Origin of the sequence: Nocardioides sp. Bht2, assembly GCF_047308515.1 — a bacterium.
GTDB lineage: Bacteria > Actinomycetota > Actinomycetes > Propionibacteriales > Nocardioidaceae > Nocardioides.
Genome location: NZ_JBLBWI010000013.1, coordinates 56004 through 111801 on the forward strand (window position 1 = coordinate 56004; position 55798 = coordinate 111801).

The window sequence follows — 55798 nt, forward strand, 5'->3', positions numbered from 1 at the left end:
AAGATCAGGATGCAGAGCGAGTTGACGAAGCCGACCATCACCGAGCGCGGGATGAACCGCATCAGCTTCCCGATCCCCAACAGGCCGAGGGCGAGCTGCATCGCTCCGGCCAGCAGCACGGTGGCGATCAGGTACTGCATGCCGTGCGAGGCGACCAAGGGCGCGATCACCAGCGCGGTCGCTCCCGCGGCACCGGAGACCATCGCCGGACGCCCACCGAGGAGGCCCGCCGTCACCGCCATCGTGAAGCTGGTGAAGAGCCCCACCCGCGGATCGACGCCGGCCAGCACCGAGAACGAGAGCGCTTCGGGGATCAGGGCCAGGGCGACCACGAGACCCGCAAGCACTTCGGTCCGGACGAGTCGAAGCTTCTGCACCGACCGATGCTATGCCGCTCGATGTGACCTGACGGCGGCAGGCCAAGCTTGCTGTTTCGTTGGTCGAGCTGGTTTCGTTGGTCGAGCTGGTTTCGTCGGTCGAGCTGGTTTCGTTGGTCGAGCTGGTTTCGTTGGTCGAGCTTGTCGAGACCACGGAGGGTGATCTCGACAAGCTCGATCACCGGGACGGCTCGATCACCGGGACAACCCGATCACCGGGACAACTCGATCACCGGGACAACTCGATCACCTTGAGCGAGCGAAGCGCCCCGCGACCTGCGCGACGGCGTCGGCGAGCTCGCGCGGATGCTCGACGGCGAAGTCGAGATCGACCGAGGCGAGGATGCCGAGGGGCCAGAAGAGGTCGGGGGCGTTCATCGTCAGGATCACCTCGTCCCCCTGCTCCTCGACGACACCCCAACGGCCGGCCGCCGCCCGGACCTGCTCGGCTCCGCCTCGGAACCGGACCCGGATCTCGTGGCGGGCCGGGATCGAACGGATCCCGGCCCGGACGAACTCGAGAGCATCGCTGGCGGGCAGCTCACGCTGCCGGAACCGGGCGCCGGTCAAGGCGGGCGCGCTGACCCGGTCGACCCGGAAACTGCGCCAGGCATGGCGTTCACGACACCAGGCCACCAGGTACCACCGCTGTCCGATACTCACCAACCGGTGCGGCTCCACATGGCGCTGGCTCGTCTCGCCGCTGTTGGCGGTATAGCCGAAGCGAAGCGTCTCGTCGTCCCGGCAGCCCTGGGCGAGCAGGATCAACGCGCTGGCATCCACCGACGGCCCGAAGCCCGGCGCCGGCAGGGTCTGGCTCTGCACCGCATCGATCCGGCGCCGCAGCCGCGGCGGCATCAGGCTGACCAGTTTGGTCAACGCCTGCAGGGACGAGTCGTTCAGACCTTCGATCGCGCCGGCCGCCGCACTCCGCAGCCCGACGGCGATCGCCACCGCCTCCTCGTCCTCCAACAGGAGCGGCGGCAACTGGCCACCGGCCTGCAGCTGGTACCCGCCCGCGACCCCGCGGACGGCGTCGACCGGATACCCGAGGTCACGCAACCGGTCGACGTCGCGGCGCAGCGTGCGCGGGCTGACCTCGAGCCGGTCGGCGAGTTCGGCGCCGGCCCAATAGCGGTGCGTCTGCAGCAAGGAGAGCAGGCGCAGCATCCGAGCACTGGTGTTGGCCATAGATCCAACCTAGATCGAATTGCGGTCAGAAAGTGACCGCAAGCCACGATGGAGTTCTCTCATGACCACTTCTCAGAGCTCCGAACCGGTGATCGTGACCCGCGGACTGACCCGGCACTTCACCACCCGCAAGCAGACGGTCGAAGCCGTGCGCGGCCTCGATCTGGAGATCACTCAGGGCGAACTCGTCGCCTTCCTCGGCCCGAACGGCGCCGGGAAGTCCACCACTCTGCGGATGCTGACCACCCTGCTGGCACCGACCGCCGGCACCGCCACTGTGGCCGGCCACGACATCGTCACCGGACGGCGCGACGTCCGCCGGGCGATCGGTTACGTCGGCCAGGGGAACGGTGCCGGACACCAGCAACGCGGTCGCGACGAACTGATCAGCCAGGGCCGGGCGCACGGCCTCAACAGGCGCGCCGCGCACGCCCGTGCCGCGGAGCTCATCGACGACCTCGACCTGACCGCCGTCGCCGACCGCAAGGTGAGCACCCTCTCCGGCGGACAGCGCCGCCGACTCGACATCGCGATGGGCCTGGTCCACCTACCCCGGGTGCTCTTCCTCGACGAACCCTCGACCGGGCTCGACCCGCAGAACCGGGCCAACCTCCAGGGTCTGGTCGAGCGGCTGCACGAGCAGACCGGCTCCACCATCGTGCTCACCACCCACTACCTCGAGGAGGCCGACGCGCTCGCCGAACGGGTGGTGGTGATCGACCACGGCCTGGTGATCGCCGACGACAGCGCGAGCCGACTCAAGTCCCGGCTCGGGGACCACGTCACCCTGCGGTTCGCGACCGCCCACGACGCTGCGCGGGCCGCGACCCGGGCGCAGCGCCTGCCCGGTGCCCAGGTGAGCCAGGAGCAGGACACGGTCCAACTGCGGGCCACCGACGCGCACCGCGCCGCACCGGCACTCCTCGCCGACCTCCAGGCCGACGGCGTCCCCGCCCGGAGCGTCGAAGTCGCCCGCCCCACTCTCGACGACGTCTTCCTCGACCTCACCGGACGCAGCCTGCGGGAGGCCAACGAGACCACCAGCCCGGTCAGCATCGAAGGAGCAGCAGCATGAGTACCACCACGATCACCCCGCAGGTCACTGTGCGTGACACCCCCGTCAGCGGCTTCTGGGCCGACACCTGGAACGTGATGACGCGCGAACTCAAGCCGGTCCTCCGCGAACCCGCCTCGGTGCTCTTCGCGATGGTCCAGCCGCTGGTCTTCCTCGGTCTCTTCGCGCCGCTGTTGCCCGACACCCCGGACGGTTCCGCGTTGCAGTGGTTCGTCCCCGGGATCGTCGCGATGACCTGCCTGATGGGCGCCTCGTTCACCGGCGCGAACCTCTCGGCCGAGATCATCTCCGGCTCCCACGAACGGATGCTGGTCTCCCCGCTGAGCCGTTCCTCACTGCTGGTCGGACGAGCTTTCAAGGAGGTCGTTCCGCTGCTGATGCAGACCGCGATCATCCTGATCGTGGTCACCCCGTTCAGCTTCGACCTGCACCTGGGCGGCGTGCTGGTCGGGATGGCGATGCTGGCGCTCTTCTGCGTCGGTGGCGGGGCGCTCTCCTTCGCCCTGGCGCTGATCTCCGAAGGTCAGGAGTGGCTCTTCTGGACGGTGCAGCAGACGTTGGTCTTCCCGATCCTGCTGCTGGCCGGCATCCTGCTCCCCCTCGACGGCGCCCCCGGCTGGCTCCGTTTCATCTCCGACCTCAACCCGCTCACCTATGTGGTCGAGGCGGAGCGTGAGCTCTTCTCCGGGGTCTGGAACGCCGACGTCATCGCGGCCGGATTCGCCGGTGGCGCCGTCGTCGCCGCGTTCGGCCTGGTGGTCGGCGTCCGGACGATGAATCGCTCGTAGCAGAAGAACCCCTGCACCACAGGCGCCCCGGCCCCGAACACCGGGGCGTCTGTGGTGCGGGGGTGGTCAGTGGTTACGGAGCGCGTCGATCAGCTCCGCCTTGTTCATGCTCGACCGACCCTCGATCTCCAGCTCCGCAGCTCGGTGGTGCAGCTCCTCGACCGTCCATTCGTCGTACGGTTCCGCCTCGCCGCCCTTGCGCCCCACCGCCGAACGTGACGTCGCCGCCGCCTGGTTGGCGATCCGTGCCGCCTTCTCCTTGCTGGCGCCGTCCTCGCGCAACTCCTCGTAGAGCTCGTCGTCCTTGATGCTGGGTCCGTGGTCCTTGGCAGGCATCGTGGCTCCTCTCGTCGATGGCACCCTTCGGTACCCGAGCCGGCGAGCCTTCATGCATGGCGGGCGCCCAACAGGGGTACCGCATCCACATGACCCAACCTCATGACATGCATCCCGAGGACCACTCCCCCGAAGGCGGCGGCCAGGACCCCACCGGGGTCAGCAAGGCGCCGGCACGGGTGGGCGCACTCGTCGCTCTGATCGTGGCGGCGCTGGCGATCATGATCATCGTCGCCGTCCTCATTCTGTAGGCCGACGCCGCTGAGCCACGCGACCTGCGCGCCGATCAACCAGCGCGCAGGCGCGGCAGCACCTGCTCGCCGTAGGCGGCGATCATCTCCCGGTAGTGCGGCCCGATGTTGGCGACGTAGACCTCGTCGAACCCGGCGTCGACGAACTCCTGGAGTTTCGCCACATGGGCGTCGACGTCGTTGCCGCAGGTGACTGCCTTCCGGGTCTGTTCGGTGGTGACCAGTTCGCCGGCCTGCTCGAAGTGCTGCGGCGTCGGAAGCACCTGAGCCAACTCGCCGGGCACCCCGCTGGTGCCCCACAGCCGGTGCGCGATCTCTACGCCCTCGTCAGCCGTGGGAGCCCAACACACCTTCGTCCCCGCCTGCGCCGGGCCTGAGGAGAGCTCGCGGAACCGGGCCAGCGGTTCCGGGTCGGGCGAGGTGGTGATGTAGCCGTCGCCGATCTCCGCGGCGGCCCGGATCGAATCCGGGCCGAAACCCGAGACGTAGACCGGCGGTGGCGACGTCGGGGTGGTGTAGATCTGCGCCTGGTCGAGCTGGAAGTACGTGCCGCGGTGCGTCACCACCTCTCCGGTCCAGAGCCGGCGGATCACCTCGACCGCTTCGCGGAGCATCTCCAGGCGGATCGCGGCCGGTGGCCAGGGCTCACCGGTGATGTGCTCGTTCAGCGCCTCGCCTGTGCCGACGCCGAGTACGAACCTGTCGCCGAGCATGACAGCACTGGTCGCGGCCGCCTGCGCGACGATCGCCGGATGGGTCCGCACCGTCGGGCAGGTCACCGCCGTCGTCACCGGTAGGTCGCACGCCTGAGCGATGGCGCCGATCACGCTCCAGACGAAGGGGCTTTCGCCCTGGGCGTGGTTCCAGGGATGGAAGTGGTCGCTGATCCACAGCGCATCGAAGCCTGCCTGTTCGGCAAGGGTGGCCTGCTCGACCAACGCTCGCGGCCCGTGCTCCTCGCACAGGAGGAAGTAGCCGAATCTGGTCATCGTTCCTGCCTTCCTGATCTCGCCTCTTCAGCCGCAGCCGTACGGCCCGGTCCGGGCGCGGTACCCGGTGGCGGTGAAGACATGCCGTGCTGCTTTCGATACCCAGAAAGCAGGAAAGGGACGACCACTACGCGGAACCTGATCGGCGCCCCATTGCGGGGCTGACTATCGTGATTGCCAGTAGCAACTTCCCCTCTCGTGCTCGCCCAAGGAGAACCGATTGCCCTCGGCCTTCCGTGCCACCGCTCACCGGACTTCCCGATGACCAGAGAACCGTCGCCGCCCAACCATGCGGCCTACTTCGCGGCGCTCAGCGAGCAGCTCCACGCCGAACCGACCGAGGCTCTGACCATCGAGCGGATCTGCGAGCAGGCGCTCGAGCTGGTCCCGGCAGCCCACCACTGCGGCGTCACCCTGCGCCGCCGACGCGGCCGCTTGGAGACCGTCGTCGCCTCGCATGACGTCGTCGCCGCCTGCGACGCACTCCAGCTCGAAGTGGGCGAAGGGCCCTGCCTCGAGCCGCGTCAGGACCTCGGTGCCTTCCTGGTCCGTGACACCGCCCTCGACCCGCGCTGGCCGCAGTGGGGCGCCGGGGCAGCCCAGCTCGGGATCCGTTCCCTGCTCAGCGTCCAGCTGATCGCCCCACAGCGTGGGGACGGCAGCTCCGTGCTGGGTGCACTGAACCTCTACGACGCCCGGATCGGCACCTTCACCCGCGACGATCTGGACCGGGCTCTGCTCTTCGCCACCCACGCTGCCAGCGCTCTGGCCGCAGCACAGAAGATCGACGGCCTGGAGACCGCGATCCACTCGCGACAACTGATCGGGGTCGCCCAGGGCATCCTGATGCAACGCTACGGACTCAGCCTGGACCGGTCGTTCGAGGTGATGCGGCGCTACTCCAGCGAGACCAACATCAAGCTGCGCGACGTAGCCCAGATGGTGGTGGACAGCCGCGACCTCCCCGAACCCGTCACCCCGACGATCACCAACGGACACGAGCCGCTCACCCCTGCCTGACGGCGGCGCCAGGGGCCAGAAACCTATGGGTCCCGTCGCACCACGGCAACCGCTGCGACCGCTCGCAGCGGCAGACCGCCACCACCGGCCGGGTCACCGCGACGGCTTCGCCGTCCGGCCCCGGCCATTCGGTCGCGCCTCGCACCAGGAGGGGCCCGTCCGGGCAGGCGCGCGTCCGCACCTCCTGCTCGCTCATGCCACCTCCTGCCCAGCACCGTTCGTCGCCGCCGGCGACGCCGCCGAGGTCGACCACCGCTTGAGCAGGGCTCGGTCGGCCCGTGCGCCCAGGTACAAGGCGAGTTGCGCGCCGAACAGCACGTCCCCCGCCAACTCCGGCTCGTCCGCGACCAGCCCGCCACAGAGGTCGGTCAACGCGATCTGCTCATGGACCGCGTCGGCCTCGACGTGTTCGTCGTAGTAGTCGAAGACCTCGCGCGGTAGCCCGAGCCGCTCCACGCCCTGACAGATCCGGCGGCACGGCAGACTGCTGGTCGCCTCGAATGCAGCCAGGTGGCCCGCCGCGATCGCCCGGTTCCGACGGTGCAGACAAGCGAAACTCAGGGCGTTGCTAGCGGCCAGAGTCGCAGCATCGGCGTCGTCGAGATAACGCCCGTACCGGGCGTCGAGGCCGCAGGCGACCATCGCCGACGCGAAGAGATCCTGATGCAGCCGCTCCGCCCGGCCGGCGCCATACTCGTCGTACTGCACCTCGGCCAGCGCCACCTTGACGCTGCCGCGCAGCCGCGGGAGCACGAAGCTGTGGGCGTCGGCCTCCTTGAGGTGATAGATGCTGCGTTGGCGCAAGAAATCGGCGAACTGGTCAGCGGTCGCCCGCCGCTGTAGGTGGCGGGCGAGACCCGCGTCCGGAGCGTCGTCGATCACCTGCCGTAGCGCATCCACGATCTGTGATGGACGGGCGCCCACGGTGCCGACCCCGACACTGGCGACCAGCCCGCGCAGGGCCAACTCGAAAGGCGCCTCCAGCAACTGGCGCATCGCCAGCAGTTCGAGGTCCCACTCAAGTGCCGGGTCCACCTCGTCGAAGCCGACGTAGTGCATCTCGTACATCATCCACAGCGCGAGCTGGACGTCGTCGTCATCGAGGAGCCCCTCGGGCTCCGGTGGTTCTGGGAGCTGGTCCGCACCGAGGCCCAGCATCCTGCGCCGGACCCAGGCGCTGACCGGCCCTCGGCTCTGTGGCAAGAACACGCGTACTCCTTCCGGTTCCGCTAAGCCAGGTTCTGGTGTCGCTGGAGGTGCGCGACGACGCCGCGGCCCTGGTCCTGTCGCCAGACCCGCTGCACCTGCCACACAGCGTCGTCCTCGACGTCGGCGAGGAGCTGCGTCAGCTGCTCCGCGGTGCCGAGCTGGATCAACACCGATCCGCCTGGCAGGAGGTGGGCGTTCACCGCCCGAAGGCACTCCGCGGCGACGTCGAGTCCAGCCGGGCCACCGTCGATCGCGAACAGCGGGTCGGCGGGGAACCGGTCGGTGCCGCTACTGGGTACCCACGGCGGATCGATGATCGCCACCGCGAACCGGTCGGCGGGGGTCAACGCCTGCTCCGCGCGGGCGTTCCTGACCTCGACCCGATCGGCCATCTGGGCTCGCTCGGTATTGCCGCGGGCATATCCGCAGGCGATCGGGTCGGCGTCCACCAGGACACCGGCCCGATCGCTCAGGGTGAGCGCCAGCAGACCGATCTGGCCTGCACCCGCGCACAATTCGAGGACCGGACCGGCTGGGGCGCCAACCATGAGTTGGGCCGCCCAGAAAGATTGATGGGTGGTCCACTGGCGCGGTTCCAGCACCCGGTCATCGAACTGGATCGCCAACCCTCCGAACAGCACTTGCTGCACGGGGTAGGTCCCCTCGACTCCCCCACTCACCGAGTGCTCGTCATACGCCAGCTCGTTGGTCACCTGGGCCTTCCTTTCACCGGAACTCGGGCAGCAGCAGTACCCACTCATCCGACCTTCACTCATCGCCACCGCGGGCGATCGCCTGTTGCCTGATCCTCATTTGTGGGTAAGGTCGTAGGTGGAAGCGCATTCGGGTGAGCTCCATCAAAGGCTCGCCTGTGCACGCACTCGCTGGAGCCAACGGCGAGGCAGCCCGCAATCACCAGAGGACGGTCCTGTCATGACCGAAATCACCGGCTTCAATCATGCCCACGAACTCACACGAACTGACCGGATGGCCAGAACGGCCGAGCTCTTCGACAAAGCCAGCTGTGCCTCTGCGGAGGAACGCACCAGGTTGCTGGACGAAGTCATTCTGCTCAATCGCTGTGTTGCCGAGTCGATCGCGCACCGCTACAGCGAACGAGGAATCTCAGCCGACGACCTTCGTCAGACCGCCTACGAGGGGCTGGTCAAAGCTGTCCACCGGTTCGACCCGGCGCGACAGAAGGACCTGCTCACCTTCGCGGTACCAACGATCCGGGGCGAACTGCGCCGCTACTTCCGCGATCACGGCTGGGTGGTCCGGCCACCGCGCGGGATCCAGGAGCTCCAGCAGCGGATCCGGGCTACCACCGACCAGTTGACCCACGACCTGGGCCGTGACCCCGACACCGACGAGGTGGCGGCGGCACTCGATGTCAGTGTGGCGGAGTACCACAGCGCACTGGCCACCGAGGGTTGCTTCCAGCCCGCCTCACTCGACCAGCCCTTCACCGACGGCGGCGCGATCGGCGACCGGATCGCCAGTGATGTCGACGAGCAGAGCGCCGCGGAGGCCCGGGTCCTGCTCGCCAACGCGCTGCGGCAGCTGAACGAACGCGAGAAAAGGCTGATCTACCTCCGCTTCTTCGAAGAACAGACCCAGGCCGAGATCGGCCGGCAGTTGGGCGTCACCCAGATGCACGTCTCGCGGCTGCTGACGGCGGTCAACCAGAAGCTGCGCCAGCGGATCGAGAACAGCCCCACCGCCTGCCCCCTCCGGATCCGAGGTGCCGGCCTGGGAGCCGCCGCCTAGTCCGGGGCAGCCGCGTTCTCCAGCACCTGGATCACCGCAGCCCACGCCGATGAGCACGGGTCGATCAGGTCGAAGTGGCCACCGTCCACCTCGACCAGTTCGGCCCGCGCCGCGGCGGCCTTCGCCGCGGCCACATAACGCTGCGCCTGATCGAACGGTACGTCGACGTCGTCGCGGGCGTGGACGCACCAGATCGGCACCCCCAGCGGCACCTGCTGCACCGGGTCGACCCGGGCATCGATCGGCTGCTCGCCCAGCAACTCCTCGACCGCGCCCCCACTGAGCCCGGCACGGGCGGCCTCACCGAGATCCAACAGGCCGGCTTGGCTCAGCACCGCGGTCACCGCTACCCGCTCCGGCCAACCGAACCGACCGCGCGCCGCCGCCCAAGCCGCCAGGTGACCGCCTGCCGAATGCCCGAGCGCCACCACCGGCCCGGCCGGATCCACCTCGGGAAGCTCGGCAAGCAGGTCGATGGCGGCCGCGACGTCGTCGAAGGTCTCCGGGAACCCGCCGCCGTTGCCGACCCGCCGGTACTCGAGGTTCAGCACGGACCACCCGCGAGCAACCAGGTCTCGTGCCAGCGGCCGACCGAGTGCCAGATCGTAGGCGGCGCGCCAATAGCCGCCGTGGATCACCACGACGACACCCCGCGCCCGGCTCACCGGCGTCCATTCGGCGAACTGCGCCGGATCGGCGCCGTAGGCGATCTTCTGCGTCATCGCACCACTCACCGGGCCGCGAAGACAGGCTCGCCGGAGAGCAGCATCTGGTAGACCACCTGGGGAGCACTGTCGGCCTGGAGACCCAACTCGATCCGCACCACGCCATCCTCCACCTCGACGTCGTCCACCGCGACCCGCTCGGCGAACGGGCGGCCGTCGCGCACCGAGACACCCTCGCGCCACAACGTCGCCAGCGGCTCGGCTGCCGCCTCGGCCTCACCGGGGCCCGCGAAGTGGTAGACGACGTGGATCTCGGCCACGCCGTCATCGGTCCCCCACCCGATCCCGACCCCGTCGAAGGCCTGCTGGATCGGGCCCGGCGTCCCGGGGCTGAGCTGCTTGCCGCCGAGCCCGGCGAGGCCGACCGGCTGGCTGAGCACCGCCGAGAGCACCTCCTCGTCGTCGAGCGCCCTCGCCAGCGCGACCGCCCGCTCGTCCTCGGCGAGGGTCTCGGTCTGCTCCCGCCACGCCTGCACCAGAGGCGTGGAGCTGCTGAGCGCGATCCGGCCGCCCTCCTCGCTGAGCCGGATCGGCTGACCCAGCGGGCTGAACCCGTTGGTGTTCTTCAGGTCGGTCTGCCCGTCCGGCGCGGTGCTGTTGGAGACGATGCCGTCGCCGACCTCGACCAGATCCTTGTTCAAGGTGTCCTTGTCGAAGTCGCCACGAGCGACCGTCAGCACCGACGGCGGGCGACCACCTTCGACGAAGCTGTCCACGTCCTGGAGCGACCAACCCGCCTGCGCCGCGAAGTCACCGCTCGCGGCGTACTCCACGTTGAAGCCAGAGCCGATCGGCACGAAGATCGGCGTGACCTTGCCGTCGACCGGCATGCCGCCAACCGCCGCAAGCCACTGCAGGTCGTCTCCGGTGCGGGTGAGCTTCGCGGTCCGTAGGGCGCCGTCGAGGTCGGCGGTCACCACCCACAGGCCGGACTCGGCAACGCTTCGTGGCAGTTCGCGGAGTTCGCCCGCCACCGACCACTGCGCGGCGTGATCGGGTTCGTCGTCGTCGGAACAGGCACTGAGCGGAGTCAGCAGGATCAGGATCGCCGCTGCTAGGGCACGTCTACGCATACGAAAGCTCCCCTGCCGAGATGACGGACTTCAGCCATCATCCCCGACAGGGGAGCCTACGAAACGGAACTCAGCCCAGCGCGGCCGGCAGCGTCGCCGCCCAAGCGGCCCGCGCCTCCTCGACGCCGAGGGTGAACTGACCCTCGACGGCGATCTCGGTGCCGCCGGTGCGACCCAGCTCGGCCAGCGGCACACCGTGCTTGGCGGCCAGGGCCGTCAGGTCCTCGGCGTCGCCGTCCGCGACGGTGACCAGCACGCGCGCGGTCGACTCGGCGAAGAGCGCCACGAACGGGTCGGCGTGGACGCCCTCGAGCGCCACCGAGACGCCGATGCCGTTGCGGAACGCGGACTCGGCGAGGGTCTGTGCGAGACCACCGTCGGAGAGGTCGTGCGCCGAGGTGAGCGTGCCGACGCCGTCGACCAGGAACTCGGCCAGCGCCTGCTCGGCAGCCAGGTCGAGCTTCGGCGGAAGGCCGCCGAGGTGGTTGTGGACGACGTTCGCCCACTCGGAGCCGGAGAGCTCCTCACGGGTCTCGCCGAGCAGGTAGACCCGCTCGCCCTCGGCCTGGAAACCGGCCGGGGTGCGCTGCGAGACGTCCTGGATGACACCGAGCACCGCGACCACGGGGGTCGGCAGGATCGCGGTCTCACCGGTCTGGTTGTAGAGGCTGACGTTGCCGCCGGTCACCGGCACACCGAGCTCGAGGCAGGCGTCCTTGAGACCACGGCAGGCCTCAGCGAACTGCCACATCACCGACGGGTCCTCGGGCGAACCGAAGTTCAGGCAGTCGGAGACGGCGAGCGGGGTGGCGCCACCGGTCGCGACGTTGCGGTACGACTCGGCCAGCGCCAACTGAGCGCCGGTGTACGGGTCGAGCTTGGCGAAGCGGCCGTTGCAGTCGGTGGAGATCGCGACGCCGAGGTTGGTCTCCTCGTCGACGCGGATCATCCCGGAGTTCTCCGGCTGCGCGAGCACGGTGTTGCCGCGGACGTAGCGGTCGTACTGGTCGGTGATCCAGGACTTGTCGCAGAGGTTCGGGCTGGCGACCATCTGGAGCAGGGTCTCCTTGAGCGCGTCGCCGCCGACCGGGCGGGCCAGCTTCTCGGCGCCGTCGGCCTGCAGGGCGTCCTGCCACTCGGGGCGCGCGTAGGGGCGCTCGTAGACAGGGCCGTCGTGGGCAACGGAACGCGGCGGCACGTCGACGACGCGCTCGCCGTGCCAGTCGATCTCCAGACGGCCGGTGTCGGTGACCTCACCGATCACGACTGCCTCGACGTCCCACTTGCGACAGATGGTCATGAACGCCTCGACGTTCTCCGGCGTCACCACCGCCATCATCCGCTCCTGGGACTCGCTCATCAGGATCTCTTCGGGAGCGAGCGAGGAGTCGCGCAGCGGAACCAGGTCCAGCTCGACGTGCATACCGCCGTCACCGGCGCTGGCCAGCTCGGAGGTGGCGCAGGAGAGCCCGGCACCGCCGAGGTCCTGGATGCCGGCGACGAGCTTGGCGGCGAAGATCTCGAGGGTGCACTCGATGAGCAACTTCTCCATGAACGGGTCGCCGACCTGGACGCTGGGACGCTTCGCGGGGCCGCCCTCGTCGAAGGTCTCCGAGGCGAGCACCGAGACGCCGCCGATGCCGTCGCCACCGGTGCGGGCGCCGTAGAGAATCACCTTGTTGCCGGTGCCCGAGGCGTTGGCCAGGTGCAGGTCCTCGTGGCGCAGGACGCCGATCGCGCCGGCGTTGACCAGCGGGTTGCCGAGGTAGGTGGTGTCGAAGACGGCCTCGCCACCGATGTTGGGCAGGCCGAGGCAGTTTCCGTAGCCACCGACACCGGCCACGATGCCGGGCAGCACCCGGTGCGTGTCGTCGGCGTCGAGCGGGCCGAAGCGGAGCGGGTCGACGACGGCGACCGGGCGGGCACCCATCGCCAGGATGTCGCGGACGATGCCGCCGATGCCGGTCGCGGCGCCCTGGTAGGGCTCGACGAAGGAGGGGTGGTTGTGCGACTCGACCTTGAAGGTGACGGCGTAGCCGTGGCCGATGTCGATCACGCCGGCGTTCTCGCCGATACCGGCCAGCATCTTGCCGGCCTTGGTCTCCTGCGGGATCTCGCTGAACTGCTTGAGGTGGACCTTGGTGGACTTGTAGGAGCAGTGCTCACTCCACATCACCGAGTACATCGCCAACTCCGAGGAGGTGGGGCGACGACCAAGGATCTCGCGGATCTTGGCGTACTCGTCGGCCTTGAGGCCGAGGTCAGCCCAAGGCTGCTCGCGAGTGGGGTCCTGAGTGGCGACGGCGACGGTGTCCAGCTGGCTCTTCTGCACAGGGCGAAATCTACCGTCAGCGGCGCGCCGGGCCGCAGGCAGGCTGGACCTGCGCTCCGGTGCGACCAGAAACACCTCCGAATTACATATGTGTAATTAATTCTCCGGCCAACTTTCCGCATTTAATTACAGGCTTGTAATTAGTTCTCGCGGTGTTACTCATGTGAATTATGGGGTTAGAGTGATTGCACATTTCCCCCTTTTGGAGAATCCGCATGCGCCGCCTTCCCCGAAACCGCGCCGCCGTGCGCGGCACCCTTGCTACCGCCGTCGCAGGCCTGGTCGCCAGCGCCACCCTGACCGCGCCGGCCGCCCACGCCGACCAGGTCACGCCGGGCAACTTCACCGGCTACGCGTTCGACCAGTGCCTCACCCCCACCCAGGCCAAGATGGACGCCTGGATGGAGCACTCGCCGTTCGCCGGCGTCGGCATCTACATCTCCGGCGACTCGCGAGCCTGCCGCTCGCAGCCGAACCTGACCGCGACCTGGGTCAAGAAGCAGATCGCCAACGGCTGGAAGCTGCTGCCGATCACCCTCGGCCCGCAGGCCAACTGCCTGAGCCGCTTCCCGCGGTACAAGGACGACAAGGTGATCGCGGCGAGCAGCGCCAACACCTACGCCGCGGCCCGCAAGCAGGCCCGGGCCGAGGCCGCCAAGGCCGTCGCCGCCGCCCAGAAGCTCGGCATCGACGCCGGCAGCACCCTCTGGTACGACCTCGAAGGTTTCGACAGCACCAAGAAGGTCTGCCGCGAGTCCGCGATGTGGTTCCTCTCCGACTACAACAAGACGATCAAGTCGCTCGGCTACGTCTCCGGGGTCTACTCCAGCGCCGGCTCCGGGATCAAGCTGCTCGACGACGCGCGCGTCAAGGAGCCCGGAAAGTACACGCTCCCCGACCGCCTCTGGGTGGCCCGCTGGGACGGCGTCGCCAACCTCGAGTCACCCGGCTACCTGCGCACCGACGGCTGGATGCCGCACGGCCGGGTCAAGCAGTACCGCGGCGGGCACAACGAGACCTGGGGCGGCGTCACGATCAACATCGACAGCAACTTCATGAGCCTGGGCAAGGGCAGCACCGGCACCCCCGGCGGCGTGATGTGCAAGGAGCGGGTGCAGGCGAACCTGAGCCGCTACCCGGTGGTGCGCGTGAACGCCAACTCCGGCACCGTCAAGGCGTTGCAGTGCCTGCTCCGCAAGGCGGGGCACTACCGCGGCCCGGTGAGCGGACGCTTCGACAACACCACCCTGCAGGCCGCCAACGCCTTCCAGCGGCGCAACGGGTTCAACACGGTCTCCGGCTTCACCCGCAAGCAGTGGACCTCGCTACTGAGCATCGGCAACAACCCGACCATCAAGCGGGGCAGCGCCGGTGTCGCAGTCCGCAAGCTGCAGCGGACCCTGACCGCCGCGACCGGCCGCCCGATGACCTACACCGGAGTCTTCGACGCCGGCACCGAGCAGCAGGTCAAGGCCTGGCAGAAGCAGGTCGGCCTCCCTCAGTCGGGCGTCGTCAACAAGGCCGCGTGGCGGCTGCTCCAGCAGGGCAAGATCCGCTGATCCCAGCGTGACGGCATCGTCCAACGAGAAACGCCCCGAGCATCAGCTCGGGGCGTTTTCTCATGCCGTCTCGACGGCGAGTGGAGCCAGGTCAGCCGACCGGCGGGCCGGCGATCAGCGCGACGCCGGTAAGGGCGGCCACCGCGACCACCGCAGCGACGAGGCCCTGCAACGGCTTGGTGACCAGCCAGCGGGTGATCCGCTCGACGGCGCCGCTCGGCTCAGCCGAACGCAGCCGCCACTCGGCACCGAACCAACCGCGACGCTCGGCAGCGAGGTCGAACCAGACCGTGAAGAACGGCGGGACAGCGGCAGCGAGGCCCAGCAGGACCCGCTTGGCGCCCCACTTCTGGTCGATCCCGACCACCAGGGTGGTCAGGCAGTAGGCGATGAACACCGTGCCGTGCAGCATGCCGCCGATCCGGACACCGAGTTCGGTGGTCTCAGTGACGTACTTGAGGAACATCCCGCTGAGCAGCAACGCCCAGGTGATGGCTTCCGCCACGGCGACGATGCGGAAAAGACGCTGGGGTTTCATGGTGGGGAAGGTCCTCAATCAGGCGAAGGTCGACTCGACCAGGCTAGTGAAGAAGCCCAAACCCTCGGTGCCCGGACCGCAGAGCTCTTCGACCGCGTGCTCGGGGTGCGGCATCAGGCCGACCACGTTGCCGCGCTCGTTGGTGATCCCGGCGATGTCGCGCAGCGAACCGTTCGGGTTGACGTCGAGGTAGCGCGCGACCACGCGGCCCTCGCCCTCCAGCAGGTCCAAAGTGGCCTCATCGGCCACGAAGGAGCCCTCGCCGTTCTTGAGCACCACGGTGATCTCGGCGTTCTCGGCGTAGGAGGAGGTCCAGGCGGTGCGGTTGTTCTCGATCCGCAGCTTCTGGTCGCGGCAGACGAACTTGCGGTGATCGTTGCGGATCAACGCGCCCGGCAGCAGGTGCGACTCGCAGAGGATCTGAAATCCGTTGCAGATGCCGAGGACCGGCATCCCCTTCTCAGCGGCAGCGATGACCTCGGTCATCACCGGCGAGAAGCGAGAGATCGCGCCACAGCGGAGGTAGTCGCCGTAGGAGAAACCGCCCGGCAGGACGACGGCGTCGACGCCCTGGAGGTCATGGTCGCCGTGCCACAGCGCGACAGCCTCGTTGCCCCCGATCCGGACGGCGCGCTGCGCGTCGACGTCGTCGAGGGTGCCGGGGAAGGTGACGACGCCAACCTTCACGAGGCGTCCTCGACGTGGACGGTGAAGTCCTCGATCACGGGGTTGGCGAGCAGCGTGCCGGCGATCTGCTCGATCTCCGCGAGACGCTCGGCGTTCACCTCGCCCTCGATCTCGAGCTCGAACCGCTTGCCCTGACGTACGTCAAGGACACCGGAGAAGCCGAGCCGGGGCAGAGCACCCTGGACCGCCTTTCCCTGCGGGTCGAGAATTTCGGGCTTGAGCATGACGTCGACGACGACCCGGGCCACTGGGGACTCCTCATGTAGCGCGCTGAATACCGCAGCCGAGTCTACCGAGCGGGGAGCCACACGCCGGAATCGGGGACCGGCTTGGACCGCGGGGGCATTCTGGAGCCATGGCCGCCCCTCGTCGCACCACCGCCGGACTTGATCTGGAGTTCCCGCAATCGCTGGCTGTGCACCAGCACTACGCCGACGCACAGCGGGCCGTCGACTACCTGGCCGACCACGGGTTCCCGGTGCAGAACTGCATGATCGTCGGCACCGACCTCAAGCAGGTCGAACGGATCACCGGCCGCCTCACCACCGCGCGGGTCGCCGGCCTGGGCGTCATCTCGGGCCTCTGGCTCGGCCTCTTCGTCGGCTTGATCCTGGTGATGTTCGGCGACGGCGGCGCGCTCGCGATCATCGCCTCCACCGCTCTGCTGGGCGCACTGTTCGGCGTGATCTGGGCGCTGCTCGGCTACGCCTCCACCAAGGGCACCCGGGACTTCTCCTCGGTCAGCGTGGTCGTCGCCACCCGCTATGAGGTCCTGGTGGAACACAAGTACCGCCAACAGGCCCTCGACCTGTTGGCGGCACTTCCCGGCGCTCTGCCGGACCCGTTCGCCTGAGCGTCAGCTCGGTTCGGGCACCGAGCGTCAGCTCAGGCTCCGAGCGTCAGCTCAGCTCGCGCTTGAGGATCTTGCCGGTGGCGGTCATCGGCAGCGCGCTGACGATCTCCACCGAACGCGGGTACTTGTAGCTGGCCATCTGCTCCTTGCCCCAGGCGACCAGCTCCTCGGCACTCACCTCGGCGCCCGGGTTGAGGATCACGAACGCCTTGATCTCTTCGCCGTGTGAGTCGTGCGGAACCCCGATCACCGCGGCCAACGAGACGTCCGGGTGGGTGACCAGGACCTCTTCGATCTCCCGCGGGTAGACGTTGAAGCCGCCGCGGATGATCAGGTCCTTGGCCCGGTCGACGATGTAGTAGTAACCGTCGGCGTCCTTGCGGGCCAGGTCGCCGGAGCGGAACCAGCCGTCGTGGATCGCCTCGGCAGTCGCCTCGGGACGCCGGTAGTAGCCCTTCATCACGTTCGCACCCTTGATCGCGATCTCGCCGACGGCATCCTCGCCGGTGACCTCGTTCCAGGCGTCGTCGATCAGCTTCATCTCGACGTCCGGGATCGGGACGCCGATCGAGCCGACCCGCGGCGGCTTGCCCCACGGCGCGAAGCTGGCCACCGGGGAGGTCTCCGAGAGGCCGTAACCCTCCAGGATGGTGACGCCGAAGCGACGCTCGAACTCCTTGTGCACCTCGACCGGGAGCGCCGAACCCCCCGCGACGGCGACCCGAAGGTTGGCGGCCAGGGTGGCGACGTCGACGTCCTCGTTGAGGGCGCCGAGCAGGCCCCAGTACATGGTCGGCACGCCGCCGAAGAAGGTGACCTTCTCGCGCAGCATCAGGCCGAGCGCGGCGTTGGCCTCGAACCGCGGCAGCATCACCACGGTGCCGCCGAAGGCGAAGGCACCGTTCTGGATCACGGTCTGGCCGAACGAGTGGAAGAGCGGCAGCACACAGAGGTAGGTGTCGGGGTTCTCCTCGTCGGCGCCGAAGAGCTCGCGCCCGGTGAGGGCGTTGGAGTGCATGTTGCTGTGCCGCAGCTCCGCGCCCTTGGGCTGACCGGTGGTGCCCGAGGTGTAGAGGATGACCGCGGTGTCGTCGGCGTCGGTGGCGACCGTCTCGAAGGTCGGTGCCTGACCGGCGAGCGCCTGGCCCAGCGTGGTCGCGCCCTCGATCGGGGAGGCGGCGGTCGGGTCGGCGGTGATCACCACGAAGGTCTCGCAGCCGTCCGTCTGCTCGAACCCGGTGTGGCCCTCGGCGCCGATCGCCAGGTCCGGCGTCCCCTCGAAGCAGAAGTAGGCCTTCGCCTCGGAGTCGCCCAGGTGGTAGGCCACCTCGCGGCCCTTGAGCAGGATGTTGAGCGGGACGACGACGGCGCCGGCCTTGAGGATCCCGTAGTAGACCAACGAGAAGTAGGGCAGGTTCGGGCAGCTCAGCGCCACCTTGTCACCGGGCTGGATCCCCTTGCTCACCAGGAAGTTCGCGACCTGGTTGGCGCCGGCGTTGACCTGCGCGTAGGTGAGGCGGGTCTCGCCGAGTACCACCGCATCGCGGTCGGGGTACTTGCGGGCGGAATCCTCCAAGAAGACAGCAAGGTTGAGCACGTCGGCCTCCGAACGGCTGGCAGTAGGTGACCAGACGGTAACCTGCTGTGGCAAACGACACACCCCTCAATGTGACCTCACGGTCGTCCAGACCCGGATTTCCGCGCGCTGAGGTCACATTGAGCGGGGCTGGGGCGACTACGCTGTCCGCGTGTCGGAGCAGGTGGCGGAGGCGGACGAGCAGGGTGACCTGCGCGCTGCGTTGCGCCGAGCCGGGGTCGACGACGTCCGCGATGACGCCGCGAGCCGGGCCGCCTACACCAGCGACGCCTCGCTCTATCGGGTGCCGCCGCGGCTGATCGCCTTCCCTCGCAACGCGGAGCAGGTCGCAGCCGCGATCGAGGTGGCGCGCGAACACCGGGTGCCGTTGACGCCACGCGGTGCCGGAACCTCGGTCGCCGGCAACGCGATCGGGCCCGGGATCGTGCTCGACGTCTCGAAGCACCTCGACCGGATCATCGCGATCGACACGCAGGCCCGGACCGCGCGAGTCCAGCCGGGCGTGGTCCAGGCAGATCTGCAACGCGCTGCCGCCCCCTTCGGCCTCCGCTTCGGCCCCGACCCCTCGACGGCGTCCCGGTGCACGATCGGCGGAATGATCGGCAACGACGCCTGTGGCAGCAGGTCGTTGGCCTACGGGCGCACCGCCGACAACGTCGAGGCGCTGAGTCTGATCACCGGGACCGGAGCCGAACTCATCACGTCGCGGACCACCGGGCATCGGGGGTTCGCACCGGCTCGGCTCGCCTTGGGCGAGCTGATCGACACCCATCTCTCCGTCCTGCGTACCGAGTTCGGTCGCTTCCCCCGCCAGGTCTCCGGGTACGCGTTGCAGCACCTGCTGCCCGAACACGGCCGTGACCTCACCCGCGCGCTCGTCGGCTCGGAGGGGACGCTCGGGGTCGTCACCGAGGCCACCGTGCGGCTGATCCCCGAGCCGAGGCACCGGGTGCTGGTCGTCCTGGGCTATCCGGAGATGGTCACCGCTGCCGAAGCGGTGCCCGGCCTGCTGACCCACGAGATGACGGCCTGCGAGGGCTTGGACTCCCGGATCGTCGACGTCGTCCGCGCACGGCGGGCGGTGCCCGAACTCCCCGACGGCCAGGCCTGGATCTTCGCCGAACTCGCCGGAGAGTCGCCCACCGAGCTCGAAGCACGGGCGGCCCGACTGGCCCGCGACTCTGCCACCCGACACCACCGCACGGTCATCGATCCCGTGGAGATGAAGGCGTTGTGGGCGATCCGGGCCGACGGGGCCGGTCTCGCCGGACGAAGCCCGGCCGGCTACCCGGCCTGGCCCGGCTGGGAGGACGCCGCGGTTCCGCCGGAGAACCTGGCCGGCTACCTCCGCGGATTCCAAGCCCTGCTTGAGGATCACCAACTGACCGCGATGCCGTTCGGGCACTTCGGCGAAGGCTGCGTCCATGTCCGCTTGGACTTCCCACTCGAAGCCCCCGACGCCGCACAGCGGGTGACCGCCTTCGCCGAGGCGGCCGCCGACCTGGTCGCCGAGCACGGCGGCTCGCTGTCGGGCGAACACGGCGACGGCCGGGCGCGGAGCGCACTCCTGGATCGGATGTACTCCGCGGAGGCGATCGCCCTCTTCGGCGCGGTCAAGGAACTCTTCGATCCCCTTGCCCTGCTCAATCCTGGGGTTCTGGTGGCGCCCGCGGCTCTGACGGCCGACCTCCGGCTCCCGCGCCCAGCGCCGTCCGGGAGGCAGGTCCTGCGCCTCGCTGACGGCGACGACCTCAGCACCGCGGTCCACCGTTGTACCGGGGTCGGCAAGTGTCGCGTGACGACGCCCGCCTCTGAGACAGTGATGTGCCCGTCGTTCGCGGCGACCCGCAACGAGATCGACTCCACCCGCGGCCGGGCCCGGGTCCTGCAGGAGATGATGGACGGCGGCCTGGACGGCGGCTGGCGCGACCCGGCGGTCCACGACGCGCTCGATCTCTGCCTGTCCTGCAAGGGCTGCGCCTCCGACTGTCCGACCGGCATCGACATGGCGACCTACAAGTCCGAGGTGCTGCACCACTCCTATCGACGCAGACTCCGACCACGTACCCACTACACACTCGGCTGGCTCCCCCGCTGGGCCGACGTCGCCGCTCGCCATCCGCGGTTGGCGAACGCGCTGACCGGCTCCCGGCTCACCCGGCGGCTCGCGCTGTGGGCGGCCGGCGTCGACGCTCGCCGGTCGGTTCCGAAGTTCGCGCCGACCACCTGGCGGCAGAGCGAACCGCCACCCGCCCGCGACGGGCTTCCGGTGGTGATGTTCGTCGACAGCTTCACCGACCACTTCGCTCCCGAGGTCGCTCAGGCCACCCGGGACGTGCTGGTCCGGGCCGGGTTCGCACCGCGGAGTGCCGACGAACAGGCCTGCTGTGCGCTGACCTGGATCACCACCGGCCAGCTCGACGCGGCGAAGAAGCGCCTCGCGCGCACCGTCGAACTCCTCCTGCCCGCTGCCCGCGCAGGGACCCCGATCGTCGGGTTGGAGCCGTCCTGCACCGCGGCGCTACGCCACGATGCGCCGGCCCTGCTGGGCACCAAGGATGCGCAGTTGGTGGCCGACGCCGTCGTCACCTTGGCGGAGCTGCTGACCCGCACGCCGTCCTGGACCCCGCCGATCCTCTCCGGGATGACGGTGCTCGCTCAGCCGCACTGCCACCACCATGCGGTCCTGGGCTGGGAGACGGATGCTGCGCTGCTCGCCCGGACCGGCGCCGAGGTGGTCCGCCTCGGCGGCTGCTGCGGTCTGGCCGGCAACTTCGGGGTGGAGCGTGGCCACCACGACGTCTCGGTCGCCGTCGCCGACCTGCAGCTGATGCCGGCCCTGGCCCAGCACCCGCAGGCGATCGTGCTCGCTGACGGGTTCTCCTGCCGTACTCAGGTCGACGACCTCGCCGGGCGGCACTCGAAGCACCTAGCCCAGCTGCTCAATGAGACCTGAGCGCTCGGAATTCAGCGCTGAAGGCGCCGCCAGCTCACATTGAGCAGAGGGTGGCGGCGCGACGTAGATCGGCAGCCACCGCTCCCGGAGCGAGTCGGCCCGCGATCCAGACCGCCGGTCGCCACCAGGAGGAGCCGGTCAGATCCATCCGCGGCGTGACGTCGGTGCCGCCGTCACGCGGGGTGAAGGCGAGCTCCAGGGTGGCCGAGACACCACGCCAATGCCCGACCTCGGCCCACCGCACTCCCGGCTCGTAGACCGTCGTCGACATCCGCGGCCGCAACCCCGGCCAGGTGACGTCGACCCACTCCGCGTTGGGGCCGTCGACCGGGTCGGAGATCGGCACCACCGAGCGCAGGCTGGACTGCCACTCCGGTCGCCGGGCCGGGTCGCTGAGGTAGTCGAAGGCAGCCTGCGGCGAGCACCGGAAGTGGATCGCCGGAAGGCTCATCGACGCCCCCGGCTCAGAAACGCAGACCGGTGAGGGTCTCGTAGGCCTCGACGTACTTGGCGCGGGTCAACGCGACGACGTCGTCGGGCAGCGTCGGGGGCGCCTCGCCGGACGCCTTGTCCCAACCCGAGGCCGGAGAGGTCAGCCAGTTGCGCACGATCTGCTTGTCGTAGGAGGCCTGGATCTGACCGGGCGCCCACTCCGCGGCCGGCCAGAAGCGCGAGGAGTCCGGGGTCAGCACCTCGTCGGCGAGCACGATCGTGCCGTCGGCGCGCGCACCGAACTCGAACTTGGTGTCGGCCAGGATGATCCCGCGCTCGCGGGCCATCTCCTCGGCGCGGCCGTAGATGTCGAGGGTCGCGGTCCGCAACGCCTCGGCGACCTCGGTCCCGACGACGTCGACCACCGCCTCGAAGGAGACGTTCTCGTCGTGGTCACCGACGGCAGCCTTGGCGGCCGGGGTGAAGATCGGCGCGGGCAGCCGGGAGGCGTCGATCAGGCCGGGCGGCAGCTCGACACCGCAGACGGCACCGGTGGCCTGGTAGTCGACGAGGCCGGAGCCGGTCAGGTAGCCACGGGCGACACACTCCACCGGGAACATCTCGAGAGATTCACAGATCACCGCGCGGCCGCGGACGGCGTCCGGGACGTCGAGGGAGACCACGTGGTTCTCGACCCCGAGTTGCTCGAACCACCACAGCGACATCCGGGTAAGGATCTCGCCCTTGTCCGGGATGGTGCTCTCCAGCACGTAGTCGTAGGCACTGATCCGGTCGCTGGCGACCATCAGCAGGCGGCCCGCGTGCTCGCCGACGTCGACCCGGTACAGGTCACGTACCTTGCCCGAGTGCAGGTGGGTCGTTCCTGCGATCGCAGGAGCCGCCGGAATGTTGAGATCGCCCATGGTCCGAGCCTATCCAGCGGCCACCGGCCGCGCCGCTGGGGGCAGCCGCGAGTGGCACAGGTCGCTAGGCTGCTGGCATGCCCGTCGTAAAGATCAACGCCATCTCTGTTCCTCCGCAGGCACACGCTGAGCTGGAGCGCCGCTTCGCGGCCCGCGCCGGCAGCGTCGAGAACGCACCCGGTTTCCTCGGCTTCCAACTGCTCCGCCCGACCGCGGGCGACGACCGCTACTTCGTGGTCACGCAGTGGACCGATGAGGACTCCTTCGCCGCCTGGCGGGACGGCGACGCCCGCGCCGCGCACGCTGGCGAGCACGGCAAGCCGGTCGCCTCGGGCGCACAACTGCTGGAGTTCGACGTCGTGCTCGACGTCCGCCCCGGCGCCTGACCAGCCACACGAACGAAGACGAGCCGCGTCCCTGAGGGGGAACGCGGCTCGTCGTCATTTCCACGGCTGCTGCCGTGGCACGCTCAGGTGCAGAGCAACGGGATCGGAATGATGCAGATCGGCAGAGTCGGCAGATCACCGAAGAGTCCGTCGAGGATCGACTCGACCAGACCGACGACGGTGGTGACCAGCGTGGTGATCAGGCTGGCGTCGATCGGGCCGGGCAAGGTGAAGCTGCCGCCGCCGAGGCTGGTCAGCTGAGCCACCACCTGGCCGATCAGCTCGGCCACCACGGCCGGGCTGGCGCTACCGGACATCAGCGCCGTGATCTGCTCGACCGAGAACTGTCCGCCCAACAGGCTGAGCAGGGCCGTCGGGTCGTTGGAGAGACCGTTGAAGCCGGCCAACAGTGCGGAGAGGGCGTTGGCGTCGAAGGCGTTCGCGAACTGAGCCGGGATCAGCGCGGTGATCAGCGCCTGCAGTTCGGCGAGGTTGAAGGCGCCCCCACCCGAACCCGCAGCACCGGCCAGCAGGCCGAGCAGCGCGCCGACCTGGTTCGGGTCGAGCAGGCCGGTCAAGGCGTCGAGGCCCGTGCTGAAGAGCTCGAAGAATGCAGCCGGGTCGGTCGGCATCGGGAAGCTGCTACCGGCCAGCGAGCTGAACTGGCTGAACATCTCCGTGAAGAGGCTGACCAGGACGGCCGGGTCGGCGGAGCCGGAGAGCAGCGCGATCACCTGGTTGGGCGAGAGCGCGCCGCCCAGCAGTTCACTGATCACGGCCGGGTCGAGGGAGCTGGAGTTGAATCCACCGAGGATGTCGGTGAGGGTCGCCGGGCTGAGCGCCGGGAGTGCCGAACCCTGACCGAGGAGAGCGACCAGGCCCTGCAACTGGTTGGCGTCGAGCCCGGTTCCGCTGACACCGCCGACCTGCGAGCCGGTGGCCTTGCTCAGCAGCGCGAGCAGTTCACCGAAGCCCGCCGCCTTCTTGTCGACCGGACGGTCGGCGCACTTGGCGTTCTTGGTCTTCACAGCCTTGGCGAGGGAGGCCTTCTTGGTCTTCAGGGCCTTCTTCTTCGCGGCGAGAACGCGCTTGGCCTTCTTGACCTTCTTCGCCTTCTTGGCCTTGTTGAGCTTGGCCTTCTTCGCCTTCTTCAGCTGCTTCTTGGCCTTGGTGACCGCGGTGTTGGCCGTCTTCACTGCCTTCTTCTGCTTGGCCACAGCAGAGTTGGCGGACGCACACGCCGCCGGATCCGCGGGCTCCGCGTTGGCTGCTCCCGCCGTCGAGAGCAGCGGTACCGCCGCCACTCCGAACGTGAGCGCCATCATCACGATGCCCACAAGAACACGCTTCACAGCGTTCATATCCTGGCTCCTCCCCAGATGCAGATTCCCCGACATCATCAGCGGGTTCCGCCGGCTCTGGGGAGAGGAACCGGCCAGGTGTGGCCGGTCGGAGCCAGCAGATGGCCCATCTGGGCCATCTGCCGGCTCGAACTCACACGGTGCTGCTCGGGGCGCCGTCCGCGGCTGGGCCGCTCGGCTCGGTGCCGTTGACCGACGGCGTCTCCGCCGGGTCGGCAGGCACCACCGGGTTGGTGAGCGAGGTGCCGTTCTCGTCGTGGATGATCGCGATCGCGAACTCGTCGCCGTGCTCCTCGACACCCGCGACGACGGCCGCCTGGACCCGGTCCAGGGCGTAGGCCCGGCGGACCATCAGCGGGTCCTTGCGCAGGTCCTTGACCAGCGCCACGGCGATACCGATCATCACCAACAGGAACGGCAGCGCCGCGATGATGGTGATGTTCTGTAGGCCTTGGAGGGCATCGTTCTCGCCCTCCTTGCTGGACTTGGAGCCGACCACCAGCATGATCGCGGCGACCGCACCGGTGGCCGCGCCCCAGAAGACGACGTTGAGCCGCTTGGGTTCGAGCGCACCGCGCTCCGAGAGCGAACCCATCACGATCGAGGCGGCGTCCGCGCCGGAGACGAAGAAGATCGCGACCAGGACCATCACCAGGATGCTGGTGACCTGAGCGATCGGGTACTGGTCGAGCAGCTCGAAGAGCTTGCCGGTGGTGGAGGTACCCAGGTCGGTGCCGTTGTTGGCCTCGAAGATCGCCGCGCCGCCGAAGATCGCGAACCAGAGCAGGCTGACCACGCTCGGCACCAGCAGCACGCCGGTGACGAACTGGCGGATGGTGCGGCCCCGCGAGATGCGGGCGATGAACATGCCGACGAACGGCGTCCAGGAGACCCACCAGGCCCAGTAGAAGACGGTCCAGCCACGCAGCCATTCGGCGGTCGCCTCGCCCTCGGCTCCGGTACGGCCCGCCATCGTGCCGAACTGGCCGACGTACTCACCCATCGAGGTGGGCACCATGTTCAACATGAAGATGGTCGGTCCCGCGACGAAGACGAAGAGCGCGAGGACCAGGGCCAGCACCATGTTGATGTTGGAGAGGTACTGAATGCCGCGCGAGACACCCGAGACCGCGGAGATGATGAAGCAGATGGTGAGCACCACGATCACCATCACCAGCAGGGTGTTGGTGACTTCGCTGGCGCCGCTGACGATCTGGTAGCCCTCAGCGATCTGCAGGGCGCCGAGACCGAGCGAGGCAGCCGAGCCGAAGAGGGTCGCGAAGATGGCGAGCATGTCGATGACCTTGCCGATCGGACCATCGGCACGCTTGCCGAGGATCGGACGGAAGATCGCGCTGATCAGCTGGACCCGGCCCTTGCGGTACATGCCGTAGGCGACCGCCAGGCCGACCACGCAGTAGATCGCCCAGGGGTGCAGGGTCCAGTGGAAGAGGGTCTGTGCCATGGCGACCTCGGCGGCCCGGTCCGGGTCGGTACCCGGGATGCCGTTCACGAAGTATCCGTGCGGCTCCGCCGAGCCCCAGAACATCAGGCCGATACCCATACCGGCGCTGAACATCATCGCCACCCAGGACGACGTCCGGAACTCTGGTTCCTCGTCGTCGCGGCCGAGCGGGATCTGGCCGAAGCGGCCGAGCGCCAGCCAGAGCACGAAGACGACGAAGCCGGACGACGCCACCACGAAGAGCCAGCCGGTGTTGTCGACGACCCAGTCGAGGGCCTTCGTGGACCAGTTGAGCAGGCCTTCGGTGTCGGCGGCTCCCCAGATCAGGAAGGCGATCGCGAATCCGGCCGTGACCCCGAAGACGATGGGGTCGAAACGGCCGCGCTGCTTGGTCTCATCGATGGGCGGGAAGTCGAGAGCGGGGTGCCGCTTGGTGCGCGCCTTAAGCAGAGTGCGGGCTTGATGGGAGGGACTGGACTTTGCTTTGTCAGCCATGGAATTCGGTAGGCCGTCTGGGCCTTCCCCCTTAGAAATTGAGCGGATACAACCACTCGACTCAACCAAGGCGCGGTCTAGTCCGCAACTCCTGACCTGCAAAAACGCCCCAAACTGGGGCTTTAATGCGCCTATTTCCGCGATTCCTGAGCATTTCTCCGGTGACTCTTGTCACCATCCACCGGCAGTTCCCGCGACATCTCCTACGCCCCTACGCCCGAGCTTCGGATACCACTCGCGTACTGCCGACGAAACAGGGAACCAGGAGACGCAGAAGGCCCGAACCAAGGTGGTCCGGGCCTTCGGTCGAGCAACGATCAGAGGATCGAGCCAGGGTTGTACGCAGCTGCTTCGGGGTACTTCGCGGCAACGGCCTCGACTTGGCGGAGGACGGCCTGCACCTGGTCGACCGCGGCACCGGTGAAGGTGATCGGGTCCGCGACCAGGGCGTCGATCTGGTCGCGGGTGAGGCCCAGACGCTCGTCGGCGGCCAGCTTGGCGAAGACGTCGTTCTCCACCTGGCCCTGGCGCATCGCCAACGCGGTGCCCACCGCCGCCTCCTTGATCGCCTCGTGCGCGACCTCGCGGCCGACGCCGTTGCGCACCGTGCTCATCAGCACCTTGGTGGTGGCCAGGAACGGCAGGTAGCGGTCCAGCTCGCGCTGGATCACGGCAGGGAAGGCACCGAACTCGTCGAGCACGGTGAGGAAGGTCTGGAAGAGACCGTCGACGGCGAAGAAGGCGTCCGGCAGAGCGACCCGGCGGACCACGGAGCAGGAGACGTCGCCTTCGTTCCACTGGTCGCCGGCGAGCTCGCCGACCATCGACAGGTAGCCACGGGTGATCACGGCAAGCCCGTTGACCCGCTCGCAGGAGCGGGTGTTCATCTTGTGCGGCATCGCGGAGGAGCCGACCTGGCCCTCCTTGAACCCCTCGGTGACCAGCTCGATGCCGGCCATCAGCCGGATCGTGGTGGCCAGGTTCGACGGTCCGGCGGTGAGCTGAACCAGCGCGGAGAGCACGTCGAAGTCGAGCGAACGAGGGTAGACCTGGCCGACCGACGTGAGCACGTTGTCGAAGCCGAGGTGCGCGGCGACCCGGCTCTCCAGGTCGGCCAGCTTCGCGCCGTCACCGTCGAGCAGGTCGAGCATGTCCTGCGCGGTGCCGACCGGACCCTTGATGCCGCGCAGCGGGTAGCGGGCGATGAGCTCCTCGACGCGACGCAGGCTGACCAGCATCTCGTCGGCGATCGTCGCGAACCGCTTCCCCAGCGTGGTGGCCTGGGCCGCCACGTTGTGCGAACGACCGGCCATCACGGTGGCCTCGTGCTCCGCGGCCAGGCGGCCGAGGCGGGCCAGGGTGGAGACCGCACGGTCACGGACCAGCGCCAGGCTGGAGAGCACCTGCAGCTGCTCGACGTTCTCGGTGAGGTCGCGCGAGGTCATCCCCTTGTGGATGTGCTCGTGACCGGCGAGCGCGCAGAACTCCTCGATCCGCGCCTTCACGTCGTGGCGGGTGACCCGCTCACGGGCGGCGATGGAGCCGAGGTCGACCTGGTCGATCACAGCCTCGTAGGCCTCGATGACGCCGTCCGGGATCTCGATGCCGAGGTCCTTCTGCGCCTTCATCACGGCGATCCAGAGCTGACGCTCCAGCACGATCTTGTGCTCGGGCGACCAGATCGCGGCGAGGTCGGCGGCGGCGTAGCGCGTGGCCAGCACGTTGGGGACGGTCATGGTGAGTCCTTCTTCGGTGGGTTGTTCTTCGCGGACGTCATCCGCTCCGTGGAGGCGGGTACTCGCAACGTATGACGTCCCGGGCGTCAGCCGAGCAGCGAGCCGCCCTCGATCACGCCGAGTGGCTCGGCGGCGATGTCGGAGCGACGCTGCTGACCAGCGAACGAGATCAGATCTGCGGCGGCATAGGCGCGGGCCCGAGCATCCTCGACGTCGTAGCCGACGGCGCGCACGGCCAGCACCCGGCCGCCCGCGGTGACCAGGTGCTCGTGGTCCTCGTCCGGTCCGGCGGGCCGGATGGCGGTGCCGGCGTGGATGACGTCGACGTCGTTGACGCCGTTGGCAGCGCCGACGCCGCTGATCACGTCGCCCTTGGACGACGATTCGGGGTAGCCCGCCGACGCGAGCACGACGGTGACCGCGGCGCCGTCGGCGAAGGTGGGCGCGGCGACCGAGCTCAGGTCGCCGTCCGCCGCAGCCTTCAGCAGACCGCCGAGACCGGAGGTCAGCAGTGCCAGCACCGGCTGGATGTCCGGGTCGCCGAAACGGGCGTTGAACTCGATGACGCGCGGTCCGTCGGCGGTGAGCGCGAGCCCGACATAGAGGCAGCCGCGGTACTCCGCGCCGCGCTTGCGCATCTCGGCCAACGTCGGGTCGACCACCTGCGCGAGGACGGTCTCGGTGAGGTCGGCCGGTGCCCACGGCAGTGGCGAGTAGGAGCCCATGCCGCCGGTGTTGGCACCCTGGCCACCGTCGAAGATCCGCTTGAAGTCCTGAGCGGGCTGCAGTGCGTATCCGCGGGTGCCGTCGCAGATCACGAAGACGGAGCACTCGGGGCCGTTGAGGAACTCCTCGACGACGACCCGGCCACAGGCCTGCGCGTGCGCCAACGCCTCGGCGCGGTCGAGGGTCACCACGACGCCCTTGCCGGCAGCCAGCGCATCGTCCTTGACGACGTAGGGGGCGCCGAACGCATCGAACGCGGCCTCGTACTCCTCGGTCGTGGTGCAGGTGCGGGAGCCGGCGGTGGGCACACCCGCGGCGGCCATCACCTCCTTGGAGAAGGCCTTAGACCCCTCCAGCAGAGCAGCCCCTTCACGCGGACCGAAGCAGCTGATCCCGGCATCGGCGACGACGTCGGCCACACCGGCCACCAGCGGAGCCTCCGGGCCGATCACGACCAGATCGGCACCCAGGCTGAGGGCAAGGTCGCGGACCGCAGCGCCGTCCATGATGTCGACGGCGTGCAGGGTGGCCACCTGAGCGATACCGGGGTTGCCCGGGGCAGCGTGCACCTCGCTGACGGCAGGGTCGCGGGAGAGGGCCAACGCCAGAGCGTGTTCGCGGCCACCGGTACCGATCACGAGGGTCTTCACGTGCCGAGATTCTATCTGCCCGCGGCCGCGGCCCGAACCAGCGCTCATTCCCGCCGAGGGGATAGTGCTGCGCCCTCGACACCCTGGCGGCGGTGACGAAGCCGACCTACTCTCGAAGACGTGGTCCGGGTACTCGCCATCGCCGATGAGGAGGCGCCTGCGCTGACGCCCGAGCGGATCAGCATCCTGGACGTCGACCTGGTGCTCGCTGCCGGCGACCTGCCGTGGGCCTACCTCGAGTACGTGGCCTGCGCCAGCGACCGCCCGCTGGTCTTCGTGCCCGGCAACCACGACCCCGAGATCTCCCCGGGGCACCTCAACCGCAACGGGATGTGGGTGCACCACGGGATGCCCACTGCGGAGCCCCGCCCCATCGGCGGGCTGAACGCCGACCTGCACGTGGTCGAGGCGGCCGGCCTGCGGATCGCCGGGCTCGGCGGCTGCGTGCGGTACCGCTCCGGACCCCACCAGTACGACCAGCGCGAGTACGCGCGACGGGCGCACCGCCTGCTCCGCGCGGCCAGGCACGAGTCGGTCGACATCCTGCTCACCCACGCGCCGCCGTCCGGGCTCGGGGACGGCGACGACCCGCCGCACCACGGGATCAAGGCGCTGCACGAGGTGATCGACGCGCTCTCCCCCACCTGGCACCTGCACGGGCACATCCATCCGCACGGCCAGCCGCAGCCGGACCGCGCGCTGCCACCCACCTCGATCGCCAATGTGATCCCCTACCGCGTCCTCGACGTCGACCCGAAGGAGGGCGGCGATGTACAACAGCGGCTCGCCGCGCGCTGACGCCGAGGCCGACTTCCTGCGCGCCCGGCGCCAGCAGGTGCTGAGCTCGATCGCCGGTCGCTTCCGCGCCACCGACGACCTGACCTCACTGCTCTCCTTCGACGAGGTCGTCACCGCGCTCGGATACCGCGGCGAGAAGCGGCTCGGCAGGCTGGTGATCCCGCTGGAGCGGGTCGTCGGCACCGTCGACAAGTCGCGCGACTTCGACCGCGCGTTCCGCCCCACCTCCGGACGCGCACGCAGCCGCTGGGAGCGGATCTCGCAGGCTTTGCGGCGCGGCGAGGACGTGCCGCCGATCGACGTCTACAAGCTCGGCGACCTCTACTTCGTGCGCGACGGGCACCACCGCGTCTCGGTCGCCAAGTCCTTGGGACTCGACCTGATCGAGGCCGACGTCACCGAGATCCGCACCGAGATCTCGCCGAAGGGGATCAGCGTGCGCGGTGACCTCGACCGTCGGCACTGGCGCCGGATCTTCCTGGAGCGCGTGCCGCTGCCTCCGGCAGCGGCAGCCGAGTTCGACGTCGCCGACCCGCACTCCTACCACCGGCTCGCCGAGCTCGTGGAGGCATGGTCGGCGCGGCGGATGCACACCGAGCAGCACTACCTGAATCGCACCGAGTGCGCCGAGCTCTGGTACGGCGAGGAGTACCTCCCGGTCCGCGAGCTGATCGAGGACGCCGGCCTTGGGCGCGCCGACGAGCTCGCCGCCGACACCTATCTGCGGGTGGCGGCCGAGCGCTACGAACTGACCCGCGAGCACACCTGGGACGTCGACGTCCTCGACGAGCTGGCGCGGCGCGGAAGACGGCGCGGCTGACCTCCCCTGCGGGTCAGCCCTCCTCGCCCACCACCGGATCCACCGCTGCGCGGTGCGACGCCTGGCCGTTCGCTGCCCCGCTCGCACTCGCGGCGCCCTGGTCGCCCGCCCTGGACTGGTCGGCGACGCGGGCCGTGAGGTTCACTCCCGTCTCCACGTCGAAGACCTGCATCCTGCTGGTGTCGATCACCAGGCTGGCGCGGTGTCCGGGTGCCACCCGCGAGTCGGCCGAGAGTCGTGCGGTGACCTGGGTCCCCGAGCCCTGCATGTCCTGGCCGACGTCCTTGGCGAGCTCATCGAGGTCGGCCGCGCGCGCGGATCCGCCGACGGTGAAGTAGGCGTAGACGTCGGAGCCCATCGACTCCACCAGGTCGATACCGACCTCGACCTTCGTCCCGGGCGCGTCCCCGGCCACCGCCGCGTCCTCGAAGTGCTCGGGGCGAAGGCCGACGATCACCTCCTTGCCGTTCGCGGCCTCAACGGCACGGCGCACCTGGTCCGGCATCTCGATCCGGCCGAGGCCAGAGTCGAGGGTGCCGCCCTCGATGGTGGCGGGCAGGAAGTTCATCGATGGGCTGCCGATGAAGCCGGCGACGAACAGGTTGGCCGGGCTCTGGTAGAGCTCGGTCGGGCTGCCGACCTGCTGCACCACGCCACCGCGCATCACCACCACCCGATCGCCGAGGGTCATCGCCTCGGTCTGGTCGTGGGTGACGTAGACGGTGGTGGTGCCCAGGGTCTTCTGGATCCGCGAGACCTGGGTGCGCATCTGCACCCGGAGCTTCGCGTCCAGGTTGGAGAGCGGCTCATCCATCAGGAACGCCTTGGGGCTACGCACGATCGCCCGCCCCATCGCCACCCGTTGGCGCTGACCGCCGGAGAGGTTGGCGGGCTTGCGGCTCAGGTGCTGGGTGAGCTCCAGCATCTCGGCGGCCTCGTGCACCTTCTGCTTGATCGTCGCCTTGTCGACTTTTGCCAGCACCAACGGGAAGGCCATGTTCTCCTCGACCGTCATGTGCGGGTAGAGCGCGTAGGACTGGAAGACCATCGCGATGTCACGGTCCTTGGGTGCCCGATCGTTGACCCGGGTGCCGTCGATCAGCAGGTCACCGGTGGTGATGTCCTCCAGCCCGGCGATCATGTTGAGCGTGGTCGACTTCCCGCAGCCCGACGGCCCGACCAGGATGATGAACTCGCCGTCGGCGATGGTCAGGTTGAAGTCCTCGACGGCGAGGGCGCCGTCCGGGTAACGCTTGACGACGTTGTTGAGAACGATCTCGGCCATGGCGCTTTCCCTTTCAGGTCAGGGCGTCAGCCCTTGACCGCTCCCGAAGTGAGACCGGCGACGATCCGGCGCTGGAAGAACAGAACGAAGATGACGATGGGGATGGTGATGACCACCGCTGCCGCTGCGATCGCTGCGAACGGCTTCTCGAACGTGGTGGCGCCGGTGAAGTACGACATCGCCGCCGGCACCGTGCGCGCGTTGTTGGTCGACGTCAGCGAGATCGCGAAGAGGAAGTCGTTCCAACAGGCGATGAAGACCAGGATCGCCGTGGTGAAGACGCCCGGCATCGCGAGCGGGGCGATCACCTTGCGGAACGCCTGGTACGGCGTCGCGCCGTCCATCTTGGCGGCCTTCTCCAGCTCCCACGGGATCTCTCGGAAGAATGCCGAGAGGGTGTAGATCGCCAACGGGAGCGCGAAGGTGATGTACGGCAGGATCAGGCCGAGCCAGGTGTCGAAGATGCCGACGGCGGTCTCGATCTTGAACAGCGGCGTGACCAGCGCGATCTGCGGGAACATCGAGATCAGCAGGCTGACCGCGACGATCGTGCGCTTGCCCGGGAAGTCGAGGCGAGCGATCGCATAGGCGGCCATGGTGCCGAAGAGCAGCGCCACGAAGGTGGAGATCAAACAGATGCCGATCGAGTTGATCAACGCCCGGACGAAGTCGTCGTTGTCGAAGATCTGCCGGTACGCGTCGCCGGTGTAACCCTTGGAGGGCAGGTAGCTGCCGTCGTTGACGTCCTTCTTGAACGACAGCGAGACGATCCAGATCACCGGCACGAACGCGTAGATCAGCACCACCAGGTTGACGAGCCCCCAGCCGACCTTGCGCCCGGCCGTCTCGGTCTGCGCAGTCATCGCGACTCCCCTTCCCCGGGCGCTGCTGCCCCGAAGAGCTTGATGAAGATGAAGGCGATCAGGGCGATCGTGAGGAAGATCAGCACCGCCATCGTGGAGCCGATGCCGAGGTTGAGGCCGCGGATCAGGTTGTTATAGGTCAGCATCGAGACCGACGAGGTGCCGTTGGCGCCGCTGGTCAGCACGTAGATGTTGTCGAAGATCCGGAACGCATCCAGGGTGCGGAAGAGCAGCGCGACCAGGATCGACGGCTTGATCAGGGGCACCGTCACCTTCCAGAACCGCTGCCAGGCATTGGCGCCGTCCATCGAGGCCGCCTTGAGCAGGTCCTCGGGCACCAGCGCCAGGCCCGCCATCAGCAGCAGCGCCATGAACGGCACCGTCTTCCAGACCTCGGCCAGGATGATGATCGCCACCGACGGCCACTTCTCGGTGAGCGGAGCGTCACCGAACGGACCCCAGCCCGCCAGGTAGCCGATCCCCTCGCTCCAGGCGAAGCGCCAGGAGAACGCCGCCACCACGGTGACGATCGCGTACGGCACCAGCGCCGAGGTGCGGACCAGCCCGCGCCCGATGATCGTGCGGTGCATGACGATCGCCAGCATCATGCCGAAGACCAGCTCCAGGGCAGCGCCGACGACCGTCATCAACATGGTGATCGAGAAGGCCTCCCACCAGATCGGACTGCTCAACACCGTGACGTAGTTGCCGAAACCGACGAACTCGTTGTCGTCCGGGGTGCGGAGGTCGGCTCGGAAGAAGGAGAGGTAGAAGGCGTAGAGGATCGGGTAGGCGGTGACGACCAGCATGATGGTCACCGCCGGCGCGCAGAGCATCATGCCCAGGCGGCGCTCCTGGCGCTTGCCCTCGCTGTGCCGATCCTGGGCGATCCGGGTGCCCTCGGCGGCTTGCGCCGGGTGGGTGATGCTCACGGCAGGATCCCCTTTCCGTCCAAGGCGTCCTGGATCGCGCTCTTGAGGTCGTCGGTGGTGGAGCCGGGATCGATGTCACGGGGCGGCGACATGGTGTTCGACAGCACCGTGGAGATGTTCTGGTAGAGCGGCGTCACCGGCCGCGGGACCGCGGTGTCGAGCTCTTTGAGCATCTCCGCGTACATCGGATAGACCTTCCGGAACTCCGGGTCCTCGTAGATGCTCTTCATCACCGGCGGCTCGCCGGAGTCGATCGCCACCGCCAACTGCGCCTTCTCGTCACGCAGGCACATCGCGGCGTCGAAGGTCTCTTCGGGATGCTTGCTGTACTCGCTGATGGCGAAGTTCATTCCGCCCAGCGTCGCCCGCGGCGGCTCGCCGTCGGCGAAGGACGGCAGGATCGCCCAGCCTAGGTCCTCGGCGACCTCGGGGGCCGCGCCCCGCATCGCGCTGAGCACGTAGGGCCAGTTGATGATCATCGCCGCCTCGCCGTTCTGCAACTGGGCGAAGACCTCCGGCTCCTGACTGTTGGAGAGCGAGGCGCTCGCGGCGTCACTGCGCGCAAAGTCACGCAGGATCTGCAACGCCTGCGTGGTGGTGTCGTCGATCGTCACCTCGGTGCTGTCCTCGTTGACGATCGTGCCGCCGAGCGAGGAGAGGATCGTGTTGAAGGCGACGACGTAGCCCTCGTACTGTGCCGCCGTCAGCCCCACCTTGTGCGGCTTGCCCTCCTGCTCGAGCTGATCGGCGATCTCGCGGACCTCGTCCCAGGTGGTGGGCGCCTCCGGGACCAGCGACTTGCGGTACCAGAGCAGCTGCACGTTGGTGTGCTTGGGGATCGCGTAGAGCTTGTCCTGCCAGGTGGCCGTCCGGATCGGTGCGTCGAGGACATCCTCGGTGGCCGCCTCGGCCTGCTCCGGGGTCAGCTCCCGGATCCAGCCCGCTTCGGCGAACTCGGCCGTCCAGGTGACGTCGAGGCCGAGCAGATCCATCTGGTCGTCCTTGGCCGCCAGCCGACGGACCAGTTGCTCGCGTTGACCGTCCGCGTCGGAGGGAAGAAGGTTCCCCTTGATCTCATACTCGCCGTTCGCCCGCTTGTTGCAGTCGGCGATCACCTTGTCGAACCCGGCTGCCGAGGCGAAGCCATAGAGGTTGATCACCGGCGGCCCGCCGTCGTCGCCACCGCAGGCGACCAGGGTGGAGCCGACCAGCACTGCGGCTGCCGCCGCACTGATCGTTCGTCGTGGACTCACGTGCACCTCCCGTGCCCAGCCCGAACCGGACAGACTGTGGCGTGCATCACAGTCAGGATTTGAAGTTAGCCCTGTTCGGATTGACGCGCAACCACCAGGTGCGGGACGGAAGGTCAGTCGTTGCTGAGCCACACCGTGACGTCGCGCGGCACCGTGCCGTCCTGACCGAGCTCGGCGCTGGAGGCCAGAACCCTTGCCGCGTTGGGGATCCGCACCCCGTCGGAGCCGACGTTGGCGAGCACCGCGACCGCTCCTCGGGGTGTCGTGACGGTGAAGCGCAGCACCTCGGCGTCGTCGGCGAGTTCCTCCGGCCAGGAGAGCACCCCCTGGCCCAGCGACCAGTCGTGGCGCAGTGCCAGCAGCGCCCGGTAGAGCTCGAGCGTCGAGTCGGCAGCGCCCTGCTGCCGGTCGACCGCGAGCTCCGCGTAGACCTTGGGCTGCGGCAGCCAGGTGCTCGCGCTCGGGCCGAAGCCGCAGCCGGGGCTGGCGCCCTCCCACGGGATCGGCACCCGGCAGCCGTCACGGCCCAGCTCGCGCCCGCCGGTGCGGGCGAAGGTCGGGTCCTGGCGGGCTTCGTCGGGCAGCTCGGTCGCATCCGGCAGCCCCAGCTCCTCACCCTGGTAGAGATAGGCCGAGCCCGGCAGGGCGAGCATCACCATCGTCGCGGCACGCGCCCGACGCACCCCCAACAGCCGATCCGGTTGCGGATCGGCCGCACCGATCCCCGGGGCCGAGACCGGGCCGGGGCGTTGCGGGTAGCCGAGCCGGGTGGCGTGGCGGACGACGTCATGGTTCGACAGCACCCAGGTCGTCGGGGCGCCGACCGACGCGGTGGCGGCCAGCGAGGCGGTGATCGCGGCCCGTTGATCGGGCGCCAGCCACGGCGTCATCAGGTAGTCGAAGTTGAAGGTCTGGTGCAGTTCGTCGGCGCGCACGTAGCGGGCGAGCCGCTCGGCCGGCGTCACCCAGGCCTCCCCTACCAGCACCCGATCGCCGTCATACTCCTCGACCACGTTGCGCCACCGCCGGTAGACGTCGTGCACCTCATCGCGGTCCCACATCGGCATCAGGTCCGTGCGCGAGAGGTGACGATCGAGGCTGTGGTCCTCGTCCGGCAGCCCCGCCGCCTTCACCAGACCATGCGCGACATCGATCCGGAATCCGTCGACGCCGCGGTCCAGCCAGAACCGGATCACCGACTCCATCTCGTCACCGACCTCGGGGTTCGACCAGTCGAAGTCGGGCTGGCTGACGTCGAAGAGGTGGAGGTACCACTGGCCCGGGGTGCCATCGGCTTCGATGATCCGTTCCCAGGCCGGGCCGCCGAAGAGGCTCTGCCAGTTGTTCGGCGGCTCGTCGCCGCGCTCTCCGCGCCCGTCGCGGAAGAGGTAGCGCGCCCGCTCCGGGCTTCCTGGCGGGCTGGCCAACGCCGCCTGGAACCAGGCGTGCTCCGACGACGAGTGGTTGGGCACCAGGTCCACGATCACCCGCAGCCCGAGCCGATGCGCCTTGTCCAGCAGGGCATCCGCGTCGGCGAGGGTGCCGAAGAGCGGGTCGACGTCGCGGTAGTCGGCGACGTCGTAACCGGCATCGTTCTGCGGCGAGGTGTAGAACGGCGAGATCCACAACGCGTCGACGCCGAGCGCCGCGAGGTGGTCGAGCCGAGCGGTGATCCCAGGCAGGTCGCCGACGCCGTCGCCGTCCGCGTCGGCCCAGCTGCGCGGGTAGATCTGATAGATGACCGCATCGCGCCACCAGTGCGTGGCCACTTCCGAGTTAGCTCCGCTCACGAACCCCACTATGCCCTCCGCCCGAGGGATCACCAATGGCCGCCGAGGGCGCACAAATAGCAGGTGAGGGCGCACAAGTTGTGCGCCCTCACCTGCTATTCGTGCACCGTCAGGAGCTATTACTGCACCCTCGGCGGCTATCTGTGAGCCCTCGGATCAGGCGGGGTTGACCACCAGGGTCTGCTCGCGACCCGGGCCGACACCGACGCCCCAGAACTTCGCGCCGCTCATCTCTTCGAGCGCCTTCACGTAGACCTGCGCGTTCTTCGGCAGCTCCTCGAAGGTGCGGCACCCGGAGATGTCGGTCTTCCAACCCTCGAAGTACTCGTAGATCGGCTTCGCCCGCTCGAACTCGGGCTGCGTCATCGGCATCTCGTCGTGGCGGACGCCGTCGATCTCATAGGCGACACAGACCGGGATCCGCTCCCACGAGTCGAGGACATCGAGCTTGGTCAGGAAGAACTCGGTCAAGCCGTTGACCCGGCTGGCGTAACGCGCGATCACCGCGTCGTACCAACCACAACGACGGGTGCGACCGGTGGAGACACCGATCTCACCGCCGATCCGCTGCAGGTTCTCGCCATCGGCGTCGAAGAGCTCGGTCGGGAACGGACCGGAGCCCACACGAGTGGTGTACGCCTTGATCACGCCGATCACCCGATCGATCCGGGTCGGACCGACACCGGCGCCGGTGCACACGCCGCCGGCGACCGGGTTGGACGACGTCACGAACGGGTAGGTGCCGTGGTCGACGTCGAGCAGCGTGGCCTGGGCACCCTCGAAGAGCACCGTCTTGCCGGCGTCGAGCGCGTTGTTCAGCAGCAACGAGGTGTCCGCCACCATCGGCCGGAGCCGGTCCACGTACTGGGTGAGCTCCTCGACCACCGCATCGACCTCGATCGCGCGGCGGTTGTAGACCTTGGTCAGGATGTGGTTGCGGATGTCGAGGGCGGCGTCGATCTTGGCCCGCAGCACCTCTTCGTCGAAGAGGTCGGCGATCCGGATACCGACACGGTTCACCTTGTCCGCGTAGGCCGGGCCGATGCCGCGGCCGGTGGTGCCGATCTGGTTCTTGCCCAGGAACCGCTCACTCACCTTGTCGATGGTGGTGTGGTAGCTGGCGATCACGTGCGCGTTCGAGCTGACCACCAGGTCCGCGACCTCGACGCCGCGCGCGATCAGACCGTCGAGCTCACGGAAGAGCGCCTCGGGCGAGACCACGACGCCGTTGGCGATCACGCTGGTAGCGCCGGGCGTCAGGATGCCGCTCGGCAACAGGTGGGTGGCGTACTTCTCGCCGTTCACCACGATGGTGTGGCCGGCGTTGTGCCCGCCGCTCGTACGTACCACGTAGTCGATCGAGCTGGACGTGGCGAGCAGATCGGTCGCCTTGCCCTTGCCTTCATCGCCCCACTGGGCACCGAGCACGATAATTCCGGGCATTGGGTGTCACCCCTCAAGAACGGGAACAGCCCCGGTGCAATGCACTGGGGCTCTTGCGCCCAAACGCTACCACCTCGCAGCGTCGTCCCCAGATTCCTCGTTGCAGCTGGCAGGCTCTGCGCATGGCCCGACTCCTGGTGATCACCAACCCGAGCGCTGGTGGCGATGAGACAGCTCTCGGCACCGCACTCGAGGCGCTGCGCAAGGGGGCCGAGGTAGAGGTCGCCGAGACCTCCAGCCCGGATGAACTCGACGACGTCCTGGCGGTTCGCGACGGGCGGACAGTGGTCGTCGCGGGCGGCGACGGCAGCCTGCACGCGATCGTCGCGGCGTTGCATCGACGGGGCGAACTCGGCGACGCGACGGTGGGCCTGATCCCGTTGGGCACCGGCAACGACTTCGCCCGCGGCACCGGCGTCCCCCTGGAACCGGCCGAGGCCGCGCAGGCGATCCTGGACGGCGCTCCGCAGCCCACCGACATCCTGCTCGACGGCGACGACGAGGTGGTCGCCAACCACGTCCACCTGGGCATCTCCGCGGACGCCGGCCGCAAGGGCGCCGACGCCAAGTCGGTGCTGGGCAAGGTGGGGCTCGGCAAGCTCGGCTACCCGATCGGAGCGCTACGAGCCTCGATCCATCCGAAGGTCACCCGGGTCCGGGTCGAGGTCGACGGACGCGAGGTGAACCCGGCCCAGCGGGCGGTCCTCATGGTCTCGGTGGGGATCGGCCCCGACGTGGGCGGCGGCACCACGCTGACCCCGGACGCGAAGCCGGACGACGGCCGGGCCGACGTGATGATCTCGCGAGCGATCAGTTGGCGGGCCCGGATCGGCTACGCCATCCGACTCGGCCGCGGCGAGCACACCGAGCGCGACGACGTGGTCACCGTCCGGGGCAACCGGATCGTGGTCAGCGGCGAGAAGTTCTGGACCAGCGCGGACGGCGAACTCGGCGGCCCTTATCGCAACCAGAGCTGGACCGTGGTCCCCGGCGCGTACCGCCTGCTGCGTCGCCCCACCGATCGTCCCTGACGTTCTGGTTGCTCCCGACGGCGTGTCGACAGCCACTTCGTGAGGGACGATCGGGAGGTAAGGGCGGTCGGACGGTAGCGTTGGCCGCAGATAGCGAGCACGACGGAAGAGGACGCAGCACCCCATGGCACGAGGCAACCGTGACGGCAACCAGCAGCCCCCCACCGACTGGGTGACCCGTGCCGCGGATGAAGCGATCCGGCACGCCGGCGGCGCCGAGGCCGTGGCCGCCGGCGCTCAGGTGACCTGCGCCTCCGGCGCCTCGCCGTCCGGCCCCGTCCACCTGGGCAACCTGCGCGAGTTCCTGACCGTCCACTTCGTCGCCGACGAGCTGCGCCGCCGCGGTGTCAACGTGCGGCACCTGCACAGCTGGGACGACTACGACCGGTTCCGCAAGGTCCCGGCAGGCGTCCCCGCCGAGTGGGCCGAGCACATCGGCCGCCCGCTCTCCGCGGTGCCGGACCCGTGGGGCTGCCACGACTCCTGGGCCACCCACTTCAAGGCTCCGCTCCAGGCCGCTCTCGCCGAGATGGGCGTGGAGATGGTCGAGGTCTCCCAGACCGAGCAGTACCGGGCCGGTACCTACCGCGAGCAGGTACTGCACGCGGTCAAGCACCGTCGCGAGCTGGACGCCGTCCTGGAGAAGTACCGGACCAAGAAGGGCGACGCCGAGACTGCCGATGAGGAGGCCGAGCAGGCGCCGGAGGACCTCAGCAGGTTCCCCTACAAGCCGTACTGCCGCAGCTGCGGTCGCGACACCGTCGACATCACCTCCTACGACGAGACCACCACCGACCTCGCCTACACCTGCCGCGAGTGCGGCGAGTCGCACGTGACGAACGTGGCAACCGAGGACGAGGGCAAGCTGGTCTGGAAGATCGACTGGCCGATGCGATGGGCCTTCGAGGGCGTCGACTTCGAGCCGGGCGGGGCCGACCACGCCACGCCGGGCTCCTCCTACACCGTCGGCAAGGAGGTGGCTCCGCACTTCGGCGCGGTCGCTCCGTCCTTCGTGGCTTACGGATTCGTCGGTTTCGCCGGCATGCAGAAGATGTCGTCGTCAGCCGGTGGCGTGCCGACGGCGACGGACGCGCTGCGGGTGCTTGAGCCCGCCATCCTGCGCTGGCTCTACGTGCGCCGCGCCCCGAAGCAGACCTTCGACATCGACTTCGGCCCCGAGGTGGTGCGCCTCTACGACGAGTGGGATGCGCTCGCCAAGAAGGCCACCGACCCGGCCAAGCGCGACGTCGCGGTGCTCGCCTACGAGCGCGCCGCCGCGACCGCCGTCGCGCCGTTGCCGACCAGCGCCGTCCAGGTCCCGTTCCGGACCTTGTCGTCGGTCGCCGACGTCACGGCCGGTGCGGACACGCTGATCTCCGAGGTGATCGGTCACGTCGGCTTCCCGCACGAGTCGGTGGCCGATCTCCAGCCCCGGTTGGCGAAGGCGATGCAGTGGACCGCTGAATTCGTTCCGGCCGAGGAACGCACCACGGTCCGCGAGAGCGCCGACGTCGAGCGGCTGGCGGCGCTCTCGGAGCAGGAGCGTCAGTGGCTGGACCTGCTGCTCAGCAACCTGCCCGACGACCTGACCCAGGAGAGCGCGACCACCGTCGTCTACGGCGTCCCGAAGCTGGCCCGCGGGTTCAGCCTGGAGGAGAAGCCGAACGACGAGGTCAAGGCCGACCAGAAGGCGTTCTTCAAGCTGCTCTACAACCTGCTCGTCGACGCCGATCGCGGGCCGCGCCTGCCGACGCTGGTGGTGGCTCTCGGTTCCGACAAGCTGCGCAGCCTCCTCAATGTGAGCTGAGCGCGGCAATTCGCGGCGGAACTGAACGCTCAGCTCACATTGAGGCGAGTTGAGCGGCTGAGACGGTGACCGGGAACGGCGCGGACGCCGTCCAACTCTCGGGACCGGCGATCGACGCGACGGCCTGATACTCGCCATCCCGCAGCTCCCAGGCGGTCAGCGACACCTCGTCGTCGGGGTCGACGATCCAGTACGACGCGACGCCGGTGCGTTCGTAGAGCCGCTTCTTGCGGACCAGGTCGCGACCGCGGGTCGTCGGCGAGAGGATCTCGACCACCAACCGTGGCGCAGCCTCCAGACCGTATTCGTCAGCGAGCGCCGGATCGAAGACCACAAGGTCCGGCACCACGACCGACCGCTCCTCGAGCGCGACATCGAAGGGCGCGAAGAGCACCAACAACTCCGACGGACAGGCAGCACGGAGCTGGGTGAAAAGATTCGCCGCGATCACCTGATGGCGCGTGCGCGGCGAAGGCGACATCACGATCTCACCCTCGATGAGCTCGTAGCGGTTGCCGTCGTCGGGCATCCGATCGAGGTCGTCGCGGGTATGCCCCGGGCCGAGCGTGGGCGTGGTCATGCTGCCCATCGTGCAGCACCTCCTGACGATGTGGGAACCCTTGAAATCTCATGGTCCCCAGAGTTGTCACCCCGGTGACAACCTCACCAGCAGCGCCGTGCGGCCTGTGCGGAACCCGACCGCACGTGCGCTGTGGAGAGCGACAGGCTCAGGCGTCGAGCAGCTCGTCAGCTGCGGTGGCGCTGGTCTCGCGCAGGAAGGTGGAGCAGCGCTCCCACTCGTCTGTCTCGCCGATCGCGCGGGCGGCCTTGGCCAGCAGCGCGAGGCAGGTCAGGAAGCCACGGTTGGACTCGTGCTCCCACGGCACCGGGCCGTGGCCCTTCCAGCCGTTGCGGCGCAGCATGTCGAGGCTGCGGTGATAGCCGACGCGGGAGTACGCGTAGACGGTGACGTCGTCAGCGCCCTGCTCGACGGCCTGCTCGGCCAGCGCGGCCCAAGCAGCCGGCGAGGCCGGGTGGTTGCGGACGACAGCGGCCGGGGCGGAACCGCCGTCCAGTTCGGCGACTGCCGGGTCGACGGGGAGGTTCGTGGGCGGAGGACCCGCCATCAGGTCAGTGAAGCTCATGGCCCCATTGTGCCCGGATCACCTAGCGCCTGCTCACCGCAGGCACCAGCCTCCTAGGCTGGGAGCATGGCCGTCCTGCATCGCGCACAGATCTCGCCCACCAAGCTCGAGCTGGTCACCGCCTGGCTCGACCAACAGCCGTGGGGCGGTAGCGGCGAGGTGGAGCTGATCGGTGGCTACCGCTTCGACGACCCGGACGGCGAGGTCGGCATCGAGTCGCTGCTCGCACGGCGCGGCGACCTGATCGCCCAGCTCCCGGTGACCTACCGCGGCGCCCCGCTCGACGGCGCCGAGGAGTACCTGATCACCACGATGGAGCACTCCGCGCTCGGCAAGCGGTGGATCTATGCCGCGACCGGCGACCCGGTCGCGATGGCCTGTTTCGCCCGCGCCCTGACCGGCGAGCAGCAGCAGGCCGAGGTCGAGGTGCACCACGCCGACGGCCGGGTCGAGCAGATCGAGCCGCCGGTACGGGTCCGGCTTGAGGGCACCACCACCAGCACCGAGGTCCGGTTCAGCACCGACCTGGCCACCCCGGTCACCGGTGCGGCCCGGCTAGTCGCCAGCTGGGCGGGCGGCGAGGACGCCGTCGTCGCCGCTGCCGGCTGACCGGCTCCGCGCCGCAGCCGACCGGCTCCGTGCGACGCACGCCGCCACCATCAGCGCCCAGACGCCGATCACGATCCCGACCTCCAGCACCACGTACGAGGGCCACGGCCCGAGGTAGTCGAGGACGGAGGCGTTGTTCGGCTTGCCGTTCAGATAGCCGTAGTTGGTCCCGACGATCGCGTTGAAGACCATCACCGCGATCGCCCAGGTCGAGGTCAGTGCCACCGCGATCCGGAACTCGCGCCAGCCCGGCACGATGCCCAGCCCCCAGACCAGGTAGACCGCCGACCAGACGATCAGCCAGTGCATCGCCCAGAACATCGCGAACCGCGGCTCGGCCCAGCCCGAGGCGAGATCCGGGGTCAGCATCCCCTGCAGGGTCAGAGTGAGCCCCCACAACCAGTTGACGCCGGCAGCCCACCGCTTGCGGCTCCACAACGCGTAGCAGCCCAGCACCCAGGCGAAGTCGCAGATCTGCAACGGGAGCGAGGTGTCGAGGTCCCACTCCGACGGCGTGAACTGGAGGATCTGCATCGGCACCGTGACCAGCGGGATCACCAGCGCGAACGCCCGGGAGAACCACACCTCGCGCCCGGTCCCCCGCTGACGCCGTCCGCACCAGACCAGCGGCACGCAGACCACGAGGAAGATCAGCAACATCGTCAGGTGAACCGGTCCGAAGGTGGTGAACCGGGTGCTTTCGTCTGCCCACATGGCTCCAGCCTGACGTCGCGACGTCAGCGCCGCCTGAGCGCCGATACTCAGCGGTGCTCAGGTAGCGACTCAGCTGGGGACGTCGGCAAGTACCGCGCGCAGGGCGGCAAGGCCGCGCGACGAGTGACTCTTGACCGTCCCCTCACTGATCCCGAGTTCGTCGGCCGTCTCCGCGACGCTGAGGTCGAGCCAGTGGCGCAGCACCACCACGCGACGCTGCATCAGCGGAAGTCGTTGCAGGGCCTCGAAGAGTGGAGTCCGTTCCTCGACTCCGGGCGACTCGACGACCGGGGTGTCGGGTAGGTCCACGGCCGCCTGTTCGCGGCGCCACGGGCGCCGGGTCTCGTCGATCCTGGCCCGCACCAGGATCCGCCGTACGAACGCCTCCTCGGCACCCTGGCGCCGGATCTTCGGCCACGACAGGTAGGCCTTCTCCAACGCCGTCTGCACCAGGTCGTCGGCCATCGCCCAGTCCCCGCACAAGGAGTAGGCGATCCGGCGCAGATGCGGTCGACGGTCCCGGACGAACTCCTCGAAGGTCCGGTCGCGCTCGGAGCTTCTCAACGGTCACCGGTGTTCTGCTCCGACAGCGCGCCCGAGGTGGCGATCCTCTTGTCTCCCTTGGTCCCGCCGCCCTTCAACTGCTGACCGAACTCGGCCAACGCGCCCGCGGCGTCGCGCTTGGCCACCACCCCGCCATCGGCACCCACCGCGAGGTAGAGGCTCTTGCCGCCGCCGAGGCCGACCTCGTACGTGGGCGTATCGGTGCCCGGCACGGTGCCCTGGTCGACGACCTTGAGCGCGTCAGGCAGGCTCAGTTCGCCGGTCTCGCGGTTGATCGTCAACCGCTGCAGGTCATTGATGCTCAACTCGAGTTCGGTGGCTCGGTCCACCGGGGCCAGGGTGGTCAACGCCGACGTCGGGGTGAGGGCCTGCACCTGCGCCTCGCTGCTCTGCTCGGGGTCACCCTCGCCCACCACAGACGGTGCCACCACCGCCAGCACCGAGACCGCGGCCACCACACCCAACGCACCGGTGAACCGGCGCCGGCGCAGGGTCCGGCGTCCGGCCGCCAGCGGCGCGCCCACCGGGTCCGCGACGGCGGGCCCGTCACCGAACGAGGCGTCGATCTCGTTGCGCCAGTTGATGGTCTCCATGTGTGTCTCCCAGGTTCGGTGTCGATCCAACACCTAGAAGACGGAAACCTCAGCGGTTCGCGTTGTCCGGCGCCGCGATGAGTTCGGCCTTGATCTCGGTCTTGAGCACCTTGCCCACCTTGGAGCGCGGCAGATCGGGCCACACCTCGATCTGTTTGGGCGCCTTCACGCTGCCGATCCGCTCCTTGACGAACGCCGTCAGCTCAGCGATATCGATCTCGGCGCCGGGCCGGGCCAGCAGGACCGCCGTCACCCGCTCGCCCCACTTCTCGTCCGGCAGCCCGATCACCGCGCAGTCGGCCACCGCCGGGTGCGCCATCAGCGCCTGTTCGACCTCGGTGGAGTAGACGTTGAAGCCGCCGGTGATCACCATGTCCTTGGCCCGGTCGACGATGTGCAGGAACCCTTCACCATCGAGGAATCCGATGTCGCCGGTGTGGTGCCAGCCGTGCGCTGAGGCCTCCGCGGTCGCCTCCGGGTTCTTGTAATACCCGCGCATCACCAGTGAGCCGCGCACCACGATCTCGCCGCGTTCCCCTGCTGGGACAAGGGATCCGGCCTCATCCATGATCGCCACCTGGACCAGCGGTGCCGGGCGCCCCGCCGAGGAGAGCCGCTCGATCGCGACCGTGCCATCGGCATGGAAGTGGTCGGCGGGCGGCATCATCGCGATCATCATCGGCGCCTCGGTCTGGCCGAAGAGCTGCGCCATCACCGGGCCGATCCTGTGCAACGCCTCCTGCAGCCGGCTGGTCGACATCGGGGCCGCGCCGTACCAGAAACACTGCAGCGAACTGAGGTCCGTGCTGGGCAACGCCGGATGGTCGAGCACCAGGTAGATCAGGGTCGGCGGCAGGAACGTGTGCGTCACTCGGTGCTCGGCGACCGCACTCAGGAAGCCGCCCACGTCCGGGGTCCGCAGCACCACGATCGCCCCGCCGAGCGCCAGCACCGGGAAGCACAGCACCCCCGCGGCATGCGTCAACGGTGCCAGAGCCAAGTAGGTGGGACGATCACCGCGCTCCGGCCAGGGGTAGCCGATCAGGGTGAGCGCGGTCATCGCCTCCAGGTTGGCGCCGGTGAGCATCACGCCCTTGGGACGGCCAGTCGTCCCGCCAGTACCAACGATCATCGCCAGGTCGTCGTCGCCGGGAAGGTCGACGGCAACCTCTCCGGACGCCAGGAACTCCGGCCAGGAGAGCGCCCCCTCCACCTCGGCGTCGAGGCAGACCAGGGTGCGCAACTTGGGCAGCCGCTCCTTGACGGCGGCGACCAGCGGCGCGTATCCGGACTGGAAGATCAACGTCTCGCAGTCGAAGAGGTCGAGCAGTTCTCGGTTCTCCTCGGCCTCGTTGCGCGGGTTGATCGGGCACCACACCGCACCTGCCGTGCTGATCCCGAAGACACAGGCGAAGGCGATCGGGTCGTTGGCCGAGAGCACTGCCACCTTGTCCCCCGGCAGCGTTCCCCCAGCAGCCAGAGCGGCAGCGATCCGACGGCTGAGCTCCTGCACCTCGCCGTAGCTGAGTACCTCGCCGTCGCAGACCAGACAGGGGGCGTCCGCGCCGAGCGAGGCGCCCTTGTCCAGGTAGTCGGCCAACCGCACGTCGTCAGCCCTCCACGGTCAGGACGGGCTCGGCGACCAGCCCGAAGGCGCGCAGCTGCCCGAGCAGTTCCCGGTGCCCGAACGCCTTGCAACCCGAGGCGAACCCGTAACGCAGCGGCGGCTGCTGAAGGAGCGAGTAGGCGGCATAGGCCTGCAGCAGCCCGGTCTGCTTGTAGTTCTGGTTCCCGTGGATCACGCAGTGCGCTCGACCCAGCGGTCCGGAGGCGTGCACCGAGTCGAGCGACTTGTTCAGCCGGGGGTTCTCCCGCGGCGGCATCTGGTTCATCACCTGGGCTGCGGTCGCCGTCAGCGCAGCGTCGCGATCGGCCTCGTTCATATCCTTGGTCGCCTCCAGCGCACCGGCGACGATCTGTGGCACCCCGTTCATCAACGCGGCGTTGAAGACGCCACCCTGCGCCTTGCAGTTCGCCACCCGCGGGTCGCGCCGGTACCAGACCGGGTGCGAGGTCCCGCCCCACGGCAACGACTGGGCGAGCTCGTGCTGGCCGGGGACCACCAGCGGCACCAGACCCTGGTTCGGGTCGAACTCGACGTAGGTGTTCTGTTGCAGATAGTGCGCCGACGACGTCGCCGCGTTGACCAGGATCGTCTCCGTGGAGGCGATCGTCGGCGACCCACCCCAGAAGACGGCGATGTCGAGGGTGTCCAGGCCGGGCTTCTCCAAGCAGAGCTCGGCCGCGATCTCACCTGTCGTGTACATCTGCGCGATGCCGGGGCTGAGCAGGAGTTGATTGGCCTCGAACGCCTTGCCGTACTGCTCATCACAGGTGATCAGCCAGTCCTGCTCACCGGTCGTGTCGAGATAGTGGGTACCAGCGGCGAGACACGCCTCCACCACCTGCGGACCGTACTTGCTGAACGGGCCGACGGTGTTGCAGACGACCGAGGCACCGGCGAACAGTTCAGCCAGGGCTTCGACCTCGTGGGCGACCTCGACGATCTCGTAGTCGGCGGTCTCGATGCCTGCGACGTTCGACTCCATCGAAGCCTTGAGCTTGTCGGCGCTGCGGCCGGCAGCCACGAACGGCACGTTGAACTCGCGCAGGTACTCACAGATCAACCGGCCGGTGTAGCCGGAGGCGCCGTAGACGACGACGGGCTTGGTGCTGGACATCTCGCTCCTCACATTCCCATTCCGCCGTCGACCGGGAGGCCGACGCCGTTGATGAACTTCGCCTGGTCCGAGGCCAGGAAGACGACGGCATCCGCCATGTCCTCGACGGTGCCGAGCCGCCCCGACGGGGTCAGTTCGACGACACCCGCGACGGCGTCACCGGGGGTCGGGAAGAGACCCAACTCGGCCATGTCGTTGGCCAGGCCGGCGCCCATCTCGGTGGGCACCAACCCCGGGTAGATGCAGTTCACCCGGACGCCGAGGCCGAGCTTGCCGCTCTCCATCGCGGCGACCCGGGTGATCCGGTCGACAGCGGACTTGGTGGCCGAGTAGCCGCCGATCGCCGGGAAGGCGATGGTCGCGGCGACCGAGGCCACGTTGATCACCACGCCGCCCTTGCCGGCCGGCCCCTCGGGGCCCATCGCCCGGAAGGCGTGCTTGATCCCGAGCACGGTGCCGAGCACGTTGACCTCGAGCATCCGGCGGATGTCCTCCGGCTCGATGTTGATGATCAGGCTGCTGATCTCGATCCCGGCGTTGTTGACCACGATGTCGAGCCCGCCGGTCTGCACGGCGGCGTCGACCGCGGACTTCCAGGAGAGCTCGTTGGTGACGTCGAGGTGGACGAAGTGACCGCCGATCTCGGCAGCGACGGCGGCGCCCTGGTCGTCGCGCAGATCGGCGATCACCACTGTTGCTCCGGCGGCGGCGAGCGCCCGCGCCATCCCTTCGCCGAGCCCCTGCGCGCCGCCGGTCACCAGTGCGGTGCGCCCGGCGAGATCGATGCTGCTGGCCATGAGTCCCCCTTGGTTCGTCGAGTGATGCGGCTCACACAATCGCACTTCCTTGACAGTCGTCAAGACTTTCCTTGTCAGTTGTCCAATTTTTTCTTGACGACTGTCCAGAGCGGCGTGCAGCGGATAGGCTCACCCGTCATGACGACCGCAACCACGCGTCGCACGCCTGCCGACAAGCACGACGAACGTCGCCGCGAGCTGGCGGAGTCGGCGCTGCGCACCCTCGGCGAGCTCGGCTACGCCAAGGCGAGCCTGCGCGAGATCGCGAACAACTCCGACTTCTCGCACGGGGTCGTGCACTACTACTTCGCCGACAAACTCGACCTGATCGTCTACTGCGTGCGCTACTACAAGGCCACCTGCGTGCACCGCTACGACGGCGTCGTCGCCGAAGCCACCACCGCCGACGGACTGGCCGGGGCGTTCGCGGACAAGCTGGTCGAGACGATCGTCGACGAAGCCCCGATGCACCGACTCTGGTACGACCTCCGCGCCCAGAGCATGTTCGAGGAGAACCTCCGCGAAGCCGTGGTCGCGATCGACAAGACCCTCGAAGAGATGATCTGGCGGGTGATCAGCACCTACGCCGAACTGGCCGGGCGGAGCCCCGCGCTCGCGCCGTCGGTCACCTACGGACTCCTCGACGGCCTCTTCCAGCAGGCGCTGCTCGGCTACCTCTGCGGCCGCGAGGGCGCGCTCGACGACCTCCGCGCCGAGGCGACCACGCTGCTGCCGATGCTGTTGACGCCGACCTCCTGACCCAGCGGGAGGAGGCTCGCAGAAGATCCGACGGCGTCGCGTCGACGACGTCGCGACCTTCCTCCCTGGCGGCAGAACACCTCAGGACACGGCGAAGCCGAGCCCACGTTCCTCGAGCGCTGCGGCCAGTCGGTCGAGTGCGATCGGCCCGACGCCGTGCAAGGCGGCCAGGTCGCCGCGGCTCCAGGCGGCGACGGACTCCAACGTGTGCAGGTCTGCTGCGCGCAGGGCGGCGGTCGCCGGCGCACCGATGGTGCGCGGCAACGGCGTCCCCACTCGTCGGGGCACCCGCTGCCGTGGCCCGTCCTCGGCGTCCAGCACCGCCTCACCACGCGGCGAGAGCCGGTAACCGATCGCCAGCGACTCGGTCAGCCCGCGCTCCTTGAGCTTGCGGACGTCACGCTTGAACTCGGCCGTCTCACGCCCCACCTCGGCGGCGAGCTCGGGCGCCCGGCGCTCCGGGTTGAGGTCGATCAGCCGCAACGTCGGCCGCGTCCACGGACCGATCGCCGAGGCGGCGTCGAGCCGGTCCAGCCCCGCGGCGATGGTGGCGATCTCCGCAGCGTCCGGGACCGCCTCCCGCAGGGCTTCGCGAGGATCGGCTCCGGCGAACCGCAGCCCGACCCGGAAGATCGACAGCTCCGCACGCGCCGCCAGCGCGGCCTTGAGCGCCGACAGCGAAGCCGCGCCACAACGGTCGGCGTCAACCGCCCGCAAGCCGCTCAGCGACACCTGGTCGACGCTGGTCACCTCGACCAGACCGACGGCGGTCCGCAGCTGCGTGCCCACCTTCACCCGGGCGCGGTCCCAACGCCGGAAGGCGAGGTCGATCTCACCGCGTCGGATCGCCTCGAGCTCTGCCGGTCGGATCAGCATGGCTCGACCCTAACCGCAGTCAGCGACGACGGCGGAGGAGTCGGCCCCAGCGGCTCGCCGCCTCGACCTCGACGTCACCGAGCGACATCCGGCCCTCGTGCACCTCGGCGATGGTGGTGTTCAAGCCCAACGCAGTGAGCAGCCGCGCCGACCAGTCGGCGTCGTTGGCAGCGGCGAACGCCGCGCCCACCGCCTCGGCATCGACGTCGGCGAACCGGCTCTCGGCCAGCAGCTCGGCGAGCGCCGAGCCCGCGACGCCCAGCGGCGCCGCCGCCCACGCCACGAACTCGTCGAACTCGTCGCCGTCCGCCGCGAACACCGGCCGTAGCTCGGCGGCGTCGAAGCTGAGCGCCATCGGCTGATCGGGCCGCAGCACGATCCCCGGCAGGGCCTCGCCGTCGCTCAGGACGTTGAGATGACGCAGCCCCCGGATCAGGCTCAGCACCAGCACCGGGTGCTGGCCCTCGCCGAAGTGGAGCCGGTGCAGCGCGGCGGTCGGCTTCGCGAAACCGGCGACCACGACGCCGTCCTGCTCGCAGTAGCGCAACGGCGAACCGGCGCTCTGGGCCCACTCCTGGGCCACCTCCTCCGCGGAGCGGCCACCGAGCGGCGCGCTGACCACATCGCCGACGGCGGCCGAGCGGTCCCGGGCGTCGTCGAGAGGCTTCCAGCCGGGCACGGAGAAGACCAGGTCGGAGCTCTCGATCCCGACCGCGCAGCCGGTGGCAACGGCCAGCGGCTCCAGAAGTTCAGCGAGCTCCGGCCCCGACTCGACGGCGTCGCCGACACGGCGCAGGACGCGGCCGTCGAGGTCGGCCAGCAGATACGCCTCGCGCGACGGCGGGTCGCCGACCAGCATCGACGAGACCGCCCCCAGCAGGCCGAGGTCGGCAAGCGCGTCGGCCACCTCGCCGGCGCTGCCGCCCTGTACCCCGGGGAAGAACTGGCACCCGAGGGTGACGAACCCGTCAGCTACCGCCATCGGGTTCAGGAGTAGACGTGCGGCGCCAAGGTGCCGATGTCCCGCAGGTTGCGGTACCGCTCCTTGTAGTCGAGGCCGTAGCCGACCACGAACTCGTTGGGGATGTCCCAGCCGACGTACTTCGGCTCGACCGGCATCGACAGCGCCTCGGGCTTACGCAGCAGGGTCGCGATCTCGACGCTGGCCGGGTTCCGGCTGGACAGGTTGGAGATCAGCCAGCTCAGGGTCAGACCGGTGTCGATGATCTCGTCGACGACCAGCACGTGACGGCCGGAGATGTCGGTGTCGAGGTCCTTGAGGATCCGCACCACACCCGAGGACTTGGTGCCGGAGCCGTAGGAGCTCACCGCCATCCAGTCCATCTCGACGTGGCGGCCCAGGGAGCGCGACAGATCGGCCATCACCATCACCGCACCGCGCAGCACACCCACCATGAGGAGGTCCTTGCCCTCGTAGTCGGCGGCAATCCGGTCGGCCATCTCCTGCAGCTTCGCCTGGATCTGCTCCTCGGTGAAGAGGATGTTGATCAGATCGCTTTCGACGTGGGCGGAATCCATGTCCGTCAGCCTGCCACATCGACCACGTCGGATCATCAGCCGGTGCTCGTTCCCTCCGCTCAATGTGACCTGAGCGTTCCGTTCTGCACGGAAACAGGACGCTGAGGTCACATTGAGCTGAGGAAGCGGATCTCGCCCTCGCTCCGCAACGCGCGCAGGTGGCCGGGCAGGTCGATCCACTTCTGGCCGCGCCACCCGGTGATCAGGCCGTCCATCGCGGCGACATGCTCAAAAGCCAGCTCCGCGTCGATCGCACCCGCCGCCACCGCCGCCGAACGGAGCACCCGGGTACGCAGCGCCTCCGGCAGACCGCCCAGGGCCGCGACCGAGAGGCCGGTCTCGGTGGAGCACTCGGTCAGCGACAGCCCGGCGAGCTGGTCCAAGAACTCCATGTCGGGCCGGAGCAGGTCGGCGGTCCGCGCCAACGCGGCCGCCACCCCCGGCCCGAGCTCGGCCTCCAACACCGGAAGCACTCGGCGGCGGACCCGGACCCGGGCGTAGCCAGGATCCTCGTTGTGCGGGTCCGACCACGCCTCGAGCCCCTCGACGAGGCACGCCTCCACGGTGTCGTCGCGGCTGACGTCGAGCAACGGGCGCCGGAACGGGCCGTAGCCGCGCCGCATCCCCGCCACCGAACGACCACCCGAACCCCGGGCCAGCCCGAGCAACACCGTCTCGGCCTGGTCGTCGCGGGTATGCCCGAGCAGGACGAGCGCCGACAACCGGTCCGCGATCTCGCCCAACACCTGGTAGCGCGCCTCGCGGGCCGCCGCCTCAGGGCCGATCCCGTCCGCGGAGACGGTGACCCGGGCGGTCAGCGTCTCGTCGACGCCGAGCGCGGCCAGCTGCGCCACCACCCGTCCGGCCTGCTCTGCGGAGCCGTCCTGGAGGCCGTGGTCGACGGTGGCGCCGACCACCCGCAGCCCGAGCTTGTGTCCCTCGAAGACGGTCGCCGCGGCCAACGCGAGCGAGTCCGCGCCGCCGGAGCAGGCGACCACGACGGTGTCGCCGGGCTCCGCCTCGGCCAACGCCGCGCGCACCCCGCGCCGCACCGCGGCCACCGCCGGATGCAGGCTCATCCGTAGATCCGCTTGACCCACAGCTCAGGTTCGAGGATCTCCGCCTTCGAGGGCAGGTTCTCGGCCTGCGCCCAGACGGCGTTGAAGCCCTCCATGCCGGTCTGGTCGACCACCTCACGGACGAACTTGGCGCCGTCGCGGTACTGCGCCATCTTCGCGTCCAGCCCCATCAGCCGCCGCAGGATCCGGTCCAACGGGCCGACGCCCTTGCGCCGTTGGGTGAACTTGCGGCGGATCGCCGCCACACTCGGGATCACCTCGGGGCCGACCCCGTCCATGACAACGTCGGCGTGGCCTTCGAGCAGCGACATCATGCCGGTCACCTGATCGATCAGCTCACGCTGCTCCGGCGAACTCACCATCTCCACCAGCGAGCCGCCACCAGAGCCCCCGCGCAACGCGGAGGCGACCTTCTTCACGCCTTCGTCCAGGGCGCCGTCCTCGGACTTCATCGTGGCCGCGATCTTCGCGACCATGCTCATCAGGTGCTCGCGCATCCACGGCACGGCGGTGAACTGCACCCGGTGGGTCTCTTCGTGCAGGCAGACCCAGAGTCGGAAGTCGGTGGGATCGGCGTCGAGTTCGCGCTCGATGTGGACCACGTTGGGGGCGACCAGCAGCAGGCGGCCGTACGGGTCGTAGAACGGATCGAACTGGCCGAGCACCCGGGAGCCCATGAAGCCGAGCAACAGACCGACCTCGGCGCCGGTGAGGCGGGAGCCGACCGTGCGACCGATCAGCCCCGGCTTCCGCTCCCCCATCACCTGACCGATCACCGGCCCCAGCGCGCGGGCGAACGAGTCGGCGTTGGCGCGGACCCAGTTCGCCCGGTCGACCACCAGGATCGGCGCCGTCCCCTCGGGCGCGTCCAGCCCGGTGAAGTCGCGGACCAGGCCGGTCGCCCGGTTCGCGCCGGCCCGCAGTTCCTCCACCGCCGCGCTTGCCTCGGCAGGGGTGACCTCCGGCCCGTCACCGACGATGCGGGTGCCGATCCGGACCGCGTAGTCCCAGTCGATGAACGACCCGCTGGCTGCCTCTTCCATGCCCTCGACCCTACGTGGCACCTGGAGGCGACGTCAGCCGCAACGGCAAGCCGCAAGCGCTGCCGAGAAGTCGTCGATCAGCCCACGGACGGCCAAGGTGTCCTCGATCTGGACCCGGTCCGCGAAGACGACGAAGGTGAAGACGGTTCCGTCCACCGCCTCGATCACGCCGGCGAAGCCGTGCACCCCGGTCAGGGTTCCGGTCTTGGCCCGGACCCGGCCGAGGCCCTCGGGGTTGCTCTTGGCGAGCCGGTTGGCTGCCGATCCGTTGAAACCGGCTACCGGAAGCCCTTCGATCACCGATCGCAGTTCCGGATGCTCCGCGGCCGCGTCGAGCACCCCGAGCAAGGTCCGGGCACTCAGCAGGTTGTCGCGCGACAGCCCGCTGCCGTCGAGGAGGCGGGCACCGGCCAACGGCACACCCAGCCCCTTGAGCACGGCGCGTACCGCCTGGGCACCCCCGGCGAAGGAGCCGCCCGCGCCCTCGGCGATGCCGACATGGTGCGCCAGCACCTCGGCGCCCTCGTTGTCGCTGACCGCGATCACCTGCTCGACGATCTGGCTCACCGGCGCGCTGTGCACCTCGGCCAGGACCGGCGCCTCGACGGCGGCGGTGCCGCGCTTGACGGCGCCGGCGACGGTGATCCCGGCGTCCCGCAGCTGCGAGGCGAAGAGCTGCGCCGCCGACGTCGCGGGCTTCCGCTCGTGTCCCCATCCGTCCCGCTTGTCGCCCTGGTCGACCCACAGGGCCGTGATCGGGGCGACCACACCGTCGGTGAAGTAGTCGGTCGGCCAACTGGGGTTGAGGTCCGGCCCGGTGAAGAGGGAGTCGTCGAAGCGGAGCCGGACCTTGGTCTGGCCAGCCGCAATCAACGCCGCAGCGGTCTGGTCGGCGAGGTCGCGGAGGTCGGCCTGCTTGGGCCACGCGGTCTTCTTCGCCGGTTCCGCCGCCAGGAACGGGTCGCCGCCACCGACCAGGGTCACCGTGTCGCCGACCGAGACCGTCCTGGTGGTGAAGGTGTGGCCCGCGCCGAGCGCGTCCAGGGCAGCGAGACCGGTCGCCAGCTTCATCAGCGACGCCGGGGTCCCGACCCCACCCTTGTTGTCGAACCAGACCCGGCCACCCGGTGAACCGACGGCGGCGACCACATGCGGCCCCCAGGTCTTCCGGTTGAGGATCTTGGCCACAGCCCGACGGATCGCCACTCGATCGGCTTCCACCGACGGCGCCGACGGCACCGCGACCGGACCGGCCGGCGTCGAGGCGGGCAGGTGCAGCTGCTCCGGAGCGGGGAGCTCCGCGGGCGACGAAGGTGCCTCGGCGGCGATCCCCAAGCGCTCCCCGAGGTCGTATTCGAACGCCGCGAACCCCGCCGCCAGGAGGCAGAGGACGAGCGCGATCGGGGCCCAGGTCAGGAGGCGCGAACTGTGGCGTGTGTCACTTTGTGCCACCCGAACTCCTTCGCTGAATGCATATTCGGCCCCATTGTGCGCGAAGATGGACGACGGCCCAGTCCCGGGGCCACGTTCTGTCATGTCTGGCGCAGGTGTCGTCGGAGTAGCTGTGGAGGATAGAAGTGCTCGAGTTCGACGTGTTGGTGGAGATCCCCAAGGGCTCTCGAAACAAGTACGAGGTTGACCACGTAACCGGTCGGATCCACCTCGACCGTTACCTCTACACCTCCATGGCGTACCCGGAGGACTACGGCTACATCGAGAACACCCTGGGCCTGGACGGCGACCCGCTGGACGCCCTGGTGATCCTCCCCGAGCCGACCTTCCCCGGTTGCATCGTCAAGGCCCGCGCCATCGGCGTC

Annotated in this window: 56 protein-coding genes (2 of these 56 only partly in view); 16 read left to right on the forward strand and 40 right to left on the reverse strand. The window is 69.0% G+C overall.

Features of this window, described 5'->3' with window-relative positions:
• On the reverse strand, positions 1-377 hold the beginning of the coding sequence (locus ACLM5J_RS15505; RefSeq protein ID WP_413657362.1) for a SulP family inorganic anion transporter. Its footprint begins 1063 nt before the window's first position; 377 of the gene's 1440 nt are visible here — the first part of the coding sequence; its start codon is at positions 375-377; its stop codon lies beyond the left edge, outside the window.
• A gap of 246 nt (positions 378-623) precedes the next feature.
• On the reverse strand, positions 624-1568 hold the full coding sequence (locus tag ACLM5J_RS15510; protein WP_413657363.1) for a helix-turn-helix transcriptional regulator: 945 nt from the start codon (positions 1566-1568) through the stop codon (positions 624-626).
• 61 nt (positions 1569-1629) lie between these two features.
• On the opposite strand from ACLM5J_RS15510, the gene ACLM5J_RS15515 reads away from it, so the two are divergent.
• Both ACLM5J_RS15515 and ACLM5J_RS15520 read left to right on the forward strand, forming a co-directional pair.
• A complete protein-coding gene (locus ACLM5J_RS15515; RefSeq protein ID WP_413657364.1) occupies positions 1630-2643 on the forward strand; it encodes an ATP-binding cassette domain-containing protein in 1014 nt (337 codons plus the stop codon).
• Complete coding sequence (locus ACLM5J_RS15520) at positions 2640-3431, forward strand: ABC transporter permease (protein WP_413657366.1); 792 nt, start codon at positions 2640-2642, stop codon at positions 3429-3431. Before ACLM5J_RS15515 ends, ACLM5J_RS15520 begins: the two co-directional genes overlap by 4 nt.
• A gap of 66 nt (positions 3432-3497) precedes the next feature.
• On the opposite strand, the gene ACLM5J_RS15525 is transcribed toward ACLM5J_RS15520, so the two are convergent.
• Entirely contained in the window at positions 3498-3767 is a 270-nt protein-coding gene (locus ACLM5J_RS15525) for a Rho termination factor N-terminal domain-containing protein (RefSeq protein ID WP_413657367.1), read from the reverse strand.
• 89 nt (positions 3768-3856) lie between these two features.
• On the opposite strand from ACLM5J_RS15525, the gene ACLM5J_RS15530 reads away from it, so the two are divergent.
• Complete coding sequence (locus tag ACLM5J_RS15530) at positions 3857-4018, forward strand: hypothetical protein (protein WP_413657368.1); 162 nt, start codon at positions 3857-3859, stop codon at positions 4016-4018.
• A 35-nt stretch (positions 4019-4053) separates the two neighbouring features.
• Here the strand turns inward: ACLM5J_RS15530 and ACLM5J_RS15535 are convergent, their stop codons facing one another.
• The gene (locus tag ACLM5J_RS15535) at positions 4054-5007 is read right to left on the reverse strand and encodes a TIGR03557 family F420-dependent LLM class oxidoreductase (protein WP_413657369.1); all 954 of its coding nucleotides are present in this window, start codon (positions 5005-5007) and stop codon (positions 4054-4056) included.
• A gap of 261 nt (positions 5008-5268) precedes the next feature.
• Here ACLM5J_RS15535 and ACLM5J_RS15540 point away from each other — a divergent pair, with 261 nt between their 5' ends.
• Positions 5269-6027 (forward strand): GAF and ANTAR domain-containing protein, encoded by a 759-nt coding sequence (locus ACLM5J_RS15540; protein WP_413657371.1) that lies wholly within the window; start codon positions 5269-5271, stop codon positions 6025-6027.
• Here ACLM5J_RS15540 and ACLM5J_RS15545 read toward each other — a convergent pair.
• Genes ACLM5J_RS15545 through ACLM5J_RS15555 form a run of 3 tightly spaced genes read right to left on the reverse strand, consistent with a single transcriptional unit; the run spans position 6014 to position 7949 of the window.
• Positions 6014-6223 (reverse strand): CDGSH iron-sulfur domain-containing protein, encoded by a 210-nt coding sequence (locus ACLM5J_RS15545; protein ID WP_413657372.1) that lies wholly within the window; start codon positions 6221-6223, stop codon positions 6014-6016. The genes ACLM5J_RS15540 and ACLM5J_RS15545 overlap by 14 nt on opposite strands.
• The gene (locus ACLM5J_RS15550) at positions 6220-7236 is read right to left on the reverse strand and encodes an iron-containing redox enzyme family protein (protein WP_413657373.1); all 1017 of its coding nucleotides are present in this window, start codon (positions 7234-7236) and stop codon (positions 6220-6222) included. The genes ACLM5J_RS15545 and ACLM5J_RS15550 overlap by 4 nt, the downstream gene beginning before the upstream one ends.
• Before the next feature lie 20 nt (positions 7237-7256).
• Complete coding sequence (locus ACLM5J_RS15555) at positions 7257-7949, reverse strand: RsmD family RNA methyltransferase (protein WP_413657374.1); 693 nt, start codon at positions 7947-7949, stop codon at positions 7257-7259.
• Positions 7950-8223: 274 nt separating this feature from the next.
• On the opposite strand from ACLM5J_RS15555, the gene ACLM5J_RS15560 reads away from it, so the two are divergent.
• On the forward strand, positions 8224-9006 hold the full coding sequence (locus tag ACLM5J_RS15560; protein ID WP_413657375.1) for a sigma-70 family RNA polymerase sigma factor: 783 nt from the start codon (positions 8224-8226) through the stop codon (positions 9004-9006).
• Here ACLM5J_RS15560 and ACLM5J_RS15565 read toward each other — a convergent pair.
• From ACLM5J_RS15565 to purL, 3 genes are all read right to left on the reverse strand, one after another.
• Positions 9003-9728, reverse strand: a complete 726-nt coding sequence (locus ACLM5J_RS15565; protein WP_413657376.1) for an alpha/beta hydrolase family protein — start codon at positions 9726-9728, stop codon at positions 9003-9005. The genes ACLM5J_RS15560 and ACLM5J_RS15565 overlap by 4 nt on opposite strands.
• Positions 9729-9736: 8 nt before the next feature.
• Positions 9737-10804: a hypothetical protein gene (locus ACLM5J_RS15570; protein ID WP_413657377.1), complete on the reverse strand. Its 1068-nt coding sequence runs from the start codon at positions 10802-10804 to the stop codon at positions 9737-9739.
• A 70-nt stretch (positions 10805-10874) separates the two neighbouring features.
• Positions 10875-13136 (reverse strand): phosphoribosylformylglycinamidine synthase subunit PurL, encoded by a 2262-nt coding sequence (purL, locus tag ACLM5J_RS15575; protein WP_413657378.1) that lies wholly within the window; start codon positions 13134-13136, stop codon positions 10875-10877.
• 215 nt (positions 13137-13351) lie between these two features.
• Here purL and ACLM5J_RS15580 point away from each other — a divergent pair, with 215 nt between their 5' ends.
• A complete protein-coding gene (locus ACLM5J_RS15580) occupies positions 13352-14695 on the forward strand; it encodes a glycoside hydrolase domain-containing protein (protein ID WP_413657379.1) in 1344 nt (447 codons plus the stop codon).
• 91 nt (positions 14696-14786) lie between these two features.
• Here ACLM5J_RS15580 and ACLM5J_RS15585 read toward each other — a convergent pair whose 3' ends face one another.
• From ACLM5J_RS15585 to purS, 3 genes are read right to left on the reverse strand one after another with little or no spacing between them, the layout of a single operon-like run.
• Positions 14787-15233, reverse strand: coding sequence for a DUF3817 domain-containing protein (locus ACLM5J_RS15585; RefSeq protein ID WP_413657380.1), 447 nt, complete (start codon positions 15231-15233; stop codon positions 14787-14789).
• An 18-nt stretch (positions 15234-15251) separates the two neighbouring features.
• Entirely contained in the window at positions 15252-15920 is a 669-nt protein-coding gene (gene purQ / locus ACLM5J_RS15590) for a phosphoribosylformylglycinamidine synthase subunit PurQ (RefSeq protein ID WP_413657381.1), read from the reverse strand.
• Complete coding sequence (gene purS, locus ACLM5J_RS15595) at positions 15917-16168, reverse strand: phosphoribosylformylglycinamidine synthase subunit PurS (protein WP_413657382.1); 252 nt, start codon at positions 16166-16168, stop codon at positions 15917-15919. The genes purQ and purS overlap by 4 nt, the downstream gene beginning before the upstream one ends.
• 107 nt (positions 16169-16275) lie before the next feature.
• On the opposite strand from purS, the gene ACLM5J_RS15600 reads away from it, so the two are divergent.
• Positions 16276-16773, forward strand: a complete 498-nt coding sequence (locus ACLM5J_RS15600) for a general stress protein (protein WP_413657383.1) — start codon at positions 16276-16278, stop codon at positions 16771-16773.
• A 46-nt stretch (positions 16774-16819) separates the two neighbouring features.
• Here the strand turns inward: ACLM5J_RS15600 and ACLM5J_RS15605 are convergent, their stop codons facing one another.
• Positions 16820-18370, reverse strand: coding sequence for a long-chain-fatty-acid--CoA ligase (locus ACLM5J_RS15605; RefSeq protein WP_413657384.1), 1551 nt, complete (start codon positions 18368-18370; stop codon positions 16820-16822).
• Positions 18371-18521: 151 nt separating this feature from the next.
• On the opposite strand from ACLM5J_RS15605, the gene ACLM5J_RS15610 reads away from it, so the two are divergent.
• Entirely contained in the window at positions 18522-21326 is a 2805-nt protein-coding gene (locus ACLM5J_RS15610) for an FAD-binding and (Fe-S)-binding domain-containing protein (protein WP_413657385.1), read from the forward strand.
• A 34-nt stretch (positions 21327-21360) separates the two neighbouring features.
• Here the strand turns inward: ACLM5J_RS15610 and ACLM5J_RS15615 are convergent, their stop codons facing one another.
• Together ACLM5J_RS15615 and ACLM5J_RS15620 are read right to left on the reverse strand one after the other, a co-directional pair.
• The gene (locus tag ACLM5J_RS15615; protein ID WP_413657386.1) at positions 21361-21777 is read right to left on the reverse strand and encodes an SRPBCC family protein; all 417 of its coding nucleotides are present in this window, start codon (positions 21775-21777) and stop codon (positions 21361-21363) included.
• Between the two features lie 13 nt (positions 21778-21790).
• The gene (locus ACLM5J_RS15620) at positions 21791-22681 is read right to left on the reverse strand and encodes a phosphoribosylaminoimidazolesuccinocarboxamide synthase (protein ID WP_413657387.1); all 891 of its coding nucleotides are present in this window, start codon (positions 22679-22681) and stop codon (positions 21791-21793) included.
• Positions 22682-22758: 77 nt separating this feature from the next.
• Between ACLM5J_RS15620 and ACLM5J_RS15625 the strand changes: the two genes are divergently transcribed.
• Entirely contained in the window at positions 22759-23067 is a 309-nt protein-coding gene (locus tag ACLM5J_RS15625; protein ID WP_413657388.1) for an antibiotic biosynthesis monooxygenase family protein, read from the forward strand.
• An 83-nt stretch (positions 23068-23150) separates the two neighbouring features.
• On the opposite strand, the gene ACLM5J_RS15630 is transcribed toward ACLM5J_RS15625, so the two are convergent.
• The 4 genes from ACLM5J_RS15630 to purD all read right to left on the reverse strand — a co-directional run bounded on the left by ACLM5J_RS15630 (position 23151) and on the right by purD (position 29500).
• Positions 23151-24428, reverse strand: coding sequence for a hypothetical protein (locus tag ACLM5J_RS15630; protein ID WP_413657389.1), 1278 nt, complete (start codon positions 24426-24428; stop codon positions 23151-23153).
• A gap of 133 nt (positions 24429-24561) precedes the next feature.
• Positions 24562-26388: a BCCT family transporter gene (locus ACLM5J_RS15635; protein WP_413657390.1), complete on the reverse strand. Its 1827-nt coding sequence runs from the start codon at positions 26386-26388 to the stop codon at positions 24562-24564.
• A 317-nt stretch (positions 26389-26705) separates the two neighbouring features.
• Positions 26706-28124 (reverse strand): adenylosuccinate lyase, encoded by a 1419-nt coding sequence (gene purB, locus ACLM5J_RS15640; protein WP_413657392.1) that lies wholly within the window; start codon positions 28122-28124, stop codon positions 26706-26708.
• Between the two features lie 86 nt (positions 28125-28210).
• Positions 28211-29500, reverse strand: coding sequence for a phosphoribosylamine--glycine ligase (gene purD, locus ACLM5J_RS15645; RefSeq protein WP_413657393.1), 1290 nt, complete (start codon positions 29498-29500; stop codon positions 28211-28213).
• Between the two features lie 120 nt (positions 29501-29620).
• On the opposite strand from purD, the gene ACLM5J_RS15650 reads away from it, so the two are divergent.
• Together ACLM5J_RS15650 and ACLM5J_RS15655 are read left to right on the forward strand one after the other, a co-directional pair.
• On the forward strand, positions 29621-30298 hold the full coding sequence (locus tag ACLM5J_RS15650; RefSeq protein ID WP_413657394.1) for a metallophosphoesterase family protein: 678 nt from the start codon (positions 29621-29623) through the stop codon (positions 30296-30298).
• A complete protein-coding gene (locus tag ACLM5J_RS15655) occupies positions 30270-31118 on the forward strand; it encodes a chromosome partitioning protein ParB (protein WP_413657395.1) in 849 nt (282 codons plus the stop codon). The genes ACLM5J_RS15650 and ACLM5J_RS15655 overlap by 29 nt, the downstream gene beginning before the upstream one ends.
• Before the next feature lie 13 nt (positions 31119-31131).
• Here ACLM5J_RS15655 and ACLM5J_RS15660 read toward each other — a convergent pair whose 3' ends face one another.
• The 6 genes from ACLM5J_RS15660 to ACLM5J_RS15685 form a co-directional block, all read right to left on the reverse strand.
• On the reverse strand, positions 31132-32403 hold the full coding sequence (locus ACLM5J_RS15660; protein ID WP_413657396.1) for an ABC transporter ATP-binding protein: 1272 nt from the start codon (positions 32401-32403) through the stop codon (positions 31132-31134).
• A gap of 26 nt (positions 32404-32429) precedes the next feature.
• The gene (locus ACLM5J_RS15665) at positions 32430-33266 is read right to left on the reverse strand and encodes a carbohydrate ABC transporter permease (protein WP_413657397.1); all 837 of its coding nucleotides are present in this window, start codon (positions 33264-33266) and stop codon (positions 32430-32432) included.
• Positions 33263-34198 (reverse strand): carbohydrate ABC transporter permease, encoded by a 936-nt coding sequence (locus ACLM5J_RS15670; RefSeq protein WP_413657399.1) that lies wholly within the window; start codon positions 34196-34198, stop codon positions 33263-33265. The genes ACLM5J_RS15665 and ACLM5J_RS15670 overlap by 4 nt, the downstream gene beginning before the upstream one ends.
• A complete protein-coding gene (locus ACLM5J_RS15675; RefSeq protein WP_413657400.1) occupies positions 34195-35451 on the reverse strand; it encodes an ABC transporter substrate-binding protein in 1257 nt (418 codons plus the stop codon). Before ACLM5J_RS15675 ends, ACLM5J_RS15670 begins: the two co-directional genes overlap by 4 nt.
• A 113-nt stretch (positions 35452-35564) precedes the next feature.
• On the reverse strand, positions 35565-37241 hold the full coding sequence (locus ACLM5J_RS15680) for a glycoside hydrolase family 13 protein (protein WP_413657402.1): 1677 nt from the start codon (positions 37239-37241) through the stop codon (positions 35565-35567).
• Between the two features lie 156 nt (positions 37242-37397).
• Positions 37398-38684: an adenylosuccinate synthase gene (locus ACLM5J_RS15685; protein WP_413657403.1), complete on the reverse strand. Its 1287-nt coding sequence runs from the start codon at positions 38682-38684 to the stop codon at positions 37398-37400.
• A gap of 122 nt (positions 38685-38806) precedes the next feature.
• Between ACLM5J_RS15685 and ACLM5J_RS15690 the strand changes: the two genes are divergently transcribed.
• Both ACLM5J_RS15690 and lysS read left to right on the forward strand, forming a co-directional pair.
• Positions 38807-39715 (forward strand): diacylglycerol/lipid kinase family protein, encoded by a 909-nt coding sequence (locus ACLM5J_RS15690; protein WP_413657404.1) that lies wholly within the window; start codon positions 38807-38809, stop codon positions 39713-39715.
• Positions 39716-39839: 124 nt separating this feature from the next.
• Positions 39840-41522: a lysine--tRNA ligase gene (gene lysS, locus ACLM5J_RS15695; RefSeq protein WP_413657405.1), complete on the forward strand. Its 1683-nt coding sequence runs from the start codon at positions 39840-39842 to the stop codon at positions 41520-41522.
• Between the two features lie 34 nt (positions 41523-41556).
• On the opposite strand, the gene ACLM5J_RS15700 is transcribed toward lysS, so the two are convergent.
• Positions 41557-42102, reverse strand: coding sequence for a Uma2 family endonuclease (locus tag ACLM5J_RS15700; protein WP_413657406.1), 546 nt, complete (start codon positions 42100-42102; stop codon positions 41557-41559).
• A gap of 148 nt (positions 42103-42250) precedes the next feature.
• Positions 42251-42667: a DUF3151 domain-containing protein gene (locus ACLM5J_RS15705; protein WP_413657407.1), complete on the reverse strand. Its 417-nt coding sequence runs from the start codon at positions 42665-42667 to the stop codon at positions 42251-42253.
• Positions 42668-42733: 66 nt separating this feature from the next.
• Here ACLM5J_RS15705 and ACLM5J_RS15710 point away from each other — a divergent pair, with 66 nt between their 5' ends.
• Complete coding sequence (locus ACLM5J_RS15710) at positions 42734-43276, forward strand: CG0192-related protein (protein ID WP_413657408.1); 543 nt, start codon at positions 42734-42736, stop codon at positions 43274-43276.
• Here the strand turns inward: ACLM5J_RS15710 and ACLM5J_RS15715 are convergent.
• The 6 genes from ACLM5J_RS15715 to ACLM5J_RS15740 all read right to left on the reverse strand — a co-directional run bounded on the left by ACLM5J_RS15715 (position 43223) and on the right by ACLM5J_RS15740 (position 48685).
• Positions 43223-43990 carry a TIGR02206 family membrane protein gene (locus ACLM5J_RS15715; RefSeq protein ID WP_413657410.1) on the reverse strand — a complete coding sequence of 256 codons (768 nt, stop codon included), beginning with the start codon at positions 43988-43990 and terminating at the stop codon, positions 43223-43225. The genes ACLM5J_RS15710 and ACLM5J_RS15715 overlap by 54 nt on opposite strands.
• 69 nt (positions 43991-44059) lie before the next feature.
• Positions 44060-44554, reverse strand: a complete 495-nt coding sequence (locus tag ACLM5J_RS15720) for a SigE family RNA polymerase sigma factor (protein WP_413657411.1) — start codon at positions 44552-44554, stop codon at positions 44060-44062.
• Positions 44551-45147, reverse strand: a complete 597-nt coding sequence (locus ACLM5J_RS15725; protein WP_413657412.1) for a hypothetical protein — start codon at positions 45145-45147, stop codon at positions 44551-44553. The genes ACLM5J_RS15720 and ACLM5J_RS15725 overlap by 4 nt, the downstream gene beginning before the upstream one ends.
• Positions 45148-45196: 49 nt before the next feature.
• Positions 45197-46753 (reverse strand): AMP-binding protein, encoded by a 1557-nt coding sequence (locus ACLM5J_RS15730; protein WP_413657413.1) that lies wholly within the window; start codon positions 46751-46753, stop codon positions 45197-45199.
• A gap of 4 nt (positions 46754-46757) precedes the next feature.
• Positions 46758-47888 carry a DUF5938 domain-containing protein gene (locus ACLM5J_RS15735; protein WP_413657414.1) on the reverse strand — a complete coding sequence of 377 codons (1131 nt, stop codon included), beginning with the start codon at positions 47886-47888 and terminating at the stop codon, positions 46758-46760.
• 8 nt (positions 47889-47896) lie between these two features.
• Positions 47897-48685: an SDR family NAD(P)-dependent oxidoreductase gene (locus ACLM5J_RS15740; protein ID WP_413657415.1), complete on the reverse strand. Its 789-nt coding sequence runs from the start codon at positions 48683-48685 to the stop codon at positions 47897-47899.
• Between the two features lie 138 nt (positions 48686-48823).
• Between ACLM5J_RS15740 and ACLM5J_RS15745 the strand changes: the two genes are divergently transcribed.
• Entirely contained in the window at positions 48824-49444 is a 621-nt protein-coding gene (locus ACLM5J_RS15745; RefSeq protein WP_413657416.1) for a TetR/AcrR family transcriptional regulator, read from the forward strand.
• An 81-nt stretch (positions 49445-49525) separates the two neighbouring features.
• Here ACLM5J_RS15745 and ACLM5J_RS15750 read toward each other — a convergent pair whose 3' ends face one another.
• From ACLM5J_RS15750 to dacB, 6 genes are all read right to left on the reverse strand, one after another.
• Complete coding sequence (locus tag ACLM5J_RS15750) at positions 49526-50320, reverse strand: hypothetical protein (RefSeq protein WP_413657417.1); 795 nt, start codon at positions 50318-50320, stop codon at positions 49526-49528.
• A gap of 19 nt (positions 50321-50339) precedes the next feature.
• Positions 50340-51302 (reverse strand): hypothetical protein, encoded by a 963-nt coding sequence (locus ACLM5J_RS15755; protein ID WP_413657418.1) that lies wholly within the window; start codon positions 51300-51302, stop codon positions 50340-50342.
• 5 nt (positions 51303-51307) lie between these two features.
• Positions 51308-51859, reverse strand: coding sequence for a hypoxanthine phosphoribosyltransferase (gene hpt / locus ACLM5J_RS15760; RefSeq protein WP_413657419.1), 552 nt, complete (start codon positions 51857-51859; stop codon positions 51308-51310).
• A 107-nt stretch (positions 51860-51966) separates the two neighbouring features.
• Positions 51967-52938: a tRNA lysidine(34) synthetase TilS gene (gene tilS, locus ACLM5J_RS15765; protein WP_413657420.1), complete on the reverse strand. Its 972-nt coding sequence runs from the start codon at positions 52936-52938 to the stop codon at positions 51967-51969.
• Positions 52935-53981, reverse strand: coding sequence for a zinc-dependent metalloprotease (locus ACLM5J_RS15770; protein WP_413657421.1), 1047 nt, complete (start codon positions 53979-53981; stop codon positions 52935-52937). Before ACLM5J_RS15770 ends, tilS begins: the two co-directional genes overlap by 4 nt.
• A 33-nt stretch (positions 53982-54014) precedes the next feature.
• Complete coding sequence (dacB, locus tag ACLM5J_RS15775; protein ID WP_413657422.1) at positions 54015-55433, reverse strand: D-alanyl-D-alanine carboxypeptidase/D-alanyl-D-alanine-endopeptidase; 1419 nt, start codon at positions 55431-55433, stop codon at positions 54015-54017.
• A gap of 125 nt (positions 55434-55558) precedes the next feature.
• On the opposite strand from dacB, the gene ACLM5J_RS15780 reads away from it, so the two are divergent.
• A protein-coding gene (locus ACLM5J_RS15780) for an inorganic diphosphatase (RefSeq protein WP_413657423.1) crosses the window boundary here: on the forward strand, positions 55559-55798 show its 5' end (the start). Its footprint extends 255 nt past the window's final position; only the first 240 of its 495 coding nucleotides appear in the window; its start codon is at positions 55559-55561; its stop codon lies beyond the right edge, outside the window.

Coding starts and splice junctions, on each gene's coding strand:
- ACLM5J_RS15690 (WP_413657404.1), top strand. CDS start 38,807: ATGGCCCGACTCCTGGTGATCACCAACCCGAGCGCTGGTGGCGATGAG.
- ACLM5J_RS15570 (WP_413657377.1), bottom strand. CDS start 10,804: ATGCGTAGACGTGCCCTAGCAGCGGCGATCCTGATCCTGCTGACTCCG.
- ACLM5J_RS15615 (WP_413657386.1), bottom strand. CDS start 21,777: ATGAGCCTTCCGGCGATCCACTTCCGGTGCTCGCCGCAGGCTGCCTTC.
- ACLM5J_RS15585 (WP_413657380.1), bottom strand. CDS start 15,233: ATGAAACCCCAGCGTCTTTTCCGCATCGTCGCCGTGGCGGAAGCCATC.
- ACLM5J_RS15540 (WP_413657371.1), top strand. CDS start 5,269: ATGACCAGAGAACCGTCGCCGCCCAACCATGCGGCCTACTTCGCGGCG.
- ACLM5J_RS15705 (WP_413657407.1), bottom strand. CDS start 42,667: ATGAGCTTCACTGACCTGATGGCGGGTCCTCCGCCCACGAACCTCCCC.
- ACLM5J_RS15565 (WP_413657376.1), bottom strand. CDS start 9,728: ATGACGCAGAAGATCGCCTACGGCGCCGATCCGGCGCAGTTCGCCGAA.
- ACLM5J_RS15600 (WP_413657383.1), top strand. CDS start 16,276: ATGGCCGCCCCTCGTCGCACCACCGCCGGACTTGATCTGGAGTTCCCG.
- ACLM5J_RS15545 (WP_413657372.1), bottom strand. CDS start 6,223: ATGAGCGAGCAGGAGGTGCGGACGCGCGCCTGCCCGGACGGGCCCCTC.
- ACLM5J_RS15620 (WP_413657387.1), bottom strand. CDS start 22,681: ATGGGCGATCTCAACATTCCGGCGGCTCCTGCGATCGCAGGAACGACC.
- hpt (WP_413657419.1), bottom strand. CDS start 51,859: ATGGATTCCGCCCACGTCGAAAGCGATCTGATCAACATCCTCTTCACC.
- ACLM5J_RS15735 (WP_413657414.1), bottom strand. CDS start 47,888: ATGTCCAGCACCAAGCCCGTCGTCGTCTACGGCGCCTCCGGCTACACC.
- ACLM5J_RS15530 (WP_413657368.1), top strand. CDS start 3,857: ATGACCCAACCTCATGACATGCATCCCGAGGACCACTCCCCCGAAGGC.
- ACLM5J_RS15700 (WP_413657406.1), bottom strand. CDS start 42,102: ATGACCACGCCCACGCTCGGCCCGGGGCATACCCGCGACGACCTCGAT.
- ACLM5J_RS15770 (WP_413657421.1), bottom strand. CDS start 53,981: ATGGAAGAGGCAGCCAGCGGGTCGTTCATCGACTGGGACTACGCGGTC.
- ACLM5J_RS15685 (WP_413657403.1), bottom strand. CDS start 38,684: ATGCCCGGAATTATCGTGCTCGGTGCCCAGTGGGGCGATGAAGGCAAG.
- ACLM5J_RS15560 (WP_413657375.1), top strand. CDS start 8,224: ATGGCCAGAACGGCCGAGCTCTTCGACAAAGCCAGCTGTGCCTCTGCG.
- ACLM5J_RS15655 (WP_413657395.1), top strand. CDS start 30,270: ATGTACAACAGCGGCTCGCCGCGCGCTGACGCCGAGGCCGACTTCCTG.
- ACLM5J_RS15740 (WP_413657415.1), bottom strand. CDS start 48,685: ATGGCCAGCAGCATCGATCTCGCCGGGCGCACCGCACTGGTGACCGGC.
- ACLM5J_RS15510 (WP_413657363.1), bottom strand. CDS start 1,568: ATGGCCAACACCAGTGCTCGGATGCTGCGCCTGCTCTCCTTGCTGCAG.
- ACLM5J_RS15665 (WP_413657397.1), bottom strand. CDS start 33,266: ATGACTGCGCAGACCGAGACGGCCGGGCGCAAGGTCGGCTGGGGGCTC.
- ACLM5J_RS15525 (WP_413657367.1), bottom strand. CDS start 3,767: ATGCCTGCCAAGGACCACGGACCCAGCATCAAGGACGACGAGCTCTAC.
- ACLM5J_RS15630 (WP_413657389.1), bottom strand. CDS start 24,428: ATGAACGCTGTGAAGCGTGTTCTTGTGGGCATCGTGATGATGGCGCTC.
- ACLM5J_RS15660 (WP_413657396.1), bottom strand. CDS start 32,403: ATGGCCGAGATCGTTCTCAACAACGTCGTCAAGCGTTACCCGGACGGC.
- ACLM5J_RS15635 (WP_413657390.1), bottom strand. CDS start 26,388: ATGGCTGACAAAGCAAAGTCCAGTCCCTCCCATCAAGCCCGCACTCTG.
- lysS (WP_413657405.1), top strand. CDS start 39,840: ATGGCACGAGGCAACCGTGACGGCAACCAGCAGCCCCCCACCGACTGG.
- ACLM5J_RS15515 (WP_413657364.1), top strand. CDS start 1,630: ATGACCACTTCTCAGAGCTCCGAACCGGTGATCGTGACCCGCGGACTG.
- ACLM5J_RS15580 (WP_413657379.1), top strand. CDS start 13,352: ATGCGCCGCCTTCCCCGAAACCGCGCCGCCGTGCGCGGCACCCTTGCT.
- ACLM5J_RS15520 (WP_413657366.1), top strand. CDS start 2,640: ATGAGTACCACCACGATCACCCCGCAGGTCACTGTGCGTGACACCCCC.
- ACLM5J_RS15710 (WP_413657408.1), top strand. CDS start 42,734: ATGGCCGTCCTGCATCGCGCACAGATCTCGCCCACCAAGCTCGAGCTG.
- ACLM5J_RS15725 (WP_413657412.1), bottom strand. CDS start 45,147: ATGGAGACCATCAACTGGCGCAACGAGATCGACGCCTCGTTCGGTGAC.
- ACLM5J_RS15625 (WP_413657388.1), top strand. CDS start 22,759: ATGCCCGTCGTAAAGATCAACGCCATCTCTGTTCCTCCGCAGGCACAC.
- ACLM5J_RS15750 (WP_413657417.1), bottom strand. CDS start 50,320: ATGCTGATCCGACCGGCAGAGCTCGAGGCGATCCGACGCGGTGAGATC.
- ACLM5J_RS15535 (WP_413657369.1), bottom strand. CDS start 5,007: ATGACCAGATTCGGCTACTTCCTCCTGTGCGAGGAGCACGGGCCGCGA.
- purB (WP_413657392.1), bottom strand. CDS start 28,124: ATGACCGTCCCCAACGTGCTGGCCACGCGCTACGCCGCCGCCGACCTC.
- ACLM5J_RS15715 (WP_413657410.1), bottom strand. CDS start 43,990: ATGTGGGCAGACGAAAGCACCCGGTTCACCACCTTCGGACCGGTTCAC.
- ACLM5J_RS15745 (WP_413657416.1), top strand. CDS start 48,824: ATGACGACCGCAACCACGCGTCGCACGCCTGCCGACAAGCACGACGAA.
- ACLM5J_RS15755 (WP_413657418.1), bottom strand. CDS start 51,302: ATGGCGGTAGCTGACGGGTTCGTCACCCTCGGGTGCCAGTTCTTCCCC.
- tilS (WP_413657420.1), bottom strand. CDS start 52,938: ATGAGCCTGCATCCGGCGGTGGCCGCGGTGCGGCGCGGGGTGCGCGCG.